Source organism: Emticicia sp. TH156 (genome assembly GCF_002855535.1).
Taxonomy (GTDB): Bacteria; Bacteroidota; Bacteroidia; order Cytophagales; family Spirosomataceae; genus Emticicia; species Emticicia fluvialis.
The window spans coordinates 115,344-173,014 of record NZ_PKRS01000007.1 but is presented as its reverse complement, the minus strand read 5'-3'; the positions used below and the strand labels follow the sequence as shown (position 1 = coordinate 173,014).

Genomic DNA, 57,671 nt, shown 5'->3' with positions numbered 1-57,671 from the left:
ACTGTTTCGTCTGACAATTTATAGGTTTCAGGCCTTGCAAACTCTGATAAATTGCTGACTGCCAGGCTGCCTTTCAGGCATACAACCGTTGACTTGTTTTCTGAAACTGCCAGATTTTGTTCTATAGCAGGCGACACCAGATTCATATCTACCCGGCTTTGCGAAATCAGGTTACCGTCGGTGTCAAAGCTGGCCACAAAACCATTCAGAAAATTATATCCTTTAAATACCTGCCTCGATTGTGTACGCGGATAGTTGCTGTAGGTGCCGTACCGGCCATAGGCGGGGTAGGGGTCATACCCACCATAATAAGGGCTGCCGGAGGTTACATTCTGATAATTGGCCTGAAAAAAAGTGCCTCCAACTGTAAGTGTGTTGCCGCCAAAAACAGGTTGTATTGGCAATAAAACAAAATTATCGGCAATTTTCTTTACTGTGGCATCGTCAATGGCTGGTATGCCTTTCAGCAGTTGGCGGTAATCGTAAAAACGGGTAAAAGTGGTTTTGCCTTCTTCAAGCCTGGATACATAAATGCCTTTTGCACCCGAGTTTGACTGATACGTACCGGTAATAAATCTTATACCTGCCTGCACATCTGTTAAGGTAGCAGTAAGCGGAAAATTACCTGCATTGGAAGCAATGGTATTTTTAATAATAAGCCTGCCGGTGGTATCATATTTAGCATAAACCACGTAGGCGTCTTTAATAAATTCACCTTTTTTCTTTTTTTCGTTGGTGTAGCCTGCCTCTTTAATTGCCCACAGGCTTTCTATAGCATTACCGGCAGCATGATAGTTCAGATATTGAACGTTGGCTTTTCCGGTTAATTCGGCGGGTATAAACTGCCCGGTATCTTCATTAAAATCAAACTTATAAAAAGCAGCACCTTTTTCATTGATACCCGCCATCAGAATGCGGTCATTAAAGAAAACGTAGTCCTGGTCTTGAAAAAACTCGCGTAGCTCAAATCCACGGTTATCAAATTTGCCATCTTTCAAAGCTATGCTGAATACCTGATAATACATCCCCTGCGCTTCGTTGAACATAAAAGTAATTTGCTCGTTATCAAAGGTAAAAGCCGTTGGCTGTTTTTCAACATCCAGAAATATTTCTGACTCCCAGGCTTTGTTCAGTTCTGTATCAAATTTTACTATTACCGCCTTGGTTACATCTTTTTTTGCAAACAAAATTACGCCTTTGTCTCCTAGCGGAATCAATTGCTGCCAGGTCGGCCTGCCGCTGATTTCATATTCTACTGTTTTTAAAACCTGCGCAGAAATCCCTGACCAACAAGCCAAAAAAATAAATATAAACGCTGCTTTTCTCATTAAAGATTAGTTTTCAGAAATAATGGCTTGGTGTCAGAAAGCAATTTTGTTAAGATAAAACACCCTTCTTGAACCATCATTTTTGTTGGATATTTTCTGATACCCCCAGGCCAGGTAATAATTCTGATGCCAGTATTCAATATCATCGGTTGATGTATCCCTTACTTTATCACCCTCGCGGGCTGTATCAATCTCAATTATTTTGTTGCCTTCTACCACATCGTTACCTCGTACAATTTTGGTCGATAACTTTCCTTTATTGCTATAAACCAGCGTAATTTCGTTGTTATCAGTCTTTATTTTTACTTTTTCTTTCAGTTCATAAGTTTTCAGGTTGTCGAAACTGAAACTGTTGTCCCAGACGAGATTACCTTTTTTATCAAACCCGGCCACAACCGCATGGGTATATTTGAAGCCATCAAACTGCTGATTATTAAAGCCACGGTTGCCCGACCACAGCCAGGGGTTCCATGCCCAGGAGTTCATACCAAAATACCGGTAACCACCCATACCATAGCCGTAGGGACTCCAGAAAGGGTTGCCGTACATGGGCGAACCATAAAAAGTGTTGTTGTTTCTGAACTCAGGATAAAACACCTCTGCTACCAGAATGTACTGGTCGTCTTTCTGAATAATATCATGTACCAGCACACGGTAGTTAAGCCGCAGGTCGCTGCCCTTGTCGCGCTTTTTGTTAATCTGGCGTTCAATACGGTCTTGCTGTTTCTGCGACATAAACTTGAAGAAATTCCTGAATTCGGTAAAACTATGCAGCTTCAGGTATTCGGTGTTATCTTCGTCTACTTTACTTATGTAAAGCCCCTGCGACATAGGGACTCCGTTGGACTGATACCCACGGAAACCATAATTGCCAATCATCAGTTGGGTGCCATCATTGAGCGAGAATAGTTTTCCTGTCAATAAACCATAGTCTTCTTCGGGTTCAACGCTCAGGTGTTCTACAATTTTTCCGTTCTGGTTTATACGCTTCACCACCATATAGCTTGAACGCCCCTTTTTTACCGAGTAAGATACTACCAGAAGGTTGTTTTCGTCATCAAAGTCGAGTGATGAAATACTAGCAGTTCCTTTAAGCCCTCCAGCCAGTATACGTGGCTGAAGTTTGTACAGGTTTACGCTCATTAATACAGGCTCGTCTTTTACCATTCCGGCCAGATAGGCAAAGTCGTTATGCACTTTAAATTCAGATACCTCAAAGCGGGTGATGTTCTCGAAAAAGAACTTCTGCATGATGCCAATACCTGTTGAAACTTTGATAATCTGGTATAAATCGCTGTTATATTTGCTGAAAAGCAAATATACATCACGGCCGTCACGATAGTAATCAACAAAATTCTGGTTTTCTTCCAGGTCTCCGTTCAATGACCAGCCCAATTGCAGGTCTGTATCAAATTTGGTAATACTGAACGTTTTCTTTGATGTTTTAGACAGTACCACCAAACCTTCATCACCCAGCGAAATTACCTGAAGTTTGTTGTCGTCTCCACCGCCTACGGGTATTTCAATTCTTTTTACACTCTGCGCCTGAATAGCCTCGGTTGCCAAAAAGAATGTGGCTAGCCCCAGCAGAATTACTTTCAGACCTGTCATAAATTTCAGGCGGCTTTGTGTTTCAAAAAACAGGGAAGCAATAATTTTATGATTCATAACTTTTAGCGACGATGAGGTCGAACTCTTCTTTTTTAACGGGTTGTACTGAAAGCCTACCCTGACGCACCAAAGCCATGTCTTGTAGTCGTTCGTCGGCCTTTATAGCCTGTAGCGTTACTCCCTTGGGTAGTTTTTCAACAGGTGCCAGGTCAACAACTACCCAGCGGGGGTCGTCGGTGGTTGGGTCAGGATATGATTCTTTTACAACTTTGGCAATGCCTACTACATCAAGCCCTTCATTTGAGTGATAGAAAAGTACCAGGTCACCGGTTTTCATTGCGGCAAGATTGTTGCGTGCTGCGTAGTTTCGTACGCCGTCCCACATCCCTACGCCTTGTTTAACGAAATCGTCCCAAGAATATTTGAATGGTTCTGATTTTACAAGCCAATAATTCATAGTTAAATGATTTAAGTTAAAAATGAATATCAAAAAAGCCCCAGATAAATGGGGCTGTTGTATGTGATAGCAAATTAAGGAAACTTTGGGAATTTTTTAAAGTCTGGCTTGCGCTTTTCGAGAAACGAGCGGAAACCTTCTTTGGCTTCTTCTGAAAGATAATATAGCAACGTTGCATTTCCGGCCAGCTCCTGAATACCAGCTTGTCCGTCCAGCTCTGCATTGAATGATGATTTCAGCATTCTGATAGCCAGCGGAGACTTATCCTGTATTTTACGGGCCCATTCAACTGTTACTTCTTCCAGTTGTTCTAATGGCACCACTTTATTTACTAATCCCATATCAAGGGCTTCCTGTGCATTGTACTGGTCGCACAGGTACCAGATCTCACGGGCTTTTTTCTGGCCGACAATACGTGCCAGGTAGCTGGCGCCAAAGCCCCCATCAAAACTACCTACTTTAGGGCCTGTCTGGCCGAAGCGGGCGTTTTCTGCGGCAATAGTCAGGTCACATACTACGTGCAGCACATGGCCGCCACCAATAGCCCAGCCTGCTACCGAAGCAATAACCACTTTAGGTATAGAACGAATCATTCTTTGTAAGTCAAGCACATTGAGGCGTGGAATGTGGTCGTCGCCGATGTAACCACCATGACCACGTACCGACTGGTCTCCACCGCTACAGAAAGCTTTTCCGCCTTCGCCTGTCAGAATAATGACTTCAATTGATGGTTCTTCGCGGCAAAAAGCCATAGCATCAATCATTTCTTTTACCGTCTGCGGACGAAACGCATTGTGTTTTTCCGGACGATTGATACTGATTTTAGCGATGCCTTCGAAGAATGTAAATTTTATATCTTCGTACTCTTTAATCGTTTCCCAAGTCATAATCTATATTTGAATGGTTATTAATTTATTGGTTTTATTTTCTTCTTGAATTGTTTAATGAAATTCATCGCATTTATAATCCTCGGTTGTTACATTTTTTAGCTGAAAAAAAGTAACGCAAGACTAGCCGTCCGCAAAGCAGCCATCATCTAAACTCGAACAATTAAAAATCCGAAAGTTCATTGCTGTTTTTCTATCTACCGAACTCGATTTTTAATCGTAAACTTGCTGTCTGCCTCAACAGGAAATGATGTTTTAAGGACTTTAATTTTTAGTTGCTATTTTTCCTCTGTGAAACTCTGTGCTAAACTTTGTGACACTCCGTGGTTATGAGTTTTGATAATAGCTTTATTCTAAATCATCTAAATCTATTACATCGCTGCGGTTGTCTTCCTGAAAAAACTCTACTTTCCAGGTGTGGTCGGCCAAAAGGAAAACCTTTGCCAGAAACTGGTTGAACGGAAACGACCGACCCCATTCGTTAGGAGCAACCATAGAAAGGATATCGGTACCGTCTTTTTTTTCGTAAAGATAATAAACATGATTAATGATAGGCTCAAAACCAATAGCTGCATCATAAATCCGTTCAGAAACATCAATCCTGTTTTTGATTTCTTTAGCCTGCTGAGCCAGCAATTCCATTTGGCGATAAATCTTGTTCAGCTGCTCGCCTGTTTGCTGCCGCATGGCCATTTGAGCTTTACCTTTTACTTTTCCGATGTCTTCAGGGCGAATCACAGCGCCACCCGCAGTGTGGGCGTATTCCATTAGTCCCGGGTTTTCAGCAACCTTTATCTTGTCTATCGGATTCTTTTCCATCTTGCAAATTTATTTTGAAAACTTTGTTTCTGAACCAAATCAATAAAAAATAATAGTTTGATGCCTGTTTTTTAACCTTGATATTAAAACCAAAACCTGTGTTTTTAGTTTTAAAGAATAACAAAACAGACTAATTGTTCTGCAAATGTAGTTGTTTTAGGATAAAATACCTGATTATTTTAAGTAATGTAGATATTTAATCTAAAAATACATTTTACTTAGGATATAATTACCTTTAAAACGTATCATTTGCGACGATTTGAATAAAATTTACGTATATATTATACTTGCCAAGGTTTGGCAATAACTAAATACACGTTACAGTATGGAAAACAATAAGATTGACAGAAGCGAATTTATGAAACAGGTGGGTATCAGTTTTGGTGCCATTTTATTAATGAATTGCCTGCAGGCCTGCGACAGTGGCGGCGAAGTGCCAGACCCTAACCCGGGTGGAAATAGCGGCAAAGTAGATTTTGTTTTAGACCTTAACAATGCCACTTATGCAGTACTTAAGAACAAAGGGGGTAATGTGGTAGTAAAACCGCAGAATATAATAGTGGCACGTACCAATACAGATACTTTTATTGCAGTGAGCGCCATTTGCACGCATCAGGCCTCTACTATTAACTACAGGGCGGCCAGCAATGATTTTCTATGCCCTAATCATTTATCTGAATTTACGGCTGATGGCACGGTGCAGAAGGGACCCGCCACTACACCACTGAAGAAATATTTGGTATCGGTTGATGTAACAAATAATACTGTGCGCATTTTTGAGTAAATTTGCGCCACAATTACAAACGAATCTGTGCAGCAAGGGCTGTTTGGGTTTATTATTGGTGCAACAATGATTTTTCTGGAAAAAGACGGAACCTATATCAATACAGACCCAAGTAATCATTATTACGAAAAAGTATTAAAATTTAAAGATGCCTGGGATTCGGGTCAGCAGGAATTTATCATTCACACATCTGGTTCAACCGGCACACCCAAGCCGGTTAGGTTTTCGAGAGAGCAGCTGGTAGCTTCTGCCCGCCTTACAGCCAGTACCTTTAATCTAAAGAATGGCGATACAGCCTTCTGCTGCCTGAGTGTTGATTACATTGCGGGTATGATGATGCTGGTGCGAGCCTTTGAAACGGGCATGGATATGATGATTGTTGAACCCGGCTCTAATCCATTTAAGGGCATTGAAAAACACCTTTATTTGCTGAATGCAAACAGAGGCAAAAACTTTTTTGCTTTTGTGCCTTTGCAGATACAGACACTACTGGGGGAGTCGGAGCTGTATCTGGAAACGCTCAATTCGGCCAAGGGAATTATTATTGGCGGGGCGGCTGTCAATGATTCAGTGCTAAGCCAGATTCAGAAGGTTTACGCGCCTGTTTATGCCACTTATGGTATGACGGAGACGCTGTCGCACATTGCCATTAAGCGGCTGAACGGCGCTGATATGAAAGATTTTTTCAGGGTATTGGAGGGCGTTGAAATAGCAAAGGATGAACGCGAGTGCCTGATGATAAAATCTGATGCAAACAATAGGCAATGGATTGTAACTAATGATTTGGTTGAAATGATTGATGAGCGCAGTTTCAGGCTGATTGGCCGAATTGATAATATCATCAATAGTGGCGGAGTGAAGATTCAGCTCGAAAAAATTGAACAGGCAGGGGAGGAGATATTCAGAAAAATTAATTTTTCCGGCAGGTTTTTTGCCTACGGAGTAACCGATAAAACATTGGGCCAGAAGCTGATATTGGTAGTTGAAAGCAAAATGCCCTTGTCTGACGGAAATGAGCTTGGGCTGAGGTTCTCAGAAAAATTGCCTAAATTTGAAATTCCAAAAGAAATATTCTTTGTTGAAAAAATGATTGAAACCCCAACCGGTAAAATCGATAAAATAAAAACTGTCAATGTCTACGTTCTCCCTCAAATTCCAAACCTCTGAGAATATTCCTCCACCTTTTGCACACGCCATTGAGTTAAGCGGCGCTATTGAACAAAACAAGGAACTTGATTTGTCTTTCGAGCTTTCGTATCTCGACAGAGAGTTGTTATCTGAAGAAGAGATTCTGGACGAGGGTTTTTCGATGAATGATGATTTCATATGGCAGGGTAGTTTACCGGCCGTTTGGAAAGATATAATCTATGGTAATCTGAAATCGGCAAAGCCGCTTAAAATTAAAGACCTGGAGCCTCACCAGCATTTCTGGCAGATTGATTTTGAAGGACAAACGATTTATCCGGCCAATGCGGATAAACTGTCTTATCTGCTGGAGGAAATACAGCAGGCTGTTTTTGAAAAAGCTGGCAGAGAGCTACCATTGAATCTGATTTTTTACAAGAATCAGGCCGGAGAGACCAAAGAGATGGCCATTCATGCTTCTTTTGTTGAAAGAAGGGTTGAAGTAAGCAGAACAGAAAACAATCTGCCTGAAAGGAAATCAAATCTGCCCTGGGAAGAACTCAATTTTATTTTAAAAAACACGTTTTCAGGTGAGTTTATTATTGATTTGGCCTTTAATAAAAAGCCATCTCATAAAGGTACATTCGTTAATATAGGTGATGGTTACTGGTATGAGGTTGGCAAATCTATGTTGATAGAGCCTCATAAAATTCAGAAGATTTTTAAGCTATAAAAAAAACTCATCTCTAAAGTCTGAGATGAGTTTATACATTATCTATTCAACCTATGATTATTAATTTGATCCCTGTATGCGGGTATATTTTGTAAAGGCTACATCTTTATAAGTACCCGACCAGCTCAGCAATACAGTTGTGCCTGCTTTTGGGCTGGCTACGCCCAAATCTGCCCATTTTTTTGTTAATGTGGCCTTTCCGTCATTTCCGGTGGTTAGTTCACCTATTTTAGTTCCGCTACGAAGCGACAAAGTTACTTTCAACGATTTTACTGCAATTGAATCGATTCCCTTGGTGTGGTCAAGGATATTGGTTTTGTCTAGTTCCAACAGCTTTATATTAAAAGTAACATCTTTTGATATTTTGGTTGATACTGTCGGGTCGGTTGTAGTGCCGTTAGATGGCAAGCCGTTGTCGTCAATAACCAGAAACAACAATGGAGATACAACCCGGTCAACAAACGGGTCTTGCTTTTCACAACCTGAAAGCAGTATTATGGCACTCAGAAATAGTATATATGCGGTCTTTTTCATTTTTATAATGTTTAGTGTAAATATTAAGTCTGCCCGGGCCGGGTGTTATTTTTCTGCCCACCACAATTTGGTTCGCATGTTGTCGGCTCCGCCATTAAGTGAAACACCTTTATCAAGGCTCACTTTATTGAGCGAATACTCAGTAGTCGGATACGGCAAACGGGTTGGTAAAACTCCCTCGTTTTCAAAAACGGCTCTGGGGTCTTTGGCAGGTAAAACCGGGTAACCGGTACGGCGGTATTCTGTCCAGGCCTCAACGGCGTTTCCAAATAAGGCAATCCATTTCTGGTCAAGTATTTTTTCTTTGGTAGCGGTGCCTACTGTGGCGTAATATCCCGACGGAAGCGCTACTTTGTACTGGTCAAAAGATGCCTTGATTCCTGCCTGCATATAGGCATTAGCATCACCGCTGATGTCGCCATCAATGGCTGCTTCTGCCAGTATTAACTGTAATTCGCTGTATGTCATAATCATACTCGGTGTGGTGGCCTGTGTAAAAAAGCTGCCCAGAGTTGAGGCCGAACTCAGATAAGTGGTGGCTATGGCATCTGGCAAGCCATTGGGTATGCCTTCATATTTACCTGCCGAATTTAAATTAGCAAAAACAGAAAGGCGGGTGTCGCCAAGACCAGTCAGCTTGTCAACAAATGTTTTGCTCATGCTCCAGTCGGTTCGGCTACCCATTACCATTACCTCGTGCCACTCATTATTGCTGGGTCTTACGGCAGTGTTTTTCAACATGGCGTTGTCGTCATTGCTGGTAAAAACAGGATACTTGGTGGCGTCACCCAGAATCTCGGCCATTATGGCTTTTGATTCGGCCGATTTCTTAGCTGCCTGCCGGTTGGCCAGGCGAAGCCTTAATGAATTGGCAAATTTTTTCCATTTCAGAATATTGCCTTCATACAATATATCACCCGAAATGGCCGGTCCGCCTACTACCAGTTTTTCATTGGCAGTTTTCAAATCGTTCAGCAGGCCTGCATATACTTTGTCCATAGAGTCATATTCAGGCGTATAAACCGGCGTTCCATCAGTGCCCTTTAATGCCTGAGAGTAGGGAATGGCCCCGTAAAGGTCTGTAAGAACCGAGAATACCCAGCTTCTCATAACCAAAGCTGCACCTTCATAATTGGTGTTAGGTGTTTTGCTATCCGGGCCTGCTTGTTTAATGATACTCTGAAAATTTACCAGACCATCATTAAAAAACGATTTCCAGGTATTATTGTAGAAAGTTGGCGTAATGCCGTAGTTATCGCCTTCGTTAGAGTATATATTTCGAGCCAGATACTGAATCCACAGCATAGAACCATCCAGGTTAAGACGTTCGAAACGCGCATTGCCGCCCCAGTAGCGGTCAACAGAACGCTCAATGGCATAAGGCAATAAATATTGCGGGCTGATGCTCGTCGGGTTGTTAGGGTCGGTATTCATTTTGTCGAACTCATCGGTGCAGGAGTTCAGAGACAGGCTCAGTGATACCAGTAATGAAGTTATAATTTTATATGATTTCATAATGTTTCAAGGTTTTTAATGAAAAACTGTATCCTCGGTTATCAAAAGCCCAACGAAAGGTTAAAGCCAAGGCTTCTTGATGAGGGTAATTCGCCATAAGCAAACCCTTGCGAGTTGCCTCCGAAGCGGTCGACCTCGGGGTCTATATGAGGAGAGTTTTTGAATAATATGGCCAGATTCCTGCCAACTAATGATAGTTTGGCATTTTGGATTCTGGCTTTTTTCAGAATGGATTCAGGCAGCCTGATACCGATTGATACTTCACGAAGTTTAATATAGCTACCGTCAAAAATAGCGGCCTCGTGGTATCTTCTTGGGTTATTGTAGCCATATAACTGATTAGCAGCTACTATCACATCATTAGGCACGTACTGCGGGCTTTCGGCAGAGCCGATGTTTTTCACCCCTTTACCAATGATACCTTCTTCACGGCCAATGCCGGTTTCGGCATACTGGCCTGTCCAACGGGCTGTTCCGGTACCTTCATCAAAGAAATCGCCGCCTTTTTTAACATCAATCAAGAATGAAAGGCTCAGGCGTTTGTAAGAAAAATTATTGGTGATACCACCAGTAAAATCAGGCTGAATATTGCCTAAAACCCTTGGGGTGGTTTCAACAACCGGCAGGCCATCAACATATACAATTTGTCCGTCCGGGGCATGTTTAAAACCAATACCATACAATGACCCATAAGGCTGGCCTACCTGTGCAATAGAGATCAGGCCTCTTCTTTCCTGTAAGGTGTAAGTAGTAAGGCCTTCGGCCAGTTCAACCACCAGGTTTCTGTTTCTGGCAAAGTTTACGGCTACATCCCACTTAAAGCCGTTTCTTGTTTCAAATGGTGTACCCGACAAGGTGATTTCAATACCTTTATTATTGATTCGGCCGGCATTCAATATGCGTTTGTCGTATCCACTGGCTTTTGAAATCTCCACACCAAGAATCTGGTTTTTGGTGTCCTGGTCATAGTAGGTCAGGTCCAGACCAACTTTGTTTTTAAAGAATCGTAAATCAAGACCCAGTTCAATTCCGGTAGTAATTTCGGGCTTAAGAGTTGAGTTTGAAATGGTAAGGTTTTCATAGTACTCCGGAATTGAACCATTCCATGAGCCACTGGCACGGAATGTCTGGGCTAACTGGTAAGGGTCGGCATCGTTACCAACCTGTGCCCAGCTGGCTCGTACTTTACCGAACGATAGTATTGTTTTAGGAATACTAACGAGGTCGGTGATGACAGCACTGGCTGATAGTGAAGGATAAAAATAAGAACGGGCATTGGCAGGCAAGGTGCTTGACCAGTCGTTTCTGGCTGTTACGTCCAGAAACAGGGCATTGAGATAGCCAAACTGTGCCGAACCATATAAACTTTGTACATTGGTTTTTTCAATGCGGCTTGCTACTGAGTTCTGGCTGGGGTTTGAATTAGACAGGTTATAAACGCCGTCAACTACCAGCTCGCCTACGTTTGTAAAGTTGCGTTTGTAATAATTGCGTCTTACAGCGCCCCCGGCCTGTGCAACGAGCGTAAAGTTTTTGCCAAAGCCTTTGTCGAAAGTAAACAGGAAGTCATGGTTGGTTTCCTGACGGCGAAGTACTTCTTCAGAGAACGTACCAGGTGTACGGTTACCATTACGCACACGCTCAAAGTTAGCAATGTTGATGCGTGTATCAGTCCAGAAGTCAGTGCCGCTTCTGAGCATCAGTTTCAGAAAAGGCAGTAGCTTGGCATTGATAGTAATGTTGCCCAATAGACGGTCTTTGTCGTTTCTGTTTGGCAGAAACTCATTGGTGTAGAAAGGGTTCGTAAAATAAGTGTGCTGCCAGTTTGGCGGGTCGGTGTCTGGTAACTTACCGGCTACTGCTCTCTGAATGTGTACGCCGGTGTAATCACGGTAATTGGCAAGCTGGTCCCATGAAACGTGCCTGTGCGACCAGATGAAGGTGTCGCCATTCTGATAAGTGCGGTTGCCACCAGACTTGATGTATTCGCCGGAAACGGCAGCAGATAAAAATTTATTCAGATTATAGCTGGAATTCAGCTTTACGTTGGTTCTTTCAAAATCATTTTTGTAGGCAAGGCCCTTCTGGTCTAGTCTGTCAAAGGCTAATCTGAAATTTCCTTTATCATTTGCACCTGTTAATGCCAGGTGGTTGGTAAATGACGTGCCGGTTTCCCAGAATTCGTTCCAGTTATTAGGCTGCGGTGTAAGTGGAGCCACATCTTTACCTGTAAACCACTGGCGCACCAGGCGGCCATCCATTGGCGCTCCCCAGCTTTCGTCTGTTCCGTCGGTTCCGGTTGTTCTGCCGGGTGTTACCGTGCCATAGGCTGCCTTGTATTGGTCATAGGCATCGGGCTGTATCGTGCCGCTCCATCCGTCTGAATACCACGTTACATAACCATTACCACCGCCATAAGTATTCTGGAAATCAGGTTTTACCAGTGGGCGTTCGGCAGTAAAGTTGGCGTTATATTCAATACCCAGGCCTTTTGAGCCTGCGCCGTCTTTTGAGGTAATCAGGATAACACCATTGGCCGCCCTTGAACCATATAGCGCTGCTGCGTTAGGGCCTTTAAGAACCGAAATTTCTTTTATGTTGTCGGGGTTTATTTCTGATATACCACCGCCGAATTGTTTGTCGTATTGTTGTTGCAGTGGTACACCGTCAAGCACAATTAAAGGTTGGTTATTGCCTGATACTGAAGATGAACCACGTATCTGAATGGTTGAGCCGCTACCGGGTCCGCCATTACTGCTGATGCGTACCCCGGCTATACGGCCGGATAATGAGTTAACCACGTTGGTTGAGCGGGCCTCAACCAGGTTGTCTCCTTTTACTTCCTGCTGCGAAAACCCTAATGATTTTTTCTCTCTTGATATCCCCAGCGCGGTTACTACTACCTCGTTCAACGCTCTTGAATCTGCGGCCAGTGAAATATTATATATAGTTCTGTTATCAATTCTTTCTTCTACCGTAGCAAACCCAATAGCACTGATAACCAGAATACCGCCTGAAGCCGGTACTTTAATTGAGAATTTCCCGCTGGCATCAGTTAATGTACCTATGGCTGTTCCTTTCAATGCGATAGAAACCCCAGGGAGCACACCTTCTTCAGCAGAACTTACTACGCCTGAAAGTACCTTGTCTTGTGCCAGGATACACAGGGGCAATAGTAGCATAACTATAAGGTAGTATAAGTGTTTTTTCATAAGTGTAAGGTGTAAGTAAAGGATTAATCGAAACGATAGGTGAGTGCTTTCTACGAAGCTTTCCGACTCAATCAGTTGCCAGAATTCCGACCGCTCAGCTTCAGGCAGTGATTGAAGTCGGGAGCCACGTCAGCAAGAGAGGTGCAAGCCTGTCTCTTCTTAATCTTTAAGGTTTAGTAAGTTTAGTTTTTGTTCAAAAAAGGCAAATTCAAGCCCAAAGCATGCCAGTGCAGGCAAACCCAAAGGTAAATGCTATATAAAATTGAGCTTAACTGAATAGGTGTCTGATATTCAGTAATTGCCGATAGCCGTTAAATGGCAAGACTATCAGCCCCGCAACTTCACTTAAAAGAAGTTTCAAATTGTTTTAGGGTTCAGATACTCGGCTTATGCGGTCGGAAGTGAGTTTCTGATGAAGTTTATTGTACTTTTCTAATAATTTCTAATGCAATAGTATATGTTATAAAAAATACTTGCAAATTATTTTAACAAAATTTTAATACTATACTTAAAATAGTTTAAATCTTTAAATATTTACTTGAATATGTACAATAATGTAGAATATTATGTTGATAATTGGTTAATTTGTAGAATATATTAGAAGTCTAAATTTTTACGTTAAAACATAAAATATATATAAATTATATATAAAATAGGTTTAAAAAATAATCTATAAATTAAATAAAAATAAATTTTAGTAAAAAACAAGTTAAAAAATACATATAATAAATATTGACAAATATTTGTATTATAGTTACTTTTGCCTGTGTTGTTACTTTTCTATAATTTCTAAGAAGCACATTAAAGTACTTCAGCAATGCTTTAATGTTTCAGCAAGCCAATTTCTTCTGAATTTATCAATTCAGCCATTTAAAACAACTGTCTGTTTTAGATAAAGTACACTAAATCTTATTTTATACTATCAGATTACAAAAAGCTAACAAATTTCACTTTTTAACATTGAAGAAAATGAATCAGAACATTGACAGACGTAACCTATTGAAATCAGGCTTGATGACCCTTGGTGGAATGGTAATTGCCCCGCAACTAAGTATGGGTGCATTTCCGAACACTCCTGTAATGTTAGATAATAAAAACAGACTATACTATACCCCTTTAATGCGCGAACACTTCATCAGTAATCCGCCTGATGTTACGCAGTTAAAGGCTCGCCTCAATGCCAATGAAAACCCATACGGGCCACCCGCCAGTGCAAAGCAGGCAGTGGTAGACTCGGTATCATTAGGTAACAGATATGCCTGGAAAGAACTGAGCGACCTGGTTGGCAAAATTGTTAAAAAAGAAGGGCCGGGTGTAACGCCGAATCATATTATGATGGGGCCGGGTTCGTCTGATTTGTTAGAGAAAGTAGCGATTGTGCAGTTTATGCATGGCGGAAACATAGTTTCAGCAGACCCTTGTTATATGTCTTTGGTGAGCGTTGCCAAGTCGGTAGGGGCAAAGTGGAAAGCCGTGCCTTGCAAAGCCGACTGGTCGCATGACCTGCCTGCCATGGAAGCTGCCATTGATGCCGATACCAAGCTGGTTTATATCTGCAACCCTAATAACCCTACAGGCAGTATTACATCTGGTAAAGAGCTGCTTGATTTCTGCTCAAGAGTTTCTGAGAAAGTTCCTGTTTTTATAGATGAAGCTTATCTGGAACTGGCCGAAGGCTCCGAAACGCAAAGTATGGTTTCTTTACTGGCGCAAAACAAAAATGTTATTATTGCCCGTACGTTTTCTAAAATTATGGGCATGGCCGGTTTGCGTGTAGGTTACATTGCCGCGCTGCCGTCTTTCCTGAATAAGATTCAGAACATAACCAGGGGCGGTATGGGTATTTCTTACACTTCGGTATTGGCTGCTTCGGCTAGTATTGAAGATATGGAGTTTCAGGCAACTACCAAAAAGTTGAACTCAGAGGCTAAGGCGTATCTGTATGCCAACCTTGATAAAATGAACTACAAATATATACCGTCTTATACGAACTTTGTGATATTCCCGATTGCGATGGATGGCCGTGATTTCCTTGCCAAAATGTACTCAAAAGGTGTAGGCATCCGTACGTTCGACATCCAGAAGAAAACCTGGTGCCGTGTAAGTATCGGCACAATGGACGAAATGAAGCTCTTTGTAAAAGCACTTGGAGAGCTTAGCTAATTTAAGAGACATACAAAATTATTCACTGATGCCCGGGTAGGAGTTTCTTACTCTTGCCGGGGCATTGCAGGAATGTATTTTCCTAAATCTACAATTTCTCATGGCAGTAGCACTTCAAAAAACTTGTATACTCATACTACTTATTGTGATTGGTTTGGGGTTAAGGTCGAAAATCAGGAATAAAACCGAACTGAATGGCATTAAAGAAATGATATTGTCGGTGGCGCTTCCTTCTACGGTTTTTGTGGCTTTAATGGGCGTAAAGATTGATTCTACACTTATTGTATATCCACTCATAACATTGGCATTTAATTTCTTTATTTACTTGTCGATGCCATATATTCTGGCTTTGTTTAAGATAGAAACTGACAGTTCAGCAGGCCGTACGCTTACCATGCTGATGCCGTCACTGGCGCCTGGTTTATCAAGCTTCCCTTTTATTCACGAGTTTCTTGGCAAAGAAGCACTCGCCAAAGCAGCAATGGCCGACGTAGGCAATAAATTTTTTGCGCTTAATTTTCTATACTTTGTAGCCATGAATCTGTACCTGAAAAACAACAAGGCACATGAAGTGAGAGAAGAAGGGAAGGTGAAAAGCCTTTTGTTAAGCCTGGTAAAAGAGCCTATAAATATAGTTATGTTACTGGCCATTGCATTTTTAAGCTTTGGTATCAGTTTTGAAGACCTTCCGCCTGTTATATCTGAGATATTCAACCGTACCAGTATGCTCATGACCCCTATGATACTTATATACATTGGTCTGGCAGTTCAGCTGAAAGAAGGTAAAATCAGATTGGTTAGTTCGGTTTTGCTATTCAGGGCGGGTATTACCATTTTGTTTAGCGTGCTTATAATTACCATTTTTGGTATTTCTTCGCCTGCCATGGTTTTGCTGGCGGTGGTTGTACCGTTGAGTTCGTGTAGTTTCTGGCCTTTTGCGCACATGTCGGCGGTTGCTCTTAAAGAAGAAAACAATCATGTTCCGAAAGAGAAGCGCACTTTTAACATTGAATTTGCAGTATTGGTACTGGCTTTTTCTTTACCTTTTTCAACCATTCTGGTGATGGGTATTCTTACAGCCGGAACCTTCTTTGCACATACCGAAACCTTGTTATTTACAGGCTTTGGCTTAATAGTTTGCAGCTTTATGCCAAAGTACCTTGCCCGGAGTATCAAGGCCGTAATCAGGTTTTCGAAACCGGAAGTAGAAAAAGTTAAAGCCTGAATTTTTTCGGGGTTTAAGTGGCGATGGGAAGCACGCAAGTGCTTCCTGTCTTTTTTATAATCTGCAAAGCCTTTCTGCTGCTTTTTCTAACATTTCATCATCTTTTGCAAAACAGAACCTAAGTATTTTGTTATCGTAACGGTTATGGTAAAACACCGAAACCGGTATTGACGCCACTCCGATTTCTTTTGTCCACCTTACGGCCAGGTCATAATCCGGTTCGTCGGTAATGGCTGTGTAAGATAGCATCTGAAAGAAACTGCCTTCGGCGGGTTTCCAGGTAAATTTTGAGCCTTTCAGCCAATGAATGAATTTATCGCGTTTTTCTTCATAGAAAGCACGTACCGACAGATAATTGTCAGGGTCTTTCATAAAATCAGCAAAGGCATATTGCATAGGTGTGGGCGATGCAAAAGTTATCCATTGGTGGGTTTTCCTGAACTCGGCCGTTAATGCTTTTGGCGCCATGCAGTAGCCGAGTTTCCAGCCTGTTGTATGAAAAGTTTTACCGAACGAACCACATAAAAACGTACGCTCTTTAAGTGCAGGGTGCATGGCCGGCGACAAATGCTGTCTGCTATCAAAAATGATATGTTCGTAAACTTCATCAGACATTATAAAAATATCTGTGCCTTTCACTAAATCTGCCAGCTGGTTCAGGTCTTCGAGGGTTAAGCACTTGCCTGTTGGGTTATGCGGTGTGGTCAGCATAATGGCTCTGGTTCGCTCGGTAATTTTGGTTTTTACTTCGGCCCAGTCAATGGCAAAGTCGTTGGCCGCTGTTAGTGTTACATAAACTGCCTTACCGCCATTTAACTCAATAGCCGGTACGTAACTGTCGTAGGCCGGTTCAAAAACGATTACTTCATCGCCCAGATTCACAATGGCTGCCATGGTCGCATAAATGGCTTCCGTACAGCCAGAAACAATGGTAATTTCATCGTTCGGGTTATACTGCAGATTATATAAATCGGCGGTTTTTTGCGCCAGTATTTCCCGCAATGGCATTATGCCTGCCATAGGGGCATATTGGTTCATGCCTTTTTGCATGTAATGGTTTACCAACTCAATCAGCTTCGGAGAACAATTGTAGTTCGGAAAGCCCTGCGAAAGATTCAATGCCCCGGTTTCAGCGGCCAGTTGAGACATGACCGTAAAAATAGTGGTACCCACTTGGGGTTGTTTAGAATTAATTGTCATGAGTGGTACAAATCTGCGAGCAATGGTAATTAGGCGTTCAGGATTATTTTTTTAGTCTTTCCAGTTCAAATTTCAGTTCATCAACCAGATTGTTCACTTTGTCGAAACTGATACTTGGTTCAGGCAGAACCTGGCTTACAAAGGCTTTTATTTCCCAGGTTTCAATCACATCATTCATAGAGATTTCTGTGCTTGGGAAACGCTGATTATCTGAGCTTAATAACAATGTGCCTTTAATTTTTACCTGATTATACACGCGCCGGTAGATTATTCCGTGAGCTTTTGTAACAAGCACATAATTTTTGCCATCGGCTATATCGTACCAGTTTTTTACCAGCGAGCCTATCAGTAAGGCACCCTCAAAGGCAAAATCTTCGGTGGCTTCAAACGCGCGGTATTCACCAAAAGGTAAAGTTGGCAGTTGGAAATCAGTAAGGGTTTTTAGAAAACTGACGTCTTTACTACGCACAAGGTACTCGTTAAACTGAAAACGGCGTATAAGTTGTATATTATTGCCGCTTCGTTTGGGCTCTGAAGCATTGAATGCATTACTTTGTGATGGGGTGCCGGGTTTCAGTTCGGTGTTTCCAGACTGGAAATCGAACAGGTTCTGTGGGCCTTGTTTGGTATCAATGCCAATTGGCGTTAGGTTGGTATCACTCACATTTCTCAGGTCTTTCTGCACAAAATCGTCAACGCTAATGCCAAAAAGACCGGCGATGGTTTTCAGGGTATCAACAGGCGGGGTGGCTCTTTCCTCTTCATAAGCCCCAACATTGGCTCTTTTGGTGCCTATTCGCTGTGCAAACTGCTCTTGTGTCAATCCGTTCAGGCGCCTCAGGTATTTCAGGTTATTACTAATTAAAGACATCTGGCCTTGCTCAATTGTGTAAAAAACAAAACGGCCACCTGGTTGTGGCTGGTAATTTGTGTTCAATTACCTGCCGAATATCTAAAAATTTTAGCAAATCACCAAATTGTTTTGTTTTTGAAAGTTTTTTGAACTTTTTAAGATATTTTTTTCAATTTTGTTCGTGTACAATAAACTCAACAACCTTATGACCCAACCGCTTATGGCCACAGAAACAGAAATATCGGCTTTGTTTCAGGCGCAAAAGAAAAACCTTGCCGGTATAGCAGCAACCACTGCCAAAGAACGAATGGTGAAGATAAGAAAAGTAATGGACTGGATGTTGGCCAACCAGGAGCGCATTGCTGAGGCTTTAAGTGCTGACTACGGCAAGCATAGGGTTGAGGTGAAGATCAGCGAGGTAATGCCGGTTATAAGCGAAGGAAAGCACATTATTAAACATCTGGCTCAATGGATGAGGCCCGAAAGTGTTGAAACACCGCTAAAGATGCTGGGCACTACCAGTAAAATTGTACATGAGCCTAAAGGTAACTGCCTGATTGTGAGCCCCTGGAATTACCCGTTTAACCTGACACTAAAACCTTTGCTGCAGGCAATTGCAGCTGGTAATGCGGTTATCATTAAGCCATCAGAGCTTGTGCCTGAATCTTCAAAGCTGATAGCTGAAATGATTAAAACCTTATTTCTGGCCGATGAAATAACGGTAGTAGAAGGCGATGCCACAGTGGCAACCGTGTTGCTAAGTATGCCTTTTAACCATATATTTTTTACAGGCAGCCCTGCTATTGGTAAGGTAGTTATGCAGGCAGCTGCCAGGCACCTGGCATCAGTTACGCTTGAACTGGGGGGCAAGTCGCCTACCATTATTGATGAAACAGCCGATATAAAAAAGGCAGCCCAGACCATAACAGCAGAGAAATTTCTGAACAATGGCCAAACCTGCATTGCGCCCGATTATATTCTGATACACAAGTCGCAAACTGCCAGGTTTATAGAAGAGGCAGATAAATACATAAAAAAAATGTATGGTGATGACGTGGCAAAATCGGTTGATTATTGCAGAATTGTAAATGCCAGACATTTTAGCCGTATAAAAAGTTTGATTGATGATGCCGTTTCCAAAGGTGCCATAATTGCCGTTGGTGGAAATTCTATAGCTGCCGAGAACTATATTGAGCCAACACTGGTTAGCAACGTAAACCCTGCCATGGAGGTGATGCAGCAGGAGATTTTTGGCCCTGTGCTACCCATACTTGAGTTTGAGTCGCACGAGGAAGCGGTCAGGTACATAAATGCAGGAGAAAAACCGTTGGCTTTGTATATATTCAGTAAAAAGCGCGCCAATATTGATTATTTTCAGAATAATACGTCATCAGGCGCTGTTGTTATCAATGAAACCACCATTCATTATTTACAGAACAACCTGCCGTTTGGCGGGGTAAATAATTCAGGCATCGGGAAGTCATCCGGCAAATATGGTTTCGAGGAATTTTCTAATAAAAAAGCGGTGGTTGAAAACAAATTTTCAACTTTCGGTATGTTTCATCCTCCATATACCAGCCGGATAGAAAAGATGATTGATATGGTGATTAAGTGGCTTTAAAAACCCATTATATGAAATTTTCACGAAGGGCATTCATTGCTCTGTCTGCCTTTATAACCGTGTCGGCAACTGGTTCAATTCTATTTATGCGTCAGAAATTTTTCGGGAAAAACCCCTTTGGCCTAAGGCTCAAAAGAATCCTACGTTCGCCTCATTACAAGAATGATTCGTTTCAGAATCTTTCACCTACCGACGTAATGCGTAAAGAGGCATCTTACCTTAAGATGCTTCAGTATACTTTTAGCAGGCCAAAAGATACCAAACCCTCTGTGGTTATTCCATCGGTTAAAACAGATTTGATAAGCCTGAAAGCAGATTCGCCCACGATTGTTTGGTTTGGTCATTCATCTTATTTCATTAAATCTAAAGATATAACCATTCTGATTGATCCGGTTTTCAGTGGTGCGGCTTCTCCGGTAGGTGGCTTTGTAAAATCCTTTGATGGTACTGACGCTTATAAAGTGGCTGAGTTTCCTGCAATTGACATGATGTTTTTGTCGCATGACCACTACGACCATCTGGATTACAAGACCATTCTTGAATTTATACCCAAAGTGAAAAAATTCTATGTTTCGTTGGGGGTGGGTTCTCATCTTGAGTACTGGGGAGTTGACCCCACAAAAATTGTGGAGCTTGACTGGTGGGATAAACACCAGGTTGCCGGAGATATAGAAATTATTGCTGCCCCTGCCAGACATTTTTCAGGCCGTAGCCTTACCAGAGGCAAAACGCTGTGGTCGGCCTTTGTTGTAAATATGCATGGCTACCGTCTGTTTTTAGGTGGAGACTCTGGCTACGACACCCATTTTAAAGAAATAGGAGATAAATATGGCCCTTTTGATATTGCCATGATTGAAAACGGGCAATATGGTGAAGACTGGCCTTATATACACATGTTTCCGGAGCAAACGGCGCAGGCAGCAATTGACCTGAACGCCAGGCTGTTGTTGCCCGTGCATTGGGCAAAGTTTGTTCTGGCTAACCACCCCTGGTATGAACCCATTGAGCGATTACTGCCGGCTGCCCGAAAGCTAAACCTGCCTGTAACTACCCCTATGATAGGCGAACCGACAGTTTTAGGTGAAAAGTATCCTGAAAAGGCATGGTGGCGCGTGTGATGCGCTTTGTGAACACCTCTAAGTCTTATTTAGTATTTTTGGGGTGCCATAATCAGCCGTCAATTTTTCTGCCTGTCTATAAAAAACAGCCACCCCGCCTTCATTACAGGAGGGGTGGCTAAAACACAAAAATTATATGGTTAAACCAGGCTTCAGGTTTGTATTACGCCAACATTGTATCGCCTGGTAATAGGGGCATGGTTGGCTGCTTCAATACCTGCTGATATAATTTTACGGGTTTCCAGCGGGTCAATTACGCCATCTACCCATAGGTTTGCTGCGGCATAATAAGGGCTAAGCTGAGAGTTATATCTGTCGGTAATGGTATTCAGTAACTCCTGTTCTTTCTCGGTTGTAATGTCAATTCCCTTAGCTTTTAATGTAGCCTGTTGAATCTGCAATAGTGTTTTGGCAGCAGATGCACCGCTCATGACAGCCATCTGGCCGGTTACCCATGAGTAAATCAGGCGGGGGTCATAGGCCTTGCCACACATGGCATAATTACCTGCTCCGTAAGAATTACCCACAATAAACGTAAACTTTGGCACCACTGAGTTGGCCATGGCGTTCACCATTTTGGCGCCGTCTTTAATAATACCGCCATGTTCTGAGCGGCTACCTACCATAAAGCCGGTTACATCCTGCAAAAAAACAAGTGGTATTTTCTGCTGATTACAGTTCATAATAAACCGGGCGGCTTTATCGGCGCTGTCGGAGTAAATAACCCCGCCCATCTGCATTTCGCCTTTTTTTGATTTCACAATTTTGCGCTGATTAGCCACAATGCCTACAGCCCAGCCATCAATTCTTGCCAGCCCGCATAACAGCGTTTGCCCGTAGCCTTTTTTGTATTGGTCAAATTCAGAGTTATCTACTATACGCTCAATAATCTCTACCATATCATAAGGCTTTGAACGGTCGGCAGGTAGAATCTGATAGATTTCTTTCGGGTCTTTTTTAGGCAAAACCGCTGCCTTTCTGTCGAAACCAGCCCTGGGGTTATGGCCCATTTTATCAAATATCTTTCTGATTTCATCCAGGCATGATTTGTCATCAGGAAATTTGTTGTCGGTAACACCTGAAATTTCAGAATGTGTACTTGCGCCGCCCAGTGTTTCATTATCGACGTCTTCGCCGATAGATGATTTAACCAGATAGGAGCCAGCCAGAAAAACCGAACCAGTGCCTTCAACAATCAGTGCGTAGTCTGACATAATGGGTAGATAAGCCCCGCCAGCTACACAACTACCCATAATGGCCGCTACCTGTGGGATACCCATTGATGACATTTGGGCATTGTTTCTGAATATCCGCCCGAAATGCTCTTTGTCAGGAAAAACCTCTGCCTGCATAGGTAAGTACACACCGGCCGAATCGACCAGATAAATAATGGGCAGCTGGTTTTCCATGGCAATTTCCTGCGCTCGCAGGTTTTTCTTAGCTGTTATCGGAAACCACGCACCGGCTTTCACCGTAGCATCGTTTGATACAATCACACACATTTTGCCGCTTACATAGCCAATGCCGCAAACTACACCACCATTCGGGCATCCACCGTCTTCTTCGTACATTCCATCGCCTGCAAATACCCCAAATTCTGTCAATTCTGTTTCTTTATCTATCAGGTATTCTATTCTTTCGCGGGCAGTCATTTTGCCTTTTGCCTTGTGCGACTCAATTTTTTTCAAACCACCACCCAGTTTTATTTGTTCTGTTTTCTGGTGCAATTCTTCTATCAATGTCTGTATATTTTGCATAATCGCTCATTCTTTTACGTTAGTAGAACAAAATATTAATATTTATTCTTAGTATTTAACAATTTATTTGCAAATATGTTAAATAGTTGTCAAAAAAATAATTAGTATTGCAACTAATTTATCAACAAACCTATATAAAGATATGACAGTTTTTGGAATTGATACAGACCAGCAGTTAGAAATGATCAGGCAAAGTGCTAAAGACTTTGCCGAAAACTATATACGACCACATGTAATGGAGTGGGACGAAGCACAGATTTTTCCAGCAGAACTGTTCCACAAAATGGGTGAATATGGCTTTATGGGTGTGCTGGTGCCTGAAAACTACGGAGGCTCAGGTCTTGGGTATCAGGAGTACATCAGCATAATTGATGAAGTAGCACAGGTTTGCGGCTCAATCGGGCTTTCATTAGCGGCGCATAACTCACTATGCACCAATCATATACTTACTTTCGGAAACGAAACACAGAAGCAGAAATACCTGCCTAAACTGGCAACCGGCCAATGGATTGGCGCATGGGGCCTTACTGAAACCGGAACAGGCTCTGATGCCGGAGGAATGGCCACTACGGCCATTGAAGATGGCGATTTTTTTGTGCTTAATGGCTCAAAAAACTTTATTACCCATGCCATTAGCTCTGAAGTAGCAGTGGTTATTGCCCGTACAGGAGAAAAAGGAGATTCGCACGGTATGACGGCGTTTATTATCGATAAAGGCACGCCCGGGTTTTCGGCTGGTAAGAAAGAAAACAAACTGGGCATGCGCGCCAGTGAAACCGCCTGTCTGTTTTTTGATAACTGCCGCGTGCCTAAAGACCATATCCTTGGAAAAGTAGGCGAAGGCTTTGTGCAGTCGCTTAAAATACTCGATGGAGGCCGTATTTCGATAGCCGCGTTATCATTAGGCATTGCCAAAGGTGCACTAAATGCGGCCTTAAAATATGCACAGCAAAGAGAACAATTCGGTAAGCCTATCGTCAGTTTTCAGGGTGTAAGTTTTAAACTTGCTGAAATGGCCACTAAAATTGAAGCCGCAGAACTACTGACCAGAAAAGCTGGTTTTCTTAAAGATAACCATCAAACGGTAACTAAGGTATCGGCCATGGCCAAGTTATTTGCCTCTGAAACCGCGGTAGAAGTAGCCAATGAAAGCGTTCAGATACATGGCGGTTATGGTTATACGAAGGACTATCCGGCTGAAAAATATTACCGCGATGCCAAACTTTGCACCATTGGTGAGGGTACATCTGAGATACAAAAGGTTGTGATAGCTAGAGAAATTACCAGATAAATACCATGAAAATAATAGAATGCCCACGCGACGCCATTCAGGGAATAAAGCACTTTATATCTACTGAAAAAAAAATTGAATACATTAACCAACTGCTTGCAAGCCGGTTGTTTGATACCATCGACTTCGGCAGTTTTGTATCGCCCAAGGCAATTCCACAAATGGCCGATACCAGCCAGGTTATTGCAGGCCTTGATACCCATGGATCCGATACCAAATTACTGGCTATTATTGCCAATGAGCGTGGTGCGCAAGAAGTGGCTCAATATGAGGCAATTACTTATCTGGGGTATCCGTTTTCGGTATCTGAGACATTTCAGTTGAGAAATACAAATGCCACCATTGCCGAGTCGCTTGAAAGGGTAAAGGCTATTCAGGAAATTTGTGCAAAAAACAATAAGCAGCTGGTAACTTATATATCAATGGGCTTTGGTAACCCTTATGGCGATGAATGGAATGCTGAAATTGTTTTGGAATGGATACAAAAACTGAAAACTCTGGGCTTAAAAATTTTCTCTCTCTCTGATACCGTCGGGGTGGCAAATCCTGAAACCATCAGCTATTTGTTCGGAAATTTGAATCTGCATTATCCGGAACTTGAATTCGGTGCGCATTTGCACACCACGCCTGAGGCCTGGAAAGAAAAAATTGAAAGCGCTTATGATGCCGGTTGCAGGAGATTCGACGGAGCTTTGCTTGGATATGGTGGGTGCCCGATGGCCGCAGATGAGCTGGTTGGGAATATGCCAACCGAAAATTTACTTAATTTCAAGTCGGAAACTGACTATAACTCAATCAATTCGCTTAAATTAGCTTTCCAAAACCTGATTAACTGATGTTTTTTTCAGATGCAGACGTGGCACGTTTTCCTGATATTGATTTGATGCTGATAAAGACAGAACAAAAAAATAATGTCTTTAGCATTACGCTTAACCGGCCGGAAAAACGGAATGCCTTTACCCCGACCATGGTGCACGAAATGGCCCTGGCAATTGCTTATGCCCAGGCAAATCATACCATCTGGTGCGTTCTATTGCAGGCTGAAGGACCTGTTTTTTGTGCGGGTATGGATTTGAATGTTTTTCAGAACCCCCGGCTGGATGTGGTAAATACACAATTACCGGCGTTGGCCAGGGAAGTTACGCTGGGCGATGTGTTTAGGTCTCTTTATAAACCAAGCATAGCCATAGTTAAAGGCGATGTGCTGGCAGGTGGATTTTTGATAACAGGTGGTTGCACATTTGTAATAGCCACACAAGAGGCAAACTTTAGTTTGCCTGAAGTAAAAAGAGGGGTTTTCCCGATGCAGGTAATGGCTTCTTTATTGAAAATCATGCCACCGCGAAAGGTACTTGAGCTGTCAATACTTGGCAGAAAGTACACGGCCAAAGAGGCGCTTGATTTAGGGATTGTTACGCAGGTATCAACTGCTGACAGCATTGATATGGATACTTGTGCATTGATTGAGACCATCCTGAGTGGGTCTCCTTATGCTATCAGAAAGGGAATAGAAGCTTATCATCAATTAGCCAATGTACCTGAAAATGAACAAAATCAATTTCTTTTGGGTTTGCTGAAAGAAATACGCGATTCGGCAGATGCACAGGAGGGAATACTTGCTTTTAAAGATAAAAGACCCCCTGTGTGGCAAAACAAGTGAAATGAACCCGATAAATTTCATAAATATTTTATAATAGCTAACAATTCGCGTCTTTCCTTTTTCCGCAAATTTGCAGTGCGGAAATTAAATGCTATTTTTGGCGAAAATTAAGAGTGGTGCTTATGAATCGTAATGAGCTTGATAGGATTATCGACAATTTGGATGTTGTTTTCAGAGGAGATGCCTGGCATGGGCCGTCTGTTATGGAATTTATGAACTCCATGTCTTTAGATGTGGTTGACGTGAAAAAAGAATACTCCAAACATACTATTTGTCAGATAGTGTACCATTTAGGAGCCTGGAGAAAGTTTGTTCTGGAAAAACTTGATGGCAACATCAGGTATGATCTGGTAACGGACGAAGACAACTATGGCACTGAGGAAGATATCACCAAAAGCAACTGGCCAAGGCTGGTTGAGCAACTGCGGGCAAATCAGGAAGCATTGCTGAATAAACTTGATGAATTTGATGATACCCTGCTGGTTAAGCTCGTACCCGGGCAGGATTACGACTATTATAAGTTGCTTACCGGCCTCATACAGCACGATACCTACCATTTAGGTATGATTTGGGTGCTTTGGGAATAATAGCCAGCCTTTTACTAAAGAAAAAATAGAATAGATTTATAAGATAATGGAAGAACTACAAACAAAAGAAATAGACAGAATTAAAACTTTATTGAATGCCGCTTTTCATGGTGGCTCGTGGCATGGTCCGTCGGTTTTAGAGAATGTGAAAGATATAAAGCCTAAAATCGCCGGAGCGCGTCAGAAAGGAATTCATACTATTGCTGAATTAGTTTACCATATGACCACCTGGAGAATCTTCGTTTTAAAGAAGATTCAGGGTGAAGCGGATTTTGACATCAAAACTGAGAAGCAAAACTGGGGTAATTTAAAAGAGATTGACGAGTTTGAGTGGGAGACCCTTCAGATGGAATTGACGCTGAGCCATGATGAATTGATGAACAGTCTGGAAGAAAAAGATGATAGTTTTCTGCTGGAAATAGTGCCGGGTAGCGAATATGATTTCTATACATTGCTGCATGGTATTATTAACCATGATTTGTACCATAACGGGCAGATAGGTATTCTGAAAAAAATGGCCCCGAAAGCAAGCAAATTTGATGACGAGGAAGACGCACCAAGCAGCCGTTATTTTAGTGATGAATTCGGCGACGAGTATTAAGGAAGTGTTATAAAAACGAAAAGAGGCTTTCAGGCCTCTTTTCGTTTTTATGGATTGCCCGTGTTGGTCAACATTACTTCATATTTTAATGGGCCAGTTCTACAGTCTCAGAACCATTGATGCTTACTATACTACCATTCACCAAAACGTTGATGGCGGTTTCTGATAGGTTTTCGATGGCAATTTGCCCGGGGTAGATAGATACTTTAAGCGAATTCTGGCGGAAACCTATAATAAATGAAAAACTTTGCCATTGCTCAGGTAAAAACGGACTGAACGAAAGCATACCATCTTTTACACGCATACCACCAAAACCTTTTACGACCGACATCCAGGTACCGGCCATTGAGGTAATATGAAGGCCGTCTTCGGTGTCGTTATTGTAATCATCCAGGTCAAGGCGGGCTGTTCTTACGTACATTTCATAGGCTTTTTCTTTTTTACCCAGTTTGGCTGCCAGAATAACATGCACGCAAGGCGAAAGTGAAGACTCATGAACGGTCATTGGTTCGTAGAAATCAAAATTTCTTTCAATTTCATCAACAGAAAAATCATCTTCAAAGAAGTACAGACCCTGCAGCACATCTGCCTGTTTTATAAAACAGGAACGCAGGATTCTGTCCCACGACCATTTCTGATTTATTGGCCTGTGCTGTGCAATATCATGCACAGTCAGTAATTCTTTGTCAAGAAAACCATCCTGTTGCAGGTAAACCTGTCGTCCGGCATCATACGGAAAGTGCATTTTCTCAATAATATCTTTCCAGCGGGCGGTTTCAACTTCTTCATCAAAGGCTGTCAATTCTACCAAAGCTGAATAAGTAGTCTCGGAGGCCTTCACGATTTCTATGGCTTCCAGGGTATATTTGAGACACCAGACAGCAATATAATTGGTGTACCAGTTGTTATTGACGTTGTTTTCGTATTCATTGGGCCCTGTTACACCCAGCATTACATATTTTTGCAAAGCACCAGACCAGTTTATGCGCTGAGACCAGAATCTGGCTATGGCAATCAGTACTTCCAGCCCGTATTCTGTCAGGTAGTTTTTATCGCCGGTGTAGTTTACGTAGTCATAAATGGCATAGGCAATAGCGCCGTTACGATGTATTTCTTCAAAGGTAATTTCCCATTCATTATGGCATTCTTCGCCATTCATGGTTACCATTGGGTACAGGGCTGCTCCATTTGTAAAGCCGAGTTTTTCGGCATTTTCAATGGCTTTTTTGAGGTGTTTATGCCGATAGACCAGTAGATTCCGGGCAACCATCTGCTCTGAGGTAGCCAGATAAAAAGGCAGGCAATAAGCCTCGGTATCCCAATAGGTAGAGCCGCCATATTTTTCGCCGGTAAAGCCTTTGGGGCCAATGTTCAGTCTGGCATCCTGCCCGGTATATGTTTGCTGTAAATGGAAAATATTAAACCTGATACCCTGTTGGGCAGCCACATCACCGGCAATCTGTATATCGTTATGCTCCCATTTCTTTTTCCAGGCTAGTTTTTGTTCGTCAAGCATCTGCGAAAATCCTTTTTTAGAAATTCTGTCCAGATACCTCTTTGCCTCGGCTGTCAGGTTTTCTACGGCGTAGTTTTCTGATGATAGATTAACCGCAAATTTGCATATAAGTGTTTCTTCGTTCAGCTTAAAAAATACTTTTACCTCGTTGGCAACATATTTTTCTTTTTTGATGGGCAGCGTTTGCAAATCAACCAGCTTTCCGCTCTGGCAGAAATCAAATTTCATACCGGTGCAAACCTGAAAAACAGGTACGGTGTCCCATTTTGATTGTTTGGTTTCCAGTGTCAGGTATCCTTCTCCGTGGCCAGTTTCTTTACTTATTTCGTTCCAGAATTGTTCGCCGTGGTTTGAATCTTTATTATAAATGTCGCCATCGAGCGAAATAGTCAGTTTGCCATAAGCAGAAAAGTTGAGAGGGATAATAGAATACCTGATGGCTCCGGCCTCATCATCTTCCAGACTACAGAAACGTACCGCATTTATTTTTACTGATTTACCGGACGGAAAATCGGCAATGAACGACCGCTCCAAGGTGCCTTCCTGCATATTGAGTACCCTTCTGAACTCACGTACCTCGCATCGGGCAAGGTCTAGCACTTCGCCATCTATTTCCAGGTCTATGCCTGTCCAGTTGCAGGCGTTCAGAACTTTGGCAAAATAATTAGGATATCCGTTTTTCCACCAGCCTACACGTGTTTTGTCAGGATACCAGACCCCGGCCACGTAGTTTCCCTGCAGGGTTTTACCAGAGTATCTTTCTTCAAAATTGCCTCTTCCGCCCATACGGCCATTCCCGAGGCTCATGAGGCTTTCAGTTATTTCGTTAAATTCAGGATGAAAACCATCTTCAATAATGCACCAATCGTTATGTACAATGTAGTTTTTCATAGGTTTCGTAAGCGCACCAGCGCCTGATTTTATAATTTATCTACTCTAAATGGGTTACTAGCCTTTTTTACTTAGGGTCAATCAAGGTACTTGTCTGAGGGCACGATTCTTTTTAATGGCTGGCAGGGCAAATACGCTTATAAAAAGTATTGAAAGTATTATACTTTAATTAAATATCAACTAATGGCAATGATATTATCTGTTCAAATCATCGATAAGCACCCGGATATCCACTCCAACCAGATTTTCAAATACTAAATCAGCTTTTGTTAAAACTTCTTTTTTGCCTATGCCCACGGCTTTCATGCCACCGGCTTTTGCGGCTTCAACACCAGCTACTGCGTCTTCAAAAACCAGACATTCGGCCGGTGATACCTCCAGTTCTTCTGCGCCCTTCAGAAACACCTCGGGGTCTGGTTTGCCCTTGGCAATTTTGTTGCCGTCTATAATGGCATCAAAATCATTAAGCATCCCGATGCGCTCCAGAATCAAACCTGCATTTTTACTTACCGAACCCAAAGCGGTTTTTATATTGTTTTTCTTTAATTGCGTAAAAAAATCGGTAACACCCGGCAGAATATCGGCGGGCGTCATTTTACTCACCAGTTGCAGATAGTTTTCGTTTTTACGTGTGGCAAGTTCGTTTTTTCTCTCTTCACTTAATTGCAAATGGCCGTGTTGTAAAATAATATCCAGCGATTCCATCCGGCTGATGCCTTTCAGTTTTTCGTTAAATTCTTCTGTAATATCAAACCCCAGGTCGTTGGCCATCTGGCGCCATGCCTGATAATGGTAAATGGCAGTATCTACAATAACTCCGTCTAAATCAAACAAAAACGCTTTTATCATGCTTTTATGCTGTTAAAATATCACACAAAAAGTGCTGAACTGCAAAATAAGGAATAGTTTTAAATTAGCTGTTCTGCCTTTAATAAAATGTCAGAAAAACTTATCGAACGTCAATGGTTTATTTCAAGCACAAGGGCTGTCATGGGGGCAATTTTTATCGATGTCAGGTCTGTAAGTATTTCATCAGTCATTACATTTCTGGCCGAACTACCAGTTTTCAATATTTCAGCAAAAGGCCGGGTTTTCACTTCCTTCTCTGCGGCATTAGTATTACTGATTACCATTACTATTTGGCTATCTGTGTATCTGAAATACACATAAACGCCGTCAACCGGTAAAAACTGCATCATTTTTCCACGGGTAAGGGCGGCTGAGTTTTTGCGGTAATTCAATAATCTTTTATTCCATTCAAATGCCTCATTTTCTTTGGGGCTTCTGCCAGATGTCAAAAATTTATTTTCGGTATCATCTTTCCACCCGCCCGGAAAATCCCTGCGCACTTCTGCATCAGTTGGATTTTTGAAGTTTTTCATGAGTATTTCTGTTCCATAATACAACTGCGGAATCCCCCTGATGGTAAATAACCACGTTAGCCCCATTTTATATTTGTTGAGATCTTCGCCTATGATTGAAAAGAAACGGTCGCTGTCGTGGTTTTCTACAAACGGCACCAGGCGTTCAGGGTTTTGGTAGACGAGGTCCTGAGCCAGAACCTGATACAAACGATTGACGCCTTCGTTCCAGCCAAACTTTTCATTCAGAGCGGTATTGATGGCATTCTGCACCTGAAAGTCGCAACTAGACGGCAGATTGCATTTAAACGGAATATTAAAATTGTTTTTGGTAAAATACGCCTGACTCACTACCGTTCCAACCGCAGATTCACCAAAAAGCAACATATTCGGGTGTTCGTCAAGAATCGCCTTGTTGCAGCGGTTCATAAAAGGCAGGTCGTTATAAATGTAGGTATCAATCCGCCAGCCGTCAATATTAAAATACTCAATGGTCCAGAGCGCATGCTGAATCAGGAAATTAGCTACGTAAGGGTTCCGCTGGTTCAAATCTGGCAGAAAAGGCACAAACCAGCCGTTTGATGTAACGTTACGGTCATGCAGTGAACCATGTATATCAAATATCGGCTGGTCTTTGTAAGAGGTATTGGTGTAGGTATCCCATTGATTAAGCCAGTCTTTTGCAGGTATGTCTTTCAGAAACCAATGGTTAACACCGACATGATTATAAACGGCGTCCTGCACTATTTTTAAGCCTTTTTTATGAGCTGCTTCAATCATTTGAAGGTAGGTTTCATTACCGCCCAGGCGTTTATCTACATGATAATGGTCAGTAAAACCATAGCCATGATACGCACTGCGCATACTTCCGCCCTCGTTGGTAACTGGCTGGTTATTCTCTACCACGGGGGTTAGCCACAGAGTAGTAATACCTAGTTCTTTAAAATAATCCAGGTGGTTAATAACACCCTGCAAATCTCCACCGTGCCTTAGCCAGGGGTTCTTACGGTTGGCACTGGTGTCAATCATGTCGGCAAACTTATCGTTGCTTTCATCACCGTTCGAGAACCTGTCAGGCATTAACAGATAAATCGCATCGGCCTGTGTGATGGTCTGTGGCCTGGCAGTACGTTTTTTTAGCTCATAGCTTATGCGGCTGGTATTTGCACCGGAGCCGATTCGGAAGGTCAGGTTACCCGGTTTTGTCTCGGGGGCTATCAGTAAATCAACAAACAGGTAATTGGGGTTTTCTACCTTATGGGTTTTGGTAATCTTTACTCCGGCATAAGGCTGGAGCGTCAGTGGATGCCCGGCAATGTTATTCCCATAAAGTAAAAGCTGCACTTGGGGGTTTTTCATGCCCACCCACCAGTTAGTGGGGTTAATGCGTTGAATTGCCGGCTTTTGAGCATATACCGTGTAAAATATCAACCATTGAATGAAAATAAGGATAATAGGTTTAAGTACTGATTTCATAGGTTAATTGTTTCGTTCGTACGGCAAAATAACATAAACAATGGTTTTTTCATAAAAAAATACTCCTTAGATTTGAAAACACATTAAATTGAATATTTGAAAATTAAAATGAGCACCTTTTCTAAACCATTAGTGTGGTGTTCGGCACAATCAGTTAACCAATGACCCAATTGAAAGAAGTTCCAGAATCTGCCACAGATAAACTTGTTATTTATCAGATATACACCCGTTTGTTTGGCAACACCAATACAACTAACAAAACCAATGGAAGTCTGTCTGAAAACGGATGTGGTAAATTTAATGACATTAACTCCAAAGCCCTTGAGGCATTAAAGCAATTCGGCATTTCGCATGTTTGGTTTACAGGTATAATTGAACACGCTACCATGACTGACTATACGGCTTATGGCATTGCCAAAGATAATCCGCTGGTTGTAAAAGGAATAGCCGGGTCTCCGTATGCCATTAAAGATTATTATGATGTTGACCCAGACCTGGCCGAGGATGTTGAAAACCGGATGCAGGAGTTTGAAAACCTGATAGAGCGAACACATAAAAACGGCCTTAAAGTAATTATTGATTTTGTACCCAACCATGTGGCACGCAATTATCTATCTGACACCAAACCTGCCGGCGTAGCTGATTTTGGCTTTGATGACGATAAAACCCTGCATTTTGCTGCCGACAATAACTTTTATTATATACCAGGCCAACCGCTAAGTATTCCGTCTGACGTGCATCCGCCTGTTGAGGTAACAGAGCCATATTATGAATACCCTGCAAAAGCTACCGGAAATGACGTTTTTTGGGCGAATCCGGGTATTAATGACTGGTTTGAGACCGTAAAATTGAACTATGGGGTAGATTACCTGAACCACAGAGCCACGCATTTTAGTCCGATACCCTCTACCTGGTTAAAAATGAGAGAGATACTGTTTTTCTGGGCAGCCAAAGGCATAGATGGTTTCAGGTGCGATATGGCAGAAATGGTGCCGAAGGAGTTTTGGGGTTGGGTAATACCAGAAGTAAGGCAGCGTTTTCCTGAAGTTATTTTCATTGCTGAAATCTATAATCCGGGGGCTTATGGGTCATATATATTTGAAGGTAAATTTGATTATTTGTACGACAAAGTAGGGCTGTACGACAGCCTGAGAAGATTAATAGAAGGACACGGAAATGCCAATGATATTACCCGAGTATGGCAGCAGGAATCGGGGCATTTTTCTAACCGGATGCTGAGGTTTCTTGAAAACCATGATGAACACCGCATTGCTTCCAGATTTTTTGCCGGCAATGCCAGCAGGGCCTTCCCGGCCATGCTGGTTAGTGCAACATTGCATACAGGGCCGGTAATGTTGTATTTCGGGCAGGAAGTGGGTGTAAACCCACAAGGGCAGGAGGGATTCAGCGGAGATGATGGCCGAACCACAATTTTTGATTACTGGGGCGTGCCTGAGTTTCAGAACTGGGTTAATAATCATAAATATGATGGGGGCTGGCTTTCAGCCGAACAAAAGAAAATAAGACAGTTTTATGCCAACCTGCTGAAGTTTGTCAATGAAAGCGATGCAGTAAAATACGGGCATTTTTATGATTTGCAGTACGTAAACAGCGGCGGGCTGTCGCACAACTATAACGACAATAAAATATTTAGTTACCTAAGATTTACAGATAAACAAAAAATATTGTTTATTTGCAACTTTGACTTGGAAAATTCATATTCAACGTCAGTCAATATTCCACAGGGCGCTTTAGAAATGATGCAGATTGATACCAACAGCCACTGCACTTTTACGGGCCTTTTTGGTAACGACCAGGTATTGCAAAATGTGATGCCGTATAGAATTGATGTTGAAATTGAAAAAAACAGTTTCCTGATTTATGAGATGACTCAGTAAAAACAAGCGTAAAATACCTACCAACCCTAAACTAAACATGGCAACGACTGTCAACAAAGACAAGCCGCAACTATCGTTCTGGCAAATATGGAACATGAGTTTTGGCTTTTTCGGTATTCAGTTCGGATTCGAACTACAGAACTCAAATGTGAGTCGTATATTTGAAACCCTCGGTGCCAATAAAGACGAGATACCATTGCTTTGGATTGCCGCGCCAGTTACAGGGCTGATTGTTCAGCCTATAATCGGGTATCTTAGCGACAGAACCTGGCACCCATACTGGGGCCGTCGGCGCCCTTTTTTCTTCATTGGGGCCATTCTGGCCGCTATAGCCCTGTTTGTAATGCCCAACTCTCCGGTTTTATGGATTGCCGGCGGAATGCTCTGGATACTGGATGCCTCAATTAATATTTCAATGGAGCCTTTCAGGGCTTTTGTGGGCGACAAGCTCAGTGCCAGACAACGCACCACCGGTTTTGCTATGCAGAGCTTTTTCATAGGTGTTGGGTCGGTAATTGCGGCACTTTTACCATGGATATTTACCAACTGGTTTCATTTCAGCAATACTGCACCGGCCGGAGAAATCCCCGATTCGGTTAAATATAGTTTTTATATCGGTGGCCTGGCTTTTCTTATTGCTGTTATCTATACCGTTTTTACAACCGATGAGTTTCCTCCCGAAAGCATAGAGGAATTTAAGAAAGAGGCCAAAAGTAAAGGTTTCAGACATGGTTTTCAGGAAACCTTTCTAGGTATTTTTAAGATGCCTAAAACCATGACCCAACTGGCTTTTGTGCAGTTTTTTACATGGTTTGGCCTTTTTGCGATGTGGATATACAGTACTAATGCCATTACCAGCACGCAGTATAACATGGCCGTAGACAAAACCCTGGTAGACAAAATGGAGGTTTTACTTCAACAAAAATTACAGTCGGCACAGTTAAGCAGCAAAGAAACAAAAACGTACAGGTCATTACAGGCTGATATTAACGAAATAAGAGAATACAGAGCCAGCGAAAACCCGGTTGTTATTTCGGTTAACCTTGCCAATTATTTTGAAGCCAATAAAGAAAATCAGTTATCTGCCAGCGAAATTGCCGAATTACAGCGCGTAAGGCAACAATACAACGACGGCGCCGACTGGCTGAATGTATGCTCAAGTGTTCGCAACGGCATAGCCGCTTTGTTTGCTTTCATCATTCCACTGATTGCAGCAAGAACCAATAGAAAAATCACGCACATGATTTGCCTCATTATTGGGGGCTTGGGGCTTATCTCTATTAAATTCATTACTAATCTGCAACTCATCGTTGTTTCAATGGGTATGGTAGGCATTGCCTGGGCAAGTATTTTGTCTATGCCTTATGCCATCCTTTCGGGGTCATTACCTGCCAACAAAATGGGCTATTATATGGGTGTTTTCAATTTCTTTATTGTTATACCTCAAATTGTGGCGGCAACTATTCTGGGTTTCTTTACCATGAAGGTATTTCATGCCAATACCATGTTTACAATTGTGCTCGGAGGTGCTTCTATGATACTGGCAGGTTTACTGTCGCTCAGGGTAGAAGATAAAGACTAACTACCCTTGGCTTGGGGGCGCGATATACGCCCAAAAAGTAGAGAAACACAGGCAGCTTTGAAGATTTTTTTGAAGAACGGCACACATACCCTGAAAAGAAATAAACCATTGCAGGCAAGTCTATACAATTATAATGATGGTCTTGCTTACCTACGTCTTTATCTTAAATCGAAATTATTTCTGATTAATAGTTCTAAATTGTAGTATAAACCGGCGCAAATGTTAAAAAACGGATATATATACAGACGAGGTTTTCGCATTTTTAAAGGTCGAGGACTGAAGCAAATGTTTAATAATAAATATTTGCTTGTATTTTTTCATGTTATTCTATGGCTGGGTTATGCAGCATTACCGCAGATAAATGCCTTACAGCGCGATACATCAAGACCGCAGATTAATCCTTACAATAACTATTATTATTGGGCTTATGTGTCGCTGTCTTCTGTGGTTCTTTTTTATTTTCATTCAGAGTATCTTTTTCCGAAAGTATATAAGCAAAAGCCTATTCGGTATTTTATTTTTCTGTTTCTGGTAATAGCTGCTTTGTTAGTGGGCAGATACCTTGCCAGAACCCGGTTTGTAGGGTATGATGTTAATCAAACCTTATTTTTTGTAAACAGCTTTATACAATATCTTTATATATTTGGCATCAGTGCTTCGTACAGTTTCTTTACCGATTACCAGAAACAGCAAAGTATGAGGCGAGATAATGAGACTGAACGCCTGAAATCGGAGCTTTCGTTTTTGCGGTCTCAGATTTCACCCCACTTTATGTTCAATCTTTTGAATAGCCTGGTGGCTTTAAACAGAAAGAAATCTAACCTGGTAGAGCCTGTATTGCTTAAAATGTCTGATCTGCTACGTTATATGCTCTATGAAAAAGACGATAAGCAGATATCGCTGGAAAACGAGATAAAATACCTTCAGAACTATATTGACTTGCAAAAACTTAGATTTGGCGATTACATTGATATTGATTTCAATGTCAATACGATTTCTTTAAGCCAGAATATTGAGCCTATGCTGCTGGTACCTTTTGTAGAAAATGCATTTAAGCACGGTGTAGGTATGATTGAAAAACCATTTATAAGAGTTGAGCTGAAAACAACAGATAACCAGTTGTTTTTTAAAGTTACCAATAAGTTTAATACTGATATTCAGGAAGTGAAAGACGGCGCCTCTGGCATTGGGCTTACCAATGTAAGACGCAGGCTGGAGCTGCTATATCCTGAACAGCACACGCTAAAGGTGGAAGAAAAAGAGAATTTTTACACAACTGAGCTAAAATTGAATTTAAGACAAACGGCCTGAAAAATAGCCTGCGAAATTAAAAGCATATAAATTTCAGGCTTAAATTGTTTAGGTTTGTACCCAAATTAGAGAAAACTTAGGCCATAGGCTTAAGCTTTTATTATCAATAAAAAAAATTAGAATATGCGTTGTATAGCCATTGATGACGAACCCTTAGCTTTAGATTTATTGGAAGATAATATCAGACAGGTGCCGTATCTGGAGCTGGTGGGACGTTGCAGAAATGCTTTTGAAGCCATACAGTTAATTCAAAAAGAAAAGGCAGAGTCGCGTCAGATAGATTTACTCTTCTTAGATATACAAATGCCGGGTATTACCGGTGTCCAGTTTTTGAAAAGCCTGGTAACCAACCCGATGGTTATTTTTATAACGGCTTATGAACAATTTGCCCTTGAGGGTTTTGAGCTGAACGTTATAGATTATCTGCTTAAACCTGTTTCTTTTGAAAGATTCCTGAAAGCCTGCAACCGCGCACATGAGTTGTATCAACTAAAAACCGTAAGCCATCAGGCGCCGTCGCCGGTTACTGTTGAAGAGCATTTTTTTGTAAATGCAGAGTATTCGCTTGTTAAAATCCGCTATAATGACATTCTTTATATAGAAGGACTAAAAGACTACATCAAGATATTTCTGGCTACACAAAGCCGCCCGGTCATTACCCGCATGACCATGAAAGGCATAGAAGAAAAGCTATCTGCACTGCCGTTTATGCGGGTCCATAAATCTTTCATCGTATCACTCAATAAGATTGAATCCATCCGTAATTTAAAAATCAGTATCGGTACGCACCAGATACCTGTCAGCGAGCAGTTCTCCGAAGAATTAATGCGTCGGATTGGAGGTAAATAATCGTCGCAAAAATCAGGTAGTTTGTCGATAGTATTTTAGAACACCTCTTGTTATGATTAATATTGTGCATCCTTTTCAGTCAGAGATTCGTCTTTGTAATTGAAAGCAGGGTAGTGGATTGCCCTTTATGCTGTGGGATTATGAGGATAAATGCCAATTAACAGTTAATTACTTTTTTAGCATTAATCGAAAGTGTAGTTACAGTTTTTAAAATAAAAGCTGTAAGCCATGAAAGCATAAAGATTTTAAATGATGGAGTAAATATCTACTCATAAATAATAGGTTAGTACGTAAAACTCGCGAGCTTTGCTTGCGAGTTTTTTTTGTATCAAATTTGCAGCATAATCAGCGAAGCACCAGATGAACCACAGAGAAATATTTTTACAGAATATAGCGCAGACGTCGGACTTTCCGCTTGCACTCGAAATAGAAAGCGCAGAAGGCATATATCTGTATGGCAAGAATGGCGAACAATATATAGACCTAATATCGGGCATTGGGGTAAGTAATGTTGGTCACAGGCACCCCAATGTGGTGAAGGCCATTAAAGACCAGGTAGATAAATACATGCACCTGATGGTTTATGGCGAATACGTGCAGCAACCACAGGCATTATTGGCACAGGCATTAGTAAAAACACTTGAGGCTTTTAAAACGCCTGGCGGCAATGCGCTGGATAACGTTTACTTTACCAATTCTGGAACCGAGGCAGTGGAGGGCGCCATGAAACTGGCAAAACGATTTACCGGCAGGGCAGAGATTATATCATGCCATAAATCTTATCATGGTTCTACGCAGGGGGCTTTGTCGTTGGGTGATGAGCATTTCAAAACCAATTTCAGGCCTTTGCTGCCGTCCATCAGCAAGATTGAAAGAAACCTGTTTGCAGACCTTGAAAAAATAACCAACCAGACAGCCGCTGTGTTTTTTGAGCCGGTAGGGGGGGAGTCTGGAGTTTGCCCGGCAGAAGAAGGCTATTTAAGGCAATTAAGAGACCGATGCACCGAAACCGGTACGCTCCTGATATTTGATGAGGTACAGTCTGGCTTTGGTAGAACCGGGTCTTTCTGGGCGTTTCAGCAATACGGCGTGGGGCCTGATGTTTTGCTATGTGCCAAGGGTATGGGCGGTGGTATGCCCATCGGTGCGTTTATTGCTCCGCATCAGATAATGGGCGTTTTTAAAGATAATCCTATATTGGGGCATATTACTACATTTGGCGGGCATCCGGTAAGCTGTGCGGCATCATTGGCTACATTGAATACGATTTTTGTAGAGAACCTGCTGGCTGACATAGAAAAGAAAGCCGGGCTTTTCAGGCAGTACCTGGTTCACCCTAAAATAAAAGAAATAAGAAACAAAGGCCTGATGATGGCTGTCGAATTTGAAAGCTTTGATGTGCTGAAACCAATTATAGACAGAGCCATCAGCAAGGGAGTAATAACCGACTGGTTTTTGTATTGCGATAACTCCATGCGCATAGCGCCGCCTTTAATTATTAACGAACACGAAATTAAGCATGCCTGCGATGTAATACTGACAAGTATTGACTAGGCGTTATTATAGAAAAGTTCGTTCAGGTAGTCGAGGTAGGGCTTTAGTATAAAACAGCCTTTGACTACCTCTTTTGCAAAGTTGGGGCTGAGAACTTCGGTGTCAGGATATTGATGATTATAAAACAGCGTTTTGCACTTCAGTAACTCAATATCGGGGTGATTGGCTGTATAGCCTTTGGGTACGAGTTTTACTTTTTGGGCAGACACCTGGTTGTAATAGCTTTTGAAAGTTTCATTGAATATTATGCCTTTCAGGTGTTCGGGGTTGTAGTCAATCTCCTGCCTGAAACTGGCCAGATGTGCCGCCGTTGGTTCCCACATGCCTCCACCTAATAAAGACCGGTTGCCGCTTTCAACCTGCAGATAGAAATCAATCCGGCCCGAATTTCTGCCACCGGGGCCAAAGGCCGCAGAAAAATGGTTTTTGTAAGGCGACTTATCTTTTGAAAAACGGATGTCCCGGTTGATTCTGAATATACAATCTTTTACTCTGGTGTTTAATAAGTCTTCCTGAAATGCACATAAACCATTGAGTACCTCCTGGCAGAAGTGTTCAAACTCTTGTTTGGCTATTTCATAATCTTTCCTGTTTGCCTGAAACCACTCGCGGTTATTGTTTTCTTCCAGATTTTTTAAAAATTGAAGTGTATGTTGATTAGGCATTGGTAAATTGTCTATTTTTGCCCCAAATTAGGTGTAATTATTGAAACTATTATAATAAAATCATGACAAGAATTCTGACAGGTATTCAAGCAAGTGGCCGTCCGCATCTGGGTAATATTCTTGGGGCTATTTTACCTGCAATTGAGCAATCTAAAAAACCCGGCACTGAATCTTTTCTTTTCATTGCCGACCTTCACTCTATGACAACCGTGAAAAACCCGCAAACGCTTGCCGACAATACACGTGCTGTGGCTTCGGCATGGCTTGCCTGTGGTTTTGATGCCGATAAAAACTTTTTCTACCGCCAGTCGCGTCTGGCCGGATACCATACTGAACTTATGTGGTACTTGTGTTGCCAGACACCGTATCCGATGCTGGCCAATGCGCATTCTTTCAAAGATAAATCAGACAGGCTGTCTGATGTAAACGCCGGGCTTTTTACTTACCCAGTGCTGCAAGCGGCCGATATCGTGCTGTATCATGCCAATTTTGTGCCTGTTGGTAAAGACCAGAAACAGCACCTTGAGATGTCAAAAGATATTGCTGCGGCATTTAATCGCACTTTCGGTGAGATTTTAACACTACCAGAGCCATTGATTGATGAAACTGTAATGGTGATACCCGGTACCGACGGCTCAAAAATGAGTAAGTCTTATAACAATTACATTGATATTTTTTTGCCGGAGAAGCAATTGCTGAAATCTATCAAATCAATACTTTCAGATAGTACTCCGCTGGAAGAACCCAAGAATCCTGAGACTGATATTACTTTCAAACTGTATTCTTTAATAGCCAGTGAAACTGAAGTGGAAACCATGCGCCAGAATTATCTGAAGGGCGGTTATGGCTATGGCCATGCCAAGCAGGCATTGTTTGAACTGATTATGAAACGATTTGAGAAAGAAAGAGAATTGTTTAATTTTTATATGGATGACAAAGATGCCCTGGAAAAGAAACTGAAAGCCGGAGAAGAAAAAGCGGGTGAAATTGCCAGAAAAACCATACAAGATGTACGCAAGGTTTTAGGCTTTAATTGATATGATTGAGACAATCAGGAATGCTGAATATGGCTGGTTTTTATGGCTGAATGGATTTCATAGTCCATTCTGGGACTCCATTATGTTTGCCGTAACGCACCGGCTGACCTGGATACCACTTTATGTTTTTATTATCTTTTACCTGTTTACCAGACTAAGGCCTAATGCCTTTTATAAGTTGGTTTTTATACTGGCAGCAGTGGGTTTGTCGGACCGGATAACTTCAGGGCTTATGAAGCCGTATTTTGCGCGTTTCAGGCCATGTCATGACCCCACCATCGGGCATCTGGTGCATATAGTTGGTGGTTGTGGTGGGCAATATGGTTTTGCGTCCAGCCATGCCGCCAATAGTTTTGCGCTGATGCTGGCGTTTATCCTGATTTGCCCGAAGAACATCAAATGGAAATATTTTCTTATTGCGTGGGCAATTTTAGTATCTTATAGTCGTATATATGTTGGAGTACATTATCCTACTGATTTGCTAGCCGGGGCATTGGTGGGTATGTTAACCACCCTCATTATTTATCTGATTATTAAACAATTCAATCAATCATTACTTTCTGAAACTAAGTAACATTTTAAGAAAACATGAAAAAACTATCTTTAATTTTTACTTTACTTTTCATTTCAAAACTGGCTTTTGCTCAAGACATTACTCAGGGTACCTGGTATAATGACGAAAAGAGCGGCAAGATTCAGTTTTTTAAACAGGGAGATAAAATTTTTGGTAAGATTGTCTGGCTGCAGGAGCCTACGGAAAACGGTAAGCCCCGTACCGACAAGCAGAATCCGGATGAAAAATTAAGAAGCAGACCAATCATCGGCCTTGTTAACCTGAAGAACTTTAAACAAACCGGCAAAGGAACCTGGGAAGACGGAGAAGTTTATGACCCTAAAAACGGCAAGACGTATTCGTGTAAACTGACCCTGGCAAGCCCAACCAGACTGGATGTGAGGGGTTTTATAGGTATTTCTATCATTGGCCGTACGTCTCATTTCACAAAGGCCGATTAATTTTTAATAAAGATAAACACAACAAAGGCTGCTCTTTTGGGGCAGCCTTTGTTGTGTTTATAATACCTGAAATTTATTTTACCAGTTTCATGGCAACGGGGTCCCATTTTACAATTTTCTTGTTCAGGTAACTTTCGTTGCAAGCCAGGGCAGGAGCGGCAGCTCTGAAGCCAAATTCGGCATCTTCAACCACAGGTTTTCCTGTTCTGATGGCATCAAAGAAATTGGTGAAGTGATCTACGTGTTCATTATAGCCAGCCGGGGGTCTGAAAACGATTTCAGGTTTTGTTCTTTTCTTTCTTTGTTCCGGAGTCCATTTGGCATCATACTCTTTCTGCATTTCTTCACGCATGCTTTTTGAGAATGTGAAAAGTGAATCATAACCGCCAAAGCCCGGGGCTTCTGGCATAATGCTGCGTTTTACAGTAATGTTATTGCCCTGTACATCAATTATTCCTTCTGAGCCAATCAGGCGCGTTACTTCCTGTCCGCCTGTTCCACTTATAAAGTTTACCTGAAGTGTTAACTGGAAAGCGGCATGCTCGGCTGTATCAGGATACTGCATAACACCAGACATCACATCGGGTAAATCGCGGCCGTCTTTCCAATAACTGAATTGACCCGTACTTACTATGGTTTCAGGTCCTTTAGAATTAGTCATAAAGTGTGTGCCACTCAACAGGTGAATGAACAGGTCTCCTGCCACACCGGTACCTACTTCTTTAAAGGCCCTCCACCAGAAAAACTTTTTGGCATCGAAAGGTATTTTCTTTCCGGTAACTGATATAAACTTATCCCAGTCGGTAGTTTCAGCACTGGCATCTTTCGGAATTGTATATTCCCAGGCACCGATAGAGCTTTGCCTGTCATATACGGCATTAACCATATTCAGTTTACCTATCTCGCCGGCAGCCAATAGTTCTTTTGCTTTTGCCAGGCCAATACTACTTACACGCTGGCTACCTATCTGCACCACTTTACCCGATTTTTTGGCGGCAGCCATTACCGGATACCCCTCACTGATTTTATAAACCATGGGTTTTTCGCAGTAAACGTGCTTGCCTTTTGCCAATGCGTCTTGCGTAATGCGGGCATGCCAAATATCAGTAGTACAGATTAAAACGGCGTCAATATCTTTTTTATCCAGAATCTCTCTGTAATCTCTGGTAGTAAAAAGGTCGTTGCCATATAGTTCTTTGGCATTTTCGAGTCTGCCCGGATACAGGTCGCAAATACCTGCTAATTCTACACCCGGAACTTTAAGTGCCGAATTTAAGTCATAATGCCCCTGAACACCAAAGCCAATAACGCCAATTCTTACTTTGTCGTTGGCTGTAAACTTTTTGTCATAGGTTAAAATGCGTTCTTCTGCTTTTTCCTGATTCGCTAAAGATGCAAACGGTGTGGCGCCGGCCACTAAGCTGGTTGCACCAATTTGCTGTAAAAACTTTCTTCGTGAGGTTGAATTTTCGTGTTTCATTGAATTGATTTATAGGTTTACCTGATTGAATAAATAACCTTTTAATAACAATAGTATCTATTGCAAACTTACATTATTAATGAATATTAATAGCAGATGCGTAAAAAAAATGTAATGTCAGGCAGGATTCTTCTGCATGGGCAATAAAAAAACTCCCTTGTTGCCAAGAGAGTTTTTCGTGGTTATACTATGCGTAACTACTTATTTTACTTCTTCGTAGTTTACGTCTGTTACATCTTCGTTGTTACCGCCACCGGTTGCGCCGCCTGTGCTGGCTGTCGGCTCGCCGGTTGGTGCAGCACCGGCCGCATAAATCTCTTGCGATGCAGCCTGCCATGCAGTGTTTATTTTCTCCATAGCGGCATCAATTGCGGCCAGGTCTCTGGTACCATGAGCAGCTTTTAGCTCTGCCAGCGCACCTTCGATAGCCGATTTATTACCTGCCGATAACTTGTCGCCGTATTCTTTCAATTGTTTTTCGGTGCTGAAAATCATCGTATCGGCCGCGTTTACTTTTTCAATTTTCTCTTTTTCAATCTTGTCGGCTTCCTCGTTGGCTTTGGCTTCATCACGCATTTTCTGGATTTCGGCATCTGACAAGCCAGACGATGCCTCAATACGGATTTTTTGCTCTTTACCAGTGCCTTTATCTTTGGCCGTTACATTCAGGATACCGTTGGCGTCTACGTCAAAAGTTACTTCAATCTGAGGTACTCCGCGTGGTGCAGGTGGTATTCCGTCAAGGTGGAAACGACCTAATGTACGGTTTTGCGATGCCATTGGGCGTTCGCCTTGTAAGATATGCAACTCAACAGACGGCTGGTTATCGGCTGCGGTTGAGAATACCTCGTTTTTCTTGGTCGGAATCGTTGTATTGGCTTCAATCATTTTGGTGAACACGCCGCCCATGGTTTCAATACCTAATGAAAGCGGGATAACGTCCAGCAAAAGGATGTCTTTTACTTCGCCTGTTAATACACCACCCTGAATGGCAGCGCCAATGGCAACGGCTTCGTCAGGGTTTACGCTCTTGGATGGTTTTTTGCCAAAGAACTTCTCAACTTCTTCCTGAACGCGAGGGATACGGGTTGAACCACCAACCAGAATCACTTCGTCGATATCATTTACATTTAAGCCTGAGTTTTTAATGGCTCTGCGGCAAGGCTCCATAGCTCTTTGGATAAGGCTATCTGCCAGTTGTTCAAATTTGGCACGGCTTAAAGATCTTACCAGGTGTTTTGGAATACCATTTACCGGGAAGATATAAGGCAGGTTGATTTCTGTCTGAGTTGAGCTTGACAACTCTATTTTAGCTCTTTCGGCTGCTTCTTTCAAACGTTGAAGCGCCATGGCATCCTGACGTAAATCAATGCCTTCATCTTTTTTAAATTCATCGGCAAGCCATTCGATAATCACCTGGTCAAAGTCATCACCACCTAAATGCGTATCGCCGTCGGTTGCTTTAACTTCAAATACGCCATCACCTAATTCAAGAACCGAGATGTCAAATGTACCACCACCTAAGTCAAACACGGCAACGGTCATATCTTTGCCTTGTTTGTCAAGGCCATAGGCCAATGCTGCGGCTGTAGGCTCGTTAATGATACGTTTTACATCAAGACCTGCAATGATACCCGCTTCTTTAGTGGCCTGACGCTCAGCATCGTTAAAGTAAGCAGGAACCGTAATAACGGCTTCGCTCACGGTTGTTCCCAGATAATCTTCGGCGGTTTGTTTCATTTTCTGAAGAATGAAAGCCGAGATTTCCTGAGGAGTATATTGGCGGTCACCTATGCGGACACGCGGCGTGTTGTTTGCACCCTGCTCTACATCATAGGCAATTGTTTTCATTTCTGCACTAACCTCATTGAAACGTTTACCCATGAAACGTTTAACAGATTGAATTGTATTTTTAGGATTGGTGATAGCCTGACGCTTAGCAGGAGCACCTACTTTTTTCTCACCATTTTCTAAAAATGCAACGATTGAAGGAGTTGTGCGGGCGCCTTCACTGTTGGCAATAACCACTGGTTCATTACCTTCCATTACAGCCACACATGAGTTTGTTGTTCCTAAGTCAATTCCAATAATTTTTCCCATATTGATATTTCAGTAAATTAATTCAGAATAGTTTAATTCTATTTCATCAATGGACGTGCCAAGCCCTTATTTGGCAGAAAAAACTGACAGATTGGCAGTATGTCAGTAGAATAGGGGGCCATCAATAAGATTTTTTGGCCAATGATTCTCCATTCTTTCATCAGTAAATCTGCCATTGACGCATCTCTTATGTACTTTTAAGTGAGCAGCTGGTGAAATGACGCAGAAAAAACAATACTTACCTGATAAGTATGAATCAGCCCTGTTGCCCGGAAGGTTCGGCCACAAAAGTAAATTTTAATTTTTTATTTATTTTGTTAGCCTGTTTCAATATAATATTATTATTTTTAGTTACTTTTAGACCATATTAGTAAATAGCTATACTTTGTCAGTTCCTCATGCTTTCAAAAAGCGTAAACAATGGAAACAAAAATTAACCGTAACCCTGCTGAATCTTCAAGAGAAGCCGCATTGGCCAGAAAGTCAGTTGTAGACATGCTGAAAGAATGTGTGGAAGGATTGTTATACCCCAGTGAGTCTGATGAAAGGCTAAAAGTTATTGACTGGCAGGCCGACCATCAGGCCCCGTTTAATATTATTCTTTTCAGAAAATACATTGGGTTGCCTGCCAACGAAAGGGTAGAAACAATGCCCTGGGAAAAGTTTTTTGACGTGGTACTTAATAAACAAGACTGGTGGACTGATTATGAAATTGAACGCGCTGAAAAGTTTGCAACTATAAAAAAGATTATGGAAGAAAACCTGACAGAGCTGGAATACCTGCGCGCGGGCAGGGTAGAAATTGAGGCCTACCTGATTGGCAAAGATGCCGAAGGCAAATGGAAAGGGCTGAAAACCCTGATTATTGAAAGCTGACAACTACCACAAAAAAAGAGGTACCAATGAAATTGATACCCCTTATTACAGATTTAAACCTGCTTCTTATTTTACTTTCTCAACTACAGCTCTGAACGCCTCAGGGTGGTTCAAAGCCAAGTCGGCCAATACTTTTCTGTTCAATTCAATACCAGCCTTGTTTAGTTTGTCAATCAAAACAGAGTATGACATTCCTAACGGACGAACCCCTGCATTGATACGAACAATCCATAAACGACGGTAACTTCTTTTCTTTTGCTTACGACCTTCATAAGCATAAGCCAAACCTTTTTCAACGGCGTTTTTAGCAACCGTCCAAACGTTCTTACGACGTCCGTAATAGCCTTTGGCTAATTTTAAAACTTTTTTACGTCTTGCTCTTGAGGCAACGTGATTTACACTTCTAGGCATTTTAATTTTTAGTTTTTTGACTTTGGCGGTTCAGACTTTCATCTTTACTCTTTGGTGCCATTCATCGGGTGAAACAATTGAACCATTGTAAGAGTCTTACACAGACTACCATTACATACTTAATAACGACTCGATACGGTTGGTATCTGCCGGGCTAACAAGCGTAGCTGAAACCAGGTTTCTTTTACGTTTATTAGATTTTTTTGTCAGGATGTGGCTATGAAAAGCGTGTTTACGCTTGATTTTGCCTGTACCTGTAATTTTGAAGCGTTTTTTTGCTCCAGAATTGGTTTTTTGTTTTGGCATTGTATTGAACTTTAAGTATTGAACAAAAAAAGTAAATTGGGGTGCAAAAATACAATAGAAATCTTGTTTTTACAAATTTGAGTTCAAAATCTTGTCTAATCGCACCACAGATTGTACCATAGAGCGTACATCATGATAGTTTATCTTCCACGAGTGGCTCATGTGCTTCCAGATAGGTACGCCCTGGCGGGTCATTAACGGCCACCATTCTCCCAGTTCATGGTTAATCATTTTATCAAACACAAAACGATGTACGTTTACGTAGGCCTCCCAATATTTTTCGTCTTTCAGGTATCTGAAGGCATCCAGCATACCAATCAGCATTTCGGCCTGTTGCCAGAATTCCTTCTCGCGGTCATACACCTCGCCGGCATGAGAACCCTCAACATAAACGCCGCCAAACTCCCAGTCGATACCATAAGTTACCGAGTGATTGAAAGATTTTATAATCTGCTCGCGATGGGTGTCATAAGGTAGGCCCAGAATATCCAGTGCGTGCATGAGTAACCACGCAAACTCTGAATTGTGGCCATAGCTGGTGTTGTCTTCTGCGGCGGCTTTTTGTCCGTCTTCTGTAAAGCGGTCCCAACCCCATACAATATCAAATTTAATCTGCGGCGCCACCGACCAGTCAGCCCAGAACTGCGGAATACCGGTGCCATACTGCGGGTGCATAACCTTAGTTGTTAATAATTCTATTATTTCAAGCAATTTACGACGATGTACCTGCTTGCCTGTGCACTCATAAAGGGTGGTAAAGGCCTCCATTAAGTGCATGTGGGCGTCTAGTGTCTTGCGGTCTCCACCGGCAGCGCCAGGGCCTTTTAAGTCCCAGTTTCTTAAAAACATTTCCCAATAGCCGCCGTAAAAGGTATCTACTGCATGCACCTGCAATAAATCAAATACTTTTTCGGCATACTCACGGCCACGTGGGTCGCCGGTTGCCAGGGTATATTCACTTAAGCTATAAATGGCAAAACTGTGGCCGTAAACAATTTTCTCGTCGCAGGTAACTTCACCTTTACGGTTTACCATCCAATAGAAACCGCCATACTCTTCGTCCCACATTTTGTTCAAAAGAAAATCTACCCCATGACGTGCCATTTCGGCCAGCTTACCATCACCGTATCCGGCTCTGTGGGCAGACGAATAAGTAAACACCGAGCGGCTTTGAGCTATGAGCGATTTTTCGTCTTCACCTGAGTCATTTCCGTATTGGTCAAAGTGTGTCAGGAATCCTCCGTATTGATTATCAACTGTTCTTTTAATCCAGAAAGGCAGCAGGCCTGTATTCAGGTAGTCTTTTATTTCGTTGCGCAGTTGCAGCGCAGTCTCTTTTGAGTACATAGGTTTATAATTGATTATTTAAGGGTTGAATACTTATGATAAACGTTTAGGATTTCTGATGGACTTGCCGTGCCGGTTTGTCTGAGTTTCTGCACTGTTACGGCAGCGGCCAGGTTGGCAATTTCAAGCGATTGCTCAATGGTTGCCCCTGAACCTCTTGTAGCAGAAAATGCAGCCACTACGGTATCTCCGGCACCAACGGTGTCAATCTCGCTGGTAATCGGAATCGCCTTTACATTTTTAGTTTCCTGTTTGTCCATGTATAATATGCCGTGTTCGCCGCGGGTAACAATGAGGCTGTCGCCAATGAGCGACTGTAACGCTTTGCCGTGGGTAATGCAGGCGTTTTCATCAGCTTCGTTAATATGTTTAATACCCAGCAGCTTTGCCATTTCTTCGGTATTTACTTTCAGTATCGTATTTTTGATGCAATAGCCATAAGCCCGCAGGTCTGATACAAACAAGCATTGCGGAAAACCAGCAATTAACTGATTAAGCAGGGCAATCCTCTGCGGATTTAACAAGGGGTTTGGAAACTGCTGATTAATAATTAAAACGTCTAGTTCAGGAAGAGAATCTCCTAAAGTGCCTAGTAATTCATCAAACAGGTGATTGGCTAACTGGTTGTTTGTGCCAAAATCCAACCGGTTAGATTCTCCATCGTCAGACATCGGCTTGGTATAAGTACAGGTGTCCCAGTCTTGGGCCAGAACTTTCAGAAACCGGGTGTTAACACCAATAGAACGGAACAGACTCAGCATTTCTCGGCCATAAATATCGTCTCCAACACAGCCAAACACCCTGATGTCGTTTACACCCAGGGCGCTCAGGTTATTAACTACGTTTCCGGCCGCTCCTAAAGACGAGTGAGGCTTACTTGCCCAGAATACTTCTTTTCCTGTTTCAACCGAAAATTCCTTCGTATTATAGTTAATATCATAATAAAAGTCGACAGCGAAGTCGCCAATTACGCCTACCCGAAGTTTACTTATGTTCTTAAATATGGCCTCAATTTCACTTATATTAACAGGCATCAGTCAGGATATTAAATTCTTGCAAAGTTTTATTATAAAAATACAAAATAGATGGAGGCGGTAAAATTGCTAAAAAAAGTCTGAATAGAAATCAAAAAAAACTGAAAACTTCTCAAGCCGGATAACTGTTCTTTTAAAGACTTAAAATTTATAAAATCCGACTATTGATATTCAGGGTTTTATCATTTGCTTCAAAAATATTCGGTTCTCATTCAGATATTTTAGTTAATTTAGTGTGATTGAATCAGTTAAAAACCTACTATGCAGTTTTCTCATTTACATAACCACACGCAGTTTTCATTACTCGACGGCGCCTCAGATATTAAAAAATTGTTTGCCAAAGCACAGGCCGACAATATGCCCGCTATGGCCATTACAGACCACGGCAATATGTTTGGAGTGTTTGACTTTGTGGCCACTGCCGGCAAGTATAACGTAAAACCCATTGTTGGCTGCGAGTTTTATGTAGTAGAAGACCACACCCGTAAGCAGTTTACCAAAGAGCAGAAAGACCAGCGTTTCCATCAGTTATTACTGGCAAAAAATGCCACCGGATATAAAAACCTGACCAAACTTTGCTCTTTAGGCTACATTGAAGGCCTTTATGGGAAGTTTCCGAGGGTTACCAAGGCTTTAATTGAGCAATATAAAGAAGGGCTTATAGCTACTACCTGTTGTATTGGGGCGTCGGTACCTAAAGCCATATTAAGAAAAGGCGAAGATGAGGGAGAAAAGGAGTTCAGGTGGTGGCTTGACAGATTCGGCGAAGATTATTATGTTGAGATTCAACGCCATGATATACCCGAGCAGATTAAAGTAAATGAGGTACTGGTGAAGTTTGCCAAAAAGTACGGCGTAAAAATTATTGCTTCCAACGATAGCCACTATGTAGACCAGCAAGACTGGGTAGCGCACGATATTCTGCTTTGTGTTAATACCAACGAAAAACTGTCGACACCTTCTGCCAAGGAGTTTAATGATGACGAGTCTTCATCAAGAGATACGCGGTTTGCGTTCTATAACGACCAGTTTTATTTCAAGACAACACAGGAGATGTCGACCTTGTTTCATGACCTGCCGGAGTCTATTGATAACACAAACGAGATTGTAGATAAAGTTGAAACGCTCAAACTGAAGCGAGACATCATGTTGCCGAATTTCCCGATTCCTCCGGAATTTAAGATTCACGCAGATGATGTGATGAACCAGTGGGAATACCTGAAACACCTGACCTACGAAGGCGCTATGAAACGCTATGGCGAAATAGGTGCTGAAGTTCAGGAGCGCCTGGATTTTGAGCTCTTCACCATCAAATCAATGGGTTTTGCGGGGTACTTTCTGATCGTATCTGACTTTATCAAGGCCGGACGAGACCTGGGCGTTATGATAGGCCCCGGCCGGGGTAGCGCCGCAGGCAGCGCCGTGGCCTATTGCATTGGTATTACCAATATTGACCCCATTAAATACAATCTGCTTTTTGAGCGTTTCCTGAACCCTGACCGGAAATCAATGCCCGATATTGATACCGACTTTGATGATGAAGGCCGCCAGAAGGTGATTGACTATGTGGTGCAGAAATACACCAAAAATCAGGTTGCGCAGATTATTACTTATGGTACGATGGCCACCAAGTCGTCTATCAAAGATGTGGCCCGCGTGATGGAATTGCCATTGGCTGACGCCAACTACATTGCCAAGCTGATACCCGATAAACCTACTTATGGTATTGATTTTCAGAAACTGATACATTACCCGCTTGACGGACCCAAAAGTCTTTCGGAATTAGGTTTGCAGCCAGATGAGATTGAAAATGTGAAGAAAGTGAGGGCCATGTATAACGGCGCGGACCTGACAGCCAAAGTATTGCAGCAGGCCGAAAAACTGGAAGGAACCGTACGTAATACCGGTATACATGCAGCGGGTATTATTATTGCCCCCGAAGCTTTGTATAATATTCTGCCGGTTTCTACCTCTAAAGATTCTGACCTGCTGATAACCCAATATGAGGGCAAGATAATTGAAGATGCCGGGGTTATCAAAATGGACTTTCTGGGTCTGCGAAACCTGACCATTATTAAGGACTGCCTCCGGATGATTAAGGAGAATCATGGCGTGGAAATAGATATTGACAGCATCCCTCTGGATGATAAGTTAACCTATGAGTTGTTTCAGAGAGGGGAGACCAATGCGGTATTCCAGTTTGAGTCTGACGGTATGAAAAAATACATGAAAGACCTGAAACCTGACCGCCTGGATGACCTCATTGCCATGAATGCCCTGTATCGCCCGGGGCCTATTGCGTACATTCCGAATTTTATTAACCGTAAGCATGGCCGCGAAGAAGTAACCTACGACTTGCCAGATATGGAGGAGTATCTGGGTGAAACCTACGGTATTACGGTTTATCAGGAACAGGTAATGTTGTTGTCGCAGAAGCTGGCCGGGTTCTCTAAAGGAGATGCCGACGTATTGCGGAAAGCAATGGGTAAAAAAGACCGGAAGACACTCGATAAACTGAAACCGCAGTTTCTGGAAGGAGCCAAAGCCAAGGGGCATCCTGAAAAAGTACTTGAAAAAATCTGGACCGACTGGGAGGCCTTTGCTTCGTATGCCTTTAACAAGTCACACTCTACCTGTTATGCGTTTGTGGCGTATCAGACAGCCTACCTGAAAGCCCACTATCCGTCAGAATACATGGCGGCCGTGTTAACGTCTCAATTAGGCAATATTGATAAGATAACCTTCTTTATGGAAGAGTGCCGGGCCATTGGCCTGCCTATTCTGGGGCCAGACGTAAACGAGTCGCACAAGCAGTTCAGTGTTAACAAAAAAGGAGAAATACGCTTTGGTATGGGCGGCATTAAAGGCACCGGCGATGCCGCCGTAGATGCCGTAATTGAAGAACGAACCAAAGGGGGGGCATTTACCGATATTTTTGATTTTATAACACGTGTTAACCTGAGAACCGTTAACAAAAAGACTCTGGAATCTTTTGCTTATGCCGGGGCTTTTGACTGCTTTACTGACCTGCACCGGGCACAATATTTTGAAGATTCTGACGGCACCTCGCTGATTGAAAAGCTAATCAGATATGCCAATAAATTTCATGAAAACGCCTCTGCCGGGCAAAATTCTTTATTTGGTGCTGTGGGCGGGACTGGTTTTGATATAGCCAGACCCAAAATTGCACCAACCGAAGAGTGGGGAGATATTCAGAAGCTGAAATTTGAAAAAGATGTGGTTGGGTTTTACATTTCCGGGCATCCGCTGGATGAATTCTCTATGGAAATGAAACGCTGTGTGCCGCTTGACCAGGTGTTTGATGCAAATAATCTGAACAAGGAAATAACAATAGGCGGGGTGGTTTCATCGGTGCAACACAAGCAATCCAAAAACGGTAACCCGTTTGGTATTCTTAAGCTGGAAGATTACAACTCAAGCATGGAGATGATGCTTTTCGGTCAAGACTACGTCAATTTCTCGAAATTCCTGAACATGGGGCTGTTTTTGTTCATCAGGGGTAAACTGCAAAACAAATGGGGCAGGGAAGGAGAGTGGGATTTTAAACCTTTGAACATGGAGCTGCTAAGCGAATTACGCAACAAGATGTTTAAAGAGATAAAAATCATTATTGGTTTGCAGCAAATTAATGCAGGGCTTATTGAAGAAATTGATGCAGCTACTTCGCGCTTTCCGGGTACGTTTGACTTCAAGTTGTCTGTACATGATGCCGATGAAAGGTTAGATGTCTTGCTGTTGTCGCGCAAGTCTAAAGTGGCTTCAACCAACGATTTCGTGAAGGAACTCAGGAAAATTGTAGGTGATGAAAATGTTGTTTTCGCCTGATGGAACTTTTCTGAAACGCGGTTTTGTTAGTCCTGTAAGAACAAAATTTAAACCTTAAAAACCTTTTGCCAACAGTAGGCAAAGGGTATAAATTCAATAAAAAATGGCACATAAAGCAATTGAAATCACGGACGCAAATTTTGCTGAACTGATTAACTCTGACAAACCTGTATTAGTTGATTTTTGGGCAGAGTGGTGCGGACCATGTAAGATGATTGGCCCGGTTGTTGAAGAAATGGCAGGCGACTATGAAGGTAAAGCAATTATCGGTAAAATGGACGTTGATGCAAACTCTAATGTTCCGATGAACTTCGGTATCCGTTCTATTCCTACACTGATGATTTTCAAAAATGGTCAGATGGTTGATAAAATTGTAGGAGCCGTTCCGAAACACATTCTTACTTCTAAATTGGAAGCGCAATTGAACTGAAAATAGATTCAAAGTTTAGCCCGGTTCTTTATTGAGCCGGGCTTTTTTTGTATTAGTTGGTCAACTCCAACGCCTTTTCAAAATTAACGGTAGTATCAACAATCTTCTCTGCTTTCAGCAGGTCTCTGATGGGCTTTTCCAGGGCATGGTTATCTGCTATGTTTGAGAAGTAGACAAACAGAAATTTACTGCCCGGCACCATGTTTACAACATTGCTGAAACCGCAGGTACTACCCGTATGATATAACTCCAGACCATTATTGCCTTTTCCGTTAAACCAGCCCAAGCCATAGCTGATGTCATTTACGCCTTCTATTTTAAAGTTGGTTTTTTTAAGTGCGGCTTCGGTGTTAAACAGTTGGTTGTTTAATATGGCATTATACCATTTTTCATAATCTTCTAAAGAGGTATATACACAACCATCGCCTTTGGTGGCGCTTGTAATGCTCTGGTCAGCAAAAATCAGTTTGCCTTCTTTATTACGGGCATAGCCCATTGCCCGGTTGGGTATGGGTCTGCCGGCTTCATAAATGGTGGTATTTTGCAGACCTAGCGGCTCAAAGATGTTTGCCTTGATAAAGGTTACAAAATTCTGCCCGGATACCTTTTCAATAATTTGTTGAAGCAGGCAAAAGCCCGAATTACTGTACCTGAACTTACTGCCGGCCTCAAAATAGGTTTTAGATTGGCTTTTTAACATTTGCAGCACATCTGCATCCAGTATTTGCAGTTGCTGGTTCTGTGGTATAAGGGCTTCGTAATCTGTTATACCTGAAGTATGTGTCAGCAGGTGTTTTATCGTTATTTTACTGCCTGTTTGTTTATTAAAATCAGGAAAAAATGCCAGCAGGTTGTCTTCATAACGCAATTTTCCTCGGTTTTCAAGCAAAATAATGCAAGCGGCTGTAAACTGCTTGGATACCGAGGCCATTCTGAAACTGGTTTGTGCTGTAATTGGCGTTCGGGTAGCAATATCAGCCAGTCCGAAAGCATCTTTATAGATGGTTTTGCCTGCTTTAATAAGCATAACGGCCATTCCCGCTCCGTCTTTTTCAGTTTGGCTTTTAAGCAGAGAATCTAGTTTTTTGGTAAAGTTTTGGGCATGCGCCACCTGCACCATTAGTAGAGTGACAATGATTTTTTTCATGGAGCTACGTTTGCCGGGTTGGCTATTGAAAATCTCTGATAAGTATTTCTGCCAGTTTAGGCACGCCTACCGTTGCGGTTTCTTCGATGTAAGTCAGGTTTTTATGATTACCTGCTTCTTCGGGCGTAAAAGGGTCGACGATGAATTTTGGTACAGATTTACCTACTGAATATATTAGCCCCGCTGCCGGATAAACCTGTAAAGATGTGCCCACAACAACAAAAATATCAGCTTCTGAGGCTATTGCCGCAGCAGGTTCTATCATGGGTACTTCTTCTTCAAACCAAACAATATGAGGGCGAAGCTGATGCCCGTCTTCGGCTAAGTCTCCTAAATAAATGGCTTTACCGCCTATATCGGTAATCAGGTTTTTGTTCATCACACTTCTCACCTTACTGAGTTCTCCATGCAGATGCAGTACATGAGAAGAACCTGCCTTCTCGTGCAGATTGTCAACGTTTTGGGTAATAATGCATACCTCAAAATATTCTTCCAAGGCAACCAATGCAAGGTGGCCGGCATTGGGCAGGGCCTCAAAGGCTTTGGCGCGGCGCTCGTTATAAAACTGCAATACAAGTGCTGGGTTTTTGGCCCAGCCCCTGGGCGTGGCTACATCTTCAATGCTATGGTTTTCCCACAAACCTCCACTGTCTCTGAAGGTCTTCAAACCGCTTTCGGCACTAATGCCGGCTCCTGTTAAAACAACCAGTTTTTTCATTGCAATGGGGTAAGTGCCATAAAATATATTAACCGTTGGCCAGTTTCAGGCAGTCTTCTAATGTTAGCGATGCCGGGTCGGTGCCTTTCGGTATTTTTACATTTCTTTTACCAGCTTTTATATAGGGCCCATACTGGCCGTTCAGTACCTGAATACTGGTGTTCTCCGGAAACTCCTTGATAATCTTACTGCTTTCTGCTGCTTTTTTGGCTTTAATTATCTCAATAGCCTGGTCAATATCTACTTCGGCAGCTTTAATGGTTTTATCAATGTTATAGTATTTGTCGCCATGTTTCACATAGAAGCCAAAGCGTCCTTTACCTACATTAACCGCCAGGCCTTCATATACACCCAGGTCTTTAGGTTGCGACAAATCACCGCTGTTACGTTTAGCTTCAATGATTTCAATGGCGCGTTGTTCAGTAACCAGATAAGGGTCTTCGCTTTTTTCAAGGTTATAAAACTTATCGTCATGCCTGATATACGGCCCGAATTTACCAACAGCCACTACCAGCGGTTTATCTTCATAGAAACCTACCTCACGCGGTAGTTTGGGCATATCAAGCAAAGCAAGGGCATCTTCAAGTGTAATATTATCTACCAGCTGGCTTTTCAGCAGGCTGGCAAAAACAGGCTTTTCTTCGTCGGTATTATCGCCCAGTTGCACATAAGGGCCAAACTTACCTATTTTAACCGATACATTTTTGCCTGTGCGTGGGTCAACACCCAGATCACGGGCGCCTTTGGTGGCTTTCGCGCTATCTGCCTGCTCTACTTTATGATGAAAATCCTTATAAAAATCACTAATCATTTTTTGCCATTCTACCTTGCCGTCTGCCACCTTATCGAAGTCTTTTTCAACATTGGCGGTAAACGAGAAGTCAATCACGTCATCAAAATTCTCAACCAGAAAATCATTTACCACAATGCCAATGTTTGTAGGAAACAACTTGGCTTTTTCGGTTCCGTAGGTCTCTTTTCCTACTTTTTCGGTTATGGTGTTATTTTTTAGTGAAAACTCTCTGAATGTACGTTCTTTACCCGGCCTGTCTTCTTTTACTACATAATTCCGCTTGATGATGGTTGAAATAGTAGGGGCATAGGTAGAGGGCCGCCCGATTCCCATTTCTTCAAGCTTTTTAACCAGACTGGCCTCGGTATATCTGGCAGCAGGTTTCGAGAATCGTTCGGTGGCTTTCATTTCTGAGAGGTCAAGCAGTTGCCCGATAGTTAACGGAGGCAGCATACCTTTGCTTTCTTCGTCTTCATCGTCGCTCGATTCGAGATATACTTTCAGGAAACCATCAAATTTTATTACTTCACCGGTCGCCACTAATTCTTCGGCTGTGGTTGATATCCCAATGGTAGCAATGGTTCTTTCCAGTTCGGCATCTGCCATTTGAGAGGCAATAGAGCGTTTCCAGATTAAATCATACAGGCGTTGCTCGTTTCTGTCGCCATCCACTTTTTCTCTGCTGAAATCAGTTGGTCTGATGGCTTCGTGGGCTTCCTGAGCCGACTCACTCTTGGTTTTATACTGGCGTACCTTTACGTACTTATCGCCATAAGCGGCCTCAATCTGGGCTTTTGCTTTTTCGATGGCCTCGCCTGATAGGTTGGTTGAGTCTGTTCTCATGTATGAGATTTTACCAGATTCATAGAGCTTCTGTGCCACTGTCATGGTCTGCAATACAGAAAAACCTAATTTACGAGAGGCCTCCTGTTGCAAGGTAGAGGTAGT

Annotated in this window: 47 protein-coding genes (2 of these 47 cut by a window edge); 23 read left to right on the top strand and 24 right to left on the bottom strand. The window is 42.3% G+C overall.

From position 1 onward, the window contains the following. From C0V77_RS14390 to C0V77_RS14370, 5 genes are all read right to left on the bottom strand, one after another. On the bottom strand, nucleotides 1-1,328 hold the 5' portion of the coding sequence (locus C0V77_RS14390) for a hypothetical protein (protein WP_101727038.1). 211 nt of this gene lie to the left of the window's left edge; the window shows 1,328 of its 1,539 coding nt (coding positions 1-1,328); it begins with the start codon at nucleotides 1,326-1,328; its stop codon lies beyond the left edge, outside the window. Between the two features lie 33 nt (nucleotides 1,329-1,361). Beyond that, nucleotides 1,362-2,996 carry a hypothetical protein gene (locus C0V77_RS14385; RefSeq protein ID WP_101727037.1) on the bottom strand — a complete coding sequence of 545 codons (1,635 nt, stop codon included), beginning with the start codon at nucleotides 2,994-2,996 and terminating at the stop codon, nucleotides 1,362-1,364. Further along, a complete protein-coding gene (locus C0V77_RS14380) occupies nucleotides 2,986-3,396 on the bottom strand; it encodes an EVE domain-containing protein (RefSeq protein WP_101727036.1) in 411 nt (136 codons plus the stop codon). The genes C0V77_RS14385 and C0V77_RS14380 overlap by 11 nt, the downstream gene beginning before the upstream one ends. A gap of 74 nt (nucleotides 3,397-3,470) precedes the next feature. Then, on the bottom strand, nucleotides 3,471-4,283 hold the full coding sequence (menB, locus tag C0V77_RS14375) for a 1,4-dihydroxy-2-naphthoyl-CoA synthase (RefSeq protein ID WP_101727035.1): 813 nt from the start codon (nucleotides 4,281-4,283) through the stop codon (nucleotides 3,471-3,473). Nucleotides 4,284-4,631: 348 nt separating this feature from the next. After that, nucleotides 4,632-5,102, bottom strand: a complete 471-nt coding sequence (locus C0V77_RS14370; protein ID WP_101727034.1) for a DUF2452 domain-containing protein — start codon at nucleotides 5,100-5,102, stop codon at nucleotides 4,632-4,634. Between the two features lie 325 nt (nucleotides 5,103-5,427). Between C0V77_RS14370 and C0V77_RS14365 the strand changes: the two genes are divergently transcribed. The 3 genes from C0V77_RS14365 to C0V77_RS14355 all read left to right on the top strand — a co-directional run bounded on the left by C0V77_RS14365 (nucleotide 5,428) and on the right by C0V77_RS14355 (nucleotide 7,744). Further along, nucleotides 5,428-5,886, top strand: a complete 459-nt coding sequence (locus tag C0V77_RS14365) for a ubiquinol-cytochrome c reductase iron-sulfur subunit (RefSeq protein WP_101727033.1) — start codon at nucleotides 5,428-5,430, stop codon at nucleotides 5,884-5,886. A 66-nt stretch (nucleotides 5,887-5,952) separates the two neighbouring features. Continuing rightward, a complete protein-coding gene (locus C0V77_RS14360; protein ID WP_143706101.1) occupies nucleotides 5,953-7,053 on the top strand; it encodes an AMP-binding protein in 1,101 nt (366 codons plus the stop codon). Then, nucleotides 7,019-7,744 (top strand): hypothetical protein, encoded by a 726-nt coding sequence (locus C0V77_RS14355; RefSeq protein WP_101727031.1) that lies wholly within the window; start codon nucleotides 7,019-7,021, stop codon nucleotides 7,742-7,744. Before C0V77_RS14360 ends, C0V77_RS14355 begins: the two co-directional genes overlap by 35 nt. Before the next feature lie 60 nt (nucleotides 7,745-7,804). Here the strand turns inward: C0V77_RS14355 and C0V77_RS14350 are convergent, their stop codons facing one another. The 3 genes from C0V77_RS14350 to C0V77_RS14340 are packed head-to-tail and all read right to left on the bottom strand — an operon-like array spanning nucleotide 7,805 to nucleotide 13,005. After that, complete coding sequence (locus C0V77_RS14350; protein WP_101727030.1) at nucleotides 7,805-8,278, bottom strand: hypothetical protein; 474 nt, start codon at nucleotides 8,276-8,278, stop codon at nucleotides 7,805-7,807. Nucleotides 8,279-8,323: 45 nt separating this feature from the next. Further along, nucleotides 8,324-9,793 carry a SusD/RagB family nutrient-binding outer membrane lipoprotein gene (locus tag C0V77_RS14345; protein ID WP_101727029.1) on the bottom strand — a complete coding sequence of 490 codons (1,470 nt, stop codon included), beginning with the start codon at nucleotides 9,791-9,793 and terminating at the stop codon, nucleotides 8,324-8,326. A gap of 41 nt (nucleotides 9,794-9,834) precedes the next feature. Then, on the bottom strand, nucleotides 9,835-13,005 hold the full coding sequence (locus tag C0V77_RS14340; protein ID WP_101727028.1) for a SusC/RagA family TonB-linked outer membrane protein: 3,171 nt from the start codon (nucleotides 13,003-13,005) through the stop codon (nucleotides 9,835-9,837). Nucleotides 13,006-13,974: 969 nt separating this feature from the next. Between C0V77_RS14340 and C0V77_RS14335 the strand changes: the two genes are divergently transcribed. Both C0V77_RS14335 and C0V77_RS14330 read left to right on the top strand, forming a co-directional pair. Next, nucleotides 13,975-15,168 (top strand): histidinol-phosphate transaminase, encoded by a 1,194-nt coding sequence (locus C0V77_RS14335; protein ID WP_101727027.1) that lies wholly within the window; start codon nucleotides 13,975-13,977, stop codon nucleotides 15,166-15,168. 100 nt (nucleotides 15,169-15,268) lie between these two features. Further along, nucleotides 15,269-16,393, top strand: a complete 1,125-nt coding sequence (locus C0V77_RS14330) for a hypothetical protein (RefSeq protein ID WP_101727026.1) — start codon at nucleotides 15,269-15,271, stop codon at nucleotides 16,391-16,393. Nucleotides 16,394-16,447: 54 nt separating this feature from the next. Here the strand turns inward: C0V77_RS14330 and C0V77_RS14325 are convergent, their stop codons facing one another. Both C0V77_RS14325 and C0V77_RS14320 read right to left on the bottom strand, forming a co-directional pair. After that, the gene (locus C0V77_RS14325; RefSeq protein ID WP_101727025.1) at nucleotides 16,448-17,593 is read right to left on the bottom strand and encodes a methionine aminotransferase; all 1,146 of its coding nucleotides are present in this window, start codon (nucleotides 17,591-17,593) and stop codon (nucleotides 16,448-16,450) included. Between the two features lie 43 nt (nucleotides 17,594-17,636). Continuing rightward, complete coding sequence (locus tag C0V77_RS14320; protein ID WP_143706100.1) at nucleotides 17,637-18,464, bottom strand: helix-turn-helix transcriptional regulator; 828 nt, start codon at nucleotides 18,462-18,464, stop codon at nucleotides 17,637-17,639. 187 nt (nucleotides 18,465-18,651) lie between these two features. Between C0V77_RS14320 and C0V77_RS14315 the strand changes: the two genes are divergently transcribed. Beyond that, entirely contained in the window at nucleotides 18,652-20,067 is a 1,416-nt protein-coding gene (locus C0V77_RS14315) for an aldehyde dehydrogenase family protein (RefSeq protein ID WP_101727023.1), read from the top strand. An 11-nt stretch (nucleotides 20,068-20,078) separates the two neighbouring features. Next, complete coding sequence (locus C0V77_RS14310; protein ID WP_216824440.1) at nucleotides 20,079-21,185, top strand: MBL fold metallo-hydrolase; 1,107 nt, start codon at nucleotides 20,079-20,081, stop codon at nucleotides 21,183-21,185. Nucleotides 21,186-21,337: 152 nt separating this feature from the next. Here the strand turns inward: C0V77_RS14310 and C0V77_RS14305 are convergent, their stop codons facing one another. Continuing rightward, nucleotides 21,338-22,942, bottom strand: coding sequence for an acyl-CoA carboxylase subunit beta (locus C0V77_RS14305; RefSeq protein WP_101727022.1), 1,605 nt, complete (start codon nucleotides 22,940-22,942; stop codon nucleotides 21,338-21,340). A gap of 142 nt (nucleotides 22,943-23,084) precedes the next feature. On the opposite strand from C0V77_RS14305, the gene C0V77_RS14300 reads away from it, so the two are divergent. The 5 genes from C0V77_RS14300 to C0V77_RS14280 all read left to right on the top strand — a co-directional run bounded on the left by C0V77_RS14300 (nucleotide 23,085) and on the right by C0V77_RS14280 (nucleotide 27,081). Continuing rightward, complete coding sequence (locus C0V77_RS14300; protein ID WP_101727021.1) at nucleotides 23,085-24,233, top strand: acyl-CoA dehydrogenase family protein; 1,149 nt, start codon at nucleotides 23,085-23,087, stop codon at nucleotides 24,231-24,233. Nucleotides 24,234-24,238: 5 nt separating this feature from the next. After that, on the top strand, nucleotides 24,239-25,069 hold the full coding sequence (locus tag C0V77_RS14295) for a hydroxymethylglutaryl-CoA lyase (RefSeq protein ID WP_101727020.1): 831 nt from the start codon (nucleotides 24,239-24,241) through the stop codon (nucleotides 25,067-25,069). Continuing rightward, nucleotides 25,069-25,893, top strand: a complete 825-nt coding sequence (locus C0V77_RS14290) for an enoyl-CoA hydratase/isomerase family protein (protein WP_101727019.1) — start codon at nucleotides 25,069-25,071, stop codon at nucleotides 25,891-25,893. Before C0V77_RS14295 ends, C0V77_RS14290 begins: the two co-directional genes overlap by 1 nt. 122 nt (nucleotides 25,894-26,015) lie before the next feature. Continuing rightward, a complete protein-coding gene (locus C0V77_RS14285) occupies nucleotides 26,016-26,480 on the top strand; it encodes a DinB family protein (protein ID WP_101727018.1) in 465 nt (154 codons plus the stop codon). Nucleotides 26,481-26,526: 46 nt separating this feature from the next. After that, nucleotides 26,527-27,081: a DinB family protein gene (locus tag C0V77_RS14280; protein ID WP_101727017.1), complete on the top strand. Its 555-nt coding sequence runs from the start codon at nucleotides 26,527-26,529 to the stop codon at nucleotides 27,079-27,081. A gap of 85 nt (nucleotides 27,082-27,166) precedes the next feature. Here C0V77_RS14280 and C0V77_RS14275 read toward each other — a convergent pair whose 3' ends face one another. The 3 genes from C0V77_RS14275 to C0V77_RS14265 all read right to left on the bottom strand — a co-directional run bounded on the left by C0V77_RS14275 (nucleotide 27,167) and on the right by C0V77_RS14265 (nucleotide 32,325). After that, on the bottom strand, nucleotides 27,167-29,488 hold the full coding sequence (locus C0V77_RS14275) for a family 65 glycosyl hydrolase domain-containing protein (RefSeq protein ID WP_101727016.1): 2,322 nt from the start codon (nucleotides 29,486-29,488) through the stop codon (nucleotides 27,167-27,169). Nucleotides 29,489-29,683: 195 nt separating this feature from the next. After that, nucleotides 29,684-30,337, bottom strand: a complete 654-nt coding sequence (gene pgmB, locus C0V77_RS14270; protein ID WP_101727015.1) for a beta-phosphoglucomutase — start codon at nucleotides 30,335-30,337, stop codon at nucleotides 29,684-29,686. Nucleotides 30,338-30,447: 110 nt separating this feature from the next. Further along, nucleotides 30,448-32,325 (bottom strand): glycoside hydrolase family 13 protein, encoded by a 1,878-nt coding sequence (locus C0V77_RS14265; RefSeq protein ID WP_101727014.1) that lies wholly within the window; start codon nucleotides 32,323-32,325, stop codon nucleotides 30,448-30,450. A 161-nt stretch (nucleotides 32,326-32,486) separates the two neighbouring features. On the opposite strand from C0V77_RS14265, the gene C0V77_RS14260 reads away from it, so the two are divergent. The 5 genes from C0V77_RS14260 to C0V77_RS14240 all read left to right on the top strand — a co-directional run bounded on the left by C0V77_RS14260 (nucleotide 32,487) and on the right by C0V77_RS14240 (nucleotide 39,519). Next, nucleotides 32,487-34,223, top strand: coding sequence for an alpha-amylase family glycosyl hydrolase (locus tag C0V77_RS14260; protein WP_101727013.1), 1,737 nt, complete (start codon nucleotides 32,487-32,489; stop codon nucleotides 34,221-34,223). A 37-nt stretch (nucleotides 34,224-34,260) separates the two neighbouring features. Beyond that, on the top strand, nucleotides 34,261-35,805 hold the full coding sequence (locus C0V77_RS23400) for an MFS transporter (RefSeq protein ID WP_229236284.1): 1,545 nt from the start codon (nucleotides 34,261-34,263) through the stop codon (nucleotides 35,803-35,805). 285 nt (nucleotides 35,806-36,090) lie between these two features. Next, entirely contained in the window at nucleotides 36,091-37,116 is a 1,026-nt protein-coding gene (locus C0V77_RS14250; RefSeq protein WP_158237959.1) for a sensor histidine kinase, read from the top strand. Nucleotides 37,117-37,239: 123 nt separating this feature from the next. Beyond that, nucleotides 37,240-37,965, top strand: a complete 726-nt coding sequence (locus tag C0V77_RS14245) for a LytTR family DNA-binding domain-containing protein (RefSeq protein WP_101727010.1) — start codon at nucleotides 37,240-37,242, stop codon at nucleotides 37,963-37,965. A 360-nt stretch (nucleotides 37,966-38,325) separates the two neighbouring features. Then, nucleotides 38,326-39,519 (top strand): aspartate aminotransferase family protein, encoded by a 1,194-nt coding sequence (locus C0V77_RS14240; RefSeq protein WP_101727009.1) that lies wholly within the window; start codon nucleotides 38,326-38,328, stop codon nucleotides 39,517-39,519. On the opposite strand, the gene C0V77_RS14235 is transcribed toward C0V77_RS14240, so the two are convergent. Continuing rightward, complete coding sequence (locus C0V77_RS14235) at nucleotides 39,516-40,184, bottom strand: DUF2461 domain-containing protein (RefSeq protein ID WP_101727008.1); 669 nt, start codon at nucleotides 40,182-40,184, stop codon at nucleotides 39,516-39,518. The two genes, C0V77_RS14240 and C0V77_RS14235, sit on opposite strands and share 4 nt — an antisense overlap. Before the next feature lie 62 nt (nucleotides 40,185-40,246). On the opposite strand from C0V77_RS14235, the gene trpS reads away from it, so the two are divergent. From trpS to C0V77_RS14220, 3 genes are read left to right on the top strand one after another with little or no spacing between them, the layout of a single operon-like run. Then, nucleotides 40,247-41,221, top strand: coding sequence for a tryptophan--tRNA ligase (trpS, locus tag C0V77_RS14230; RefSeq protein WP_101727007.1), 975 nt, complete (start codon nucleotides 40,247-40,249; stop codon nucleotides 41,219-41,221). 1 nt (nucleotide 41,222) lies between these two features. Next, nucleotides 41,223-41,795 (top strand): phosphatase PAP2 family protein, encoded by a 573-nt coding sequence (locus C0V77_RS14225; RefSeq protein WP_101727006.1) that lies wholly within the window; start codon nucleotides 41,223-41,225, stop codon nucleotides 41,793-41,795. A 14-nt stretch (nucleotides 41,796-41,809) separates the two neighbouring features. Continuing rightward, nucleotides 41,810-42,235 (top strand): DUF2147 domain-containing protein, encoded by a 426-nt coding sequence (locus C0V77_RS14220; protein WP_101727005.1) that lies wholly within the window; start codon nucleotides 41,810-41,812, stop codon nucleotides 42,233-42,235. A gap of 73 nt (nucleotides 42,236-42,308) precedes the next feature. On the opposite strand, the gene C0V77_RS14215 is transcribed toward C0V77_RS14220, so the two are convergent. Next, nucleotides 42,309-43,715, bottom strand: a complete 1,407-nt coding sequence (locus tag C0V77_RS14215) for a Gfo/Idh/MocA family protein (RefSeq protein WP_101727004.1) — start codon at nucleotides 43,713-43,715, stop codon at nucleotides 42,309-42,311. Nucleotides 43,716-43,916: 201 nt separating this feature from the next. Beyond that, nucleotides 43,917-45,815 (bottom strand): molecular chaperone DnaK, encoded by a 1,899-nt coding sequence (gene dnaK, locus C0V77_RS14210; RefSeq protein WP_101727003.1) that lies wholly within the window; start codon nucleotides 45,813-45,815, stop codon nucleotides 43,917-43,919. 420 nt (nucleotides 45,816-46,235) lie between these two features. On the opposite strand from dnaK, the gene C0V77_RS14205 reads away from it, so the two are divergent. Further along, nucleotides 46,236-46,691: a nuclease A inhibitor family protein gene (locus C0V77_RS14205; protein WP_101727002.1), complete on the top strand. Its 456-nt coding sequence runs from the start codon at nucleotides 46,236-46,238 to the stop codon at nucleotides 46,689-46,691. 66 nt (nucleotides 46,692-46,757) lie between these two features. Here C0V77_RS14205 and rplT read toward each other — a convergent pair whose 3' ends face one another. From rplT to C0V77_RS14185, 4 genes are all read right to left on the bottom strand, one after another. Next, a complete protein-coding gene (gene rplT / locus C0V77_RS14200; protein WP_101727001.1) occupies nucleotides 46,758-47,102 on the bottom strand; it encodes a 50S ribosomal protein L20 in 345 nt (114 codons plus the stop codon). Nucleotides 47,103-47,213: 111 nt separating this feature from the next. Then, the gene (rpmI, locus tag C0V77_RS14195; protein ID WP_101727000.1) at nucleotides 47,214-47,408 is read right to left on the bottom strand and encodes a 50S ribosomal protein L35; all 195 of its coding nucleotides are present in this window, start codon (nucleotides 47,406-47,408) and stop codon (nucleotides 47,214-47,216) included. A 69-nt stretch (nucleotides 47,409-47,477) separates the two neighbouring features. Then, entirely contained in the window at nucleotides 47,478-48,755 is a 1,278-nt protein-coding gene (locus C0V77_RS14190; protein WP_101726999.1) for an AGE family epimerase/isomerase, read from the bottom strand. 14 nt (nucleotides 48,756-48,769) lie between these two features. Beyond that, nucleotides 48,770-49,789, bottom strand: coding sequence for a bifunctional heptose 7-phosphate kinase/heptose 1-phosphate adenyltransferase (locus C0V77_RS14185; protein ID WP_101726998.1), 1,020 nt, complete (start codon nucleotides 49,787-49,789; stop codon nucleotides 48,770-48,772). A gap of 261 nt (nucleotides 49,790-50,050) precedes the next feature. Here C0V77_RS14185 and dnaE point away from each other — a divergent pair, with 261 nt between their 5' ends. Beyond that, on the top strand, nucleotides 50,051-53,635 hold the full coding sequence (dnaE, locus tag C0V77_RS14180) for a DNA polymerase III subunit alpha (RefSeq protein WP_101726997.1): 3,585 nt from the start codon (nucleotides 50,051-50,053) through the stop codon (nucleotides 53,633-53,635). 103 nt (nucleotides 53,636-53,738) lie between these two features. Continuing rightward, nucleotides 53,739-54,065, top strand: a complete 327-nt coding sequence (trxA, locus tag C0V77_RS14175; RefSeq protein WP_101726996.1) for a thioredoxin — start codon at nucleotides 53,739-53,741, stop codon at nucleotides 54,063-54,065. Nucleotides 54,066-54,117: 52 nt separating this feature from the next. On the opposite strand, the gene C0V77_RS14170 is transcribed toward trxA, so the two are convergent. The 3 genes in view from C0V77_RS14170 to topA are tightly spaced (at most 28 nt apart) and all read right to left on the bottom strand, a layout consistent with a single transcriptional unit that may run on beyond the window. Further along, nucleotides 54,118-55,212: a serine hydrolase gene (locus tag C0V77_RS14170; protein ID WP_101726995.1), complete on the bottom strand. Its 1,095-nt coding sequence runs from the start codon at nucleotides 55,210-55,212 to the stop codon at nucleotides 54,118-54,120. Between the two features lie 22 nt (nucleotides 55,213-55,234). Further along, nucleotides 55,235-55,930 (bottom strand): Sir2 family NAD-dependent protein deacetylase, encoded by a 696-nt coding sequence (locus C0V77_RS14165; protein WP_101726994.1) that lies wholly within the window; start codon nucleotides 55,928-55,930, stop codon nucleotides 55,235-55,237. A gap of 28 nt (nucleotides 55,931-55,958) precedes the next feature. Then, nucleotides 55,959-57,671 carry the 3' portion of a type I DNA topoisomerase gene (topA, locus tag C0V77_RS14160; RefSeq protein ID WP_101726993.1) on the bottom strand. Its footprint extends 756 nt past the window's final position, so the window shows 1,713 of its 2,469 coding nt (coding positions 757-2,469); its start codon lies off the right edge, out of view; its stop codon occupies nucleotides 55,959-55,961.

Coding starts and splice junctions, on each gene's coding strand:
- C0V77_RS14385 (WP_101727037.1), bottom strand. CDS start 2,996: ATGAATCATAAAATTATTGCTTCCCTGTTTTTTGAAACACAAAGCCGC.
- C0V77_RS14380 (WP_101727036.1), bottom strand. CDS start 3,396: ATGAATTATTGGCTTGTAAAATCAGAACCATTCAAATATTCTTGGGAC.
- menB (WP_101727035.1), bottom strand. CDS start 4,283: ATGACTTGGGAAACGATTAAAGAGTACGAAGATATAAAATTTACATTC.
- C0V77_RS14370 (WP_101727034.1), bottom strand. CDS start 5,102: ATGGAAAAGAATCCGATAGACAAGATAAAGGTTGCTGAAAACCCGGGA.
- C0V77_RS14365 (WP_101727033.1), top strand. CDS start 5,428: ATGGAAAACAATAAGATTGACAGAAGCGAATTTATGAAACAGGTGGGT.
- C0V77_RS14360 (WP_143706101.1), top strand. CDS start 5,953: ATGATTTTTCTGGAAAAAGACGGAACCTATATCAATACAGACCCAAGT.
- C0V77_RS14355 (WP_101727031.1), top strand. CDS start 7,019: ATGTCTACGTTCTCCCTCAAATTCCAAACCTCTGAGAATATTCCTCCA.
- C0V77_RS14350 (WP_101727030.1), bottom strand. CDS start 8,278: ATGAAAAAGACCGCATATATACTATTTCTGAGTGCCATAATACTGCTT.
- C0V77_RS14345 (WP_101727029.1), bottom strand. CDS start 9,793: ATGAAATCATATAAAATTATAACTTCATTACTGGTATCACTGAGCCTG.
- C0V77_RS14340 (WP_101727028.1), bottom strand. CDS start 13,005: ATGAAAAAACACTTATACTACCTTATAGTTATGCTACTATTGCCCCTG.
- C0V77_RS14335 (WP_101727027.1), top strand. CDS start 13,975: ATGAATCAGAACATTGACAGACGTAACCTATTGAAATCAGGCTTGATG.
- C0V77_RS14330 (WP_101727026.1), top strand. CDS start 15,269: ATGGCAGTAGCACTTCAAAAAACTTGTATACTCATACTACTTATTGTG.
- C0V77_RS14325 (WP_101727025.1), bottom strand. CDS start 17,593: ATGACAATTAATTCTAAACAACCCCAAGTGGGTACCACTATTTTTACG.
- C0V77_RS14320 (WP_143706100.1), bottom strand. CDS start 18,464: ATGTCTTTAATTAGTAATAACCTGAAATACCTGAGGCGCCTGAACGGA.
- C0V77_RS14315 (WP_101727023.1), top strand. CDS start 18,652: ATGACCCAACCGCTTATGGCCACAGAAACAGAAATATCGGCTTTGTTT.
- C0V77_RS14310 (WP_216824440.1), top strand. CDS start 20,079: ATGAAATTTTCACGAAGGGCATTCATTGCTCTGTCTGCCTTTATAACC.
- C0V77_RS14305 (WP_101727022.1), bottom strand. CDS start 22,942: ATGCAAAATATACAGACATTGATAGAAGAATTGCACCAGAAAACAGAA.
- C0V77_RS14300 (WP_101727021.1), top strand. CDS start 23,085: ATGACAGTTTTTGGAATTGATACAGACCAGCAGTTAGAAATGATCAGG.
- C0V77_RS14295 (WP_101727020.1), top strand. CDS start 24,239: ATGAAAATAATAGAATGCCCACGCGACGCCATTCAGGGAATAAAGCAC.
- C0V77_RS14290 (WP_101727019.1), top strand. CDS start 25,069: ATGTTTTTTTCAGATGCAGACGTGGCACGTTTTCCTGATATTGATTTG.
- C0V77_RS14285 (WP_101727018.1), top strand. CDS start 26,016: ATGAATCGTAATGAGCTTGATAGGATTATCGACAATTTGGATGTTGTT.
- C0V77_RS14280 (WP_101727017.1), top strand. CDS start 26,527: ATGGAAGAACTACAAACAAAAGAAATAGACAGAATTAAAACTTTATTG.
- C0V77_RS14275 (WP_101727016.1), bottom strand. CDS start 29,488: ATGAAAAACTACATTGTACATAACGATTGGTGCATTATTGAAGATGGT.
- pgmB (WP_101727015.1), bottom strand. CDS start 30,337: ATGATAAAAGCGTTTTTGTTTGATTTAGACGGAGTTATTGTAGATACT.
- C0V77_RS14265 (WP_101727014.1), bottom strand. CDS start 32,325: ATGAAATCAGTACTTAAACCTATTATCCTTATTTTCATTCAATGGTTG.
- C0V77_RS14260 (WP_101727013.1), top strand. CDS start 32,487: ATGACCCAATTGAAAGAAGTTCCAGAATCTGCCACAGATAAACTTGTT.
- C0V77_RS23400 (WP_229236284.1), top strand. CDS start 34,261: ATGGCAACGACTGTCAACAAAGACAAGCCGCAACTATCGTTCTGGCAA.
- C0V77_RS14250 (WP_158237959.1), top strand. CDS start 36,091: ATGTTTAATAATAAATATTTGCTTGTATTTTTTCATGTTATTCTATGG.
- C0V77_RS14245 (WP_101727010.1), top strand. CDS start 37,240: ATGCGTTGTATAGCCATTGATGACGAACCCTTAGCTTTAGATTTATTG.
- C0V77_RS14240 (WP_101727009.1), top strand. CDS start 38,326: ATGAACCACAGAGAAATATTTTTACAGAATATAGCGCAGACGTCGGAC.
- C0V77_RS14235 (WP_101727008.1), bottom strand. CDS start 40,184: ATGCCTAATCAACATACACTTCAATTTTTAAAAAATCTGGAAGAAAAC.
- trpS (WP_101727007.1), top strand. CDS start 40,247: ATGACAAGAATTCTGACAGGTATTCAAGCAAGTGGCCGTCCGCATCTG.
- C0V77_RS14225 (WP_101727006.1), top strand. CDS start 41,223: ATGATTGAGACAATCAGGAATGCTGAATATGGCTGGTTTTTATGGCTG.
- C0V77_RS14220 (WP_101727005.1), top strand. CDS start 41,810: ATGAAAAAACTATCTTTAATTTTTACTTTACTTTTCATTTCAAAACTG.
- C0V77_RS14215 (WP_101727004.1), bottom strand. CDS start 43,715: ATGAAACACGAAAATTCAACCTCACGAAGAAAGTTTTTACAGCAAATT.
- dnaK (WP_101727003.1), bottom strand. CDS start 45,815: ATGGGAAAAATTATTGGAATTGACTTAGGAACAACAAACTCATGTGTG.
- C0V77_RS14205 (WP_101727002.1), top strand. CDS start 46,236: ATGGAAACAAAAATTAACCGTAACCCTGCTGAATCTTCAAGAGAAGCC.
- rplT (WP_101727001.1), bottom strand. CDS start 47,102: ATGCCTAGAAGTGTAAATCACGTTGCCTCAAGAGCAAGACGTAAAAAA.
- rpmI (WP_101727000.1), bottom strand. CDS start 47,408: ATGCCAAAACAAAAAACCAATTCTGGAGCAAAAAAACGCTTCAAAATT.
- C0V77_RS14190 (WP_101726999.1), bottom strand. CDS start 48,755: ATGTACTCAAAAGAGACTGCGCTGCAACTGCGCAACGAAATAAAAGAC.
- C0V77_RS14185 (WP_101726998.1), bottom strand. CDS start 49,789: ATGCCTGTTAATATAAGTGAAATTGAGGCCATATTTAAGAACATAAGT.
- dnaE (WP_101726997.1), top strand. CDS start 50,051: ATGCAGTTTTCTCATTTACATAACCACACGCAGTTTTCATTACTCGAC.
- trxA (WP_101726996.1), top strand. CDS start 53,739: ATGGCACATAAAGCAATTGAAATCACGGACGCAAATTTTGCTGAACTG.
- C0V77_RS14170 (WP_101726995.1), bottom strand. CDS start 55,212: ATGAAAAAAATCATTGTCACTCTACTAATGGTGCAGGTGGCGCATGCC.
- C0V77_RS14165 (WP_101726994.1), bottom strand. CDS start 55,930: ATGAAAAAACTGGTTGTTTTAACAGGAGCCGGCATTAGTGCCGAAAGC.